General features: G+C 71.7%; 54 protein-coding genes and 1 pseudogene (1 of these 55 only partly in view). 42 read left to right on the forward strand and 13 right to left on the reverse strand.

Features of this window, described 5'->3' with window-relative positions; genetic code table 11:
• The 8 genes from G3I77_RS35680 to G3I77_RS35715 all read left to right on the forward strand — a co-directional run.
• Positions 1-434 carry the end of an FAD-binding oxidoreductase gene (locus G3I77_RS35680; protein WP_248510588.1) on the forward strand. Its footprint begins 1,039 nt before the window's first position, so the window shows 434 of its 1,473 coding nt (coding positions 1,040-1,473); its start codon lies off the left edge, out of view; its stop codon occupies positions 432-434.
• Positions 427-1,788: an APC family permease gene (locus G3I77_RS35685; RefSeq protein ID WP_248510589.1), complete on the forward strand. Its 1,362-nt coding sequence runs from the start codon at positions 427-429 to the stop codon at positions 1,786-1,788. Before G3I77_RS35680 ends, G3I77_RS35685 begins: the two co-directional genes overlap by 8 nt.
• A complete protein-coding gene (locus tag G3I77_RS35690) occupies positions 1,785-2,960 on the forward strand; it encodes a pyridoxal phosphate-dependent aminotransferase (protein ID WP_248510591.1) in 1,176 nt (391 codons plus the stop codon). Before G3I77_RS35685 ends, G3I77_RS35690 begins: the two co-directional genes overlap by 4 nt.
• Before the next feature lie 10 nt (positions 2,961-2,970).
• Complete coding sequence (locus G3I77_RS35695; RefSeq protein ID WP_248510593.1) at positions 2,971-3,702, forward strand: SDR family NAD(P)-dependent oxidoreductase; 732 nt, start codon at positions 2,971-2,973, stop codon at positions 3,700-3,702.
• Positions 3,703-3,749: 47 nt separating this feature from the next.
• A complete protein-coding gene (locus G3I77_RS35700; RefSeq protein ID WP_248510595.1) occupies positions 3,750-5,249 on the forward strand; it encodes a cystathionine beta-synthase in 1,500 nt (499 codons plus the stop codon).
• 26 nt (positions 5,250-5,275) lie between these two features.
• The gene (gene cysD, locus G3I77_RS35705) at positions 5,276-6,211 is read left to right on the forward strand and encodes a sulfate adenylyltransferase subunit CysD (protein WP_248510734.1); all 936 of its coding nucleotides are present in this window, start codon (positions 5,276-5,278) and stop codon (positions 6,209-6,211) included.
• Positions 6,212-6,213: 2 nt separating this feature from the next.
• Complete coding sequence (locus G3I77_RS35710; protein ID WP_248510597.1) at positions 6,214-7,461, forward strand: sulfate adenylyltransferase subunit 1; 1,248 nt, start codon at positions 6,214-6,216, stop codon at positions 7,459-7,461.
• Positions 7,462-7,790: 329 nt separating this feature from the next.
• Positions 7,791-9,080, forward strand: coding sequence for a cation:proton antiporter (locus tag G3I77_RS35715; RefSeq protein WP_248510606.1), 1,290 nt, complete (start codon positions 7,791-7,793; stop codon positions 9,078-9,080).
• 275 nt (positions 9,081-9,355) lie between these two features.
• On the opposite strand, the gene G3I77_RS35720 is transcribed toward G3I77_RS35715, so the two are convergent.
• Positions 9,356-10,552 (reverse strand): pyridoxal phosphate-dependent aminotransferase, encoded by a 1,197-nt coding sequence (locus tag G3I77_RS35720; RefSeq protein ID WP_248510608.1) that lies wholly within the window; start codon positions 10,550-10,552, stop codon positions 9,356-9,358.
• A 128-nt stretch (positions 10,553-10,680) separates the two neighbouring features.
• On the opposite strand from G3I77_RS35720, the gene G3I77_RS35725 reads away from it, so the two are divergent.
• From G3I77_RS35725 to G3I77_RS35815, 19 genes are all read left to right on the forward strand, one after another.
• Complete coding sequence (locus G3I77_RS35725; protein ID WP_248510610.1) at positions 10,681-10,953, forward strand: hypothetical protein; 273 nt, start codon at positions 10,681-10,683, stop codon at positions 10,951-10,953.
• 572 nt (positions 10,954-11,525) lie between these two features.
• Positions 11,526-12,053 (forward strand): DUF2617 family protein, encoded by a 528-nt coding sequence (locus tag G3I77_RS35730; protein WP_248510611.1) that lies wholly within the window; start codon positions 11,526-11,528, stop codon positions 12,051-12,053.
• A gap of 134 nt (positions 12,054-12,187) precedes the next feature.
• The gene (locus G3I77_RS35735) at positions 12,188-13,843 is read left to right on the forward strand and encodes a polyamine aminopropyltransferase (protein WP_248510613.1); all 1,656 of its coding nucleotides are present in this window, start codon (positions 12,188-12,190) and stop codon (positions 13,841-13,843) included.
• Between the two features lie 108 nt (positions 13,844-13,951).
• Positions 13,952-14,779 (forward strand): SRPBCC domain-containing protein, encoded by an 828-nt coding sequence (locus G3I77_RS35740; RefSeq protein ID WP_248510615.1) that lies wholly within the window; start codon positions 13,952-13,954, stop codon positions 14,777-14,779.
• 381 nt (positions 14,780-15,160) lie between these two features.
• Positions 15,161-15,949, forward strand: coding sequence for an aldose 1-epimerase (locus G3I77_RS35745; protein WP_248510617.1), 789 nt, complete (start codon positions 15,161-15,163; stop codon positions 15,947-15,949).
• Positions 15,950-15,959: 10 nt separating this feature from the next.
• Positions 15,960-16,508 carry an orotate phosphoribosyltransferase gene (gene pyrE, locus G3I77_RS35750; RefSeq protein WP_086565157.1) on the forward strand — a complete coding sequence of 183 codons (549 nt, stop codon included), beginning with the start codon at positions 15,960-15,962 and terminating at the stop codon, positions 16,506-16,508.
• Positions 16,509-16,645: 137 nt separating this feature from the next.
• A complete protein-coding gene (fbaA, locus tag G3I77_RS35755; protein ID WP_248510619.1) occupies positions 16,646-17,668 on the forward strand; it encodes a class II fructose-bisphosphate aldolase in 1,023 nt (340 codons plus the stop codon).
• 86 nt (positions 17,669-17,754) lie between these two features.
• Positions 17,755-19,254 carry an MFS transporter gene (locus G3I77_RS35760; protein WP_248510621.1) on the forward strand — a complete coding sequence of 500 codons (1,500 nt, stop codon included), beginning with the start codon at positions 17,755-17,757 and terminating at the stop codon, positions 19,252-19,254.
• A 164-nt stretch (positions 19,255-19,418) separates the two neighbouring features.
• The gene (locus G3I77_RS35765) at positions 19,419-19,832 is read left to right on the forward strand and encodes a DUF3151 domain-containing protein (protein ID WP_248510622.1); all 414 of its coding nucleotides are present in this window, start codon (positions 19,419-19,421) and stop codon (positions 19,830-19,832) included.
• 149 nt (positions 19,833-19,981) lie between these two features.
• A complete protein-coding gene (locus tag G3I77_RS35770) occupies positions 19,982-20,812 on the forward strand; it encodes a tryptophan 2,3-dioxygenase family protein (protein WP_248510624.1) in 831 nt (276 codons plus the stop codon).
• On the forward strand, positions 20,805-21,998 hold the full coding sequence (gene kynU, locus G3I77_RS35775; protein ID WP_248510626.1) for a kynureninase: 1,194 nt from the start codon (positions 20,805-20,807) through the stop codon (positions 21,996-21,998). Before G3I77_RS35770 ends, kynU begins: the two co-directional genes overlap by 8 nt.
• A gap of 188 nt (positions 21,999-22,186) precedes the next feature.
• Complete coding sequence (locus tag G3I77_RS35780; RefSeq protein WP_248510628.1) at positions 22,187-23,050, forward strand: alpha/beta hydrolase; 864 nt, start codon at positions 22,187-22,189, stop codon at positions 23,048-23,050.
• 221 nt (positions 23,051-23,271) lie between these two features.
• Positions 23,272-24,273 (forward strand): alpha/beta hydrolase, encoded by a 1,002-nt coding sequence (locus G3I77_RS35785; RefSeq protein WP_248510630.1) that lies wholly within the window; start codon positions 23,272-23,274, stop codon positions 24,271-24,273.
• The gene (locus G3I77_RS35790; protein ID WP_248510632.1) at positions 24,266-25,477 is read left to right on the forward strand and encodes an acyltransferase; all 1,212 of its coding nucleotides are present in this window, start codon (positions 24,266-24,268) and stop codon (positions 25,475-25,477) included. Before G3I77_RS35785 ends, G3I77_RS35790 begins: the two co-directional genes overlap by 8 nt.
• Positions 25,470-26,849 (forward strand): sensor histidine kinase, encoded by a 1,380-nt coding sequence (locus G3I77_RS35795; protein WP_248510634.1) that lies wholly within the window; start codon positions 25,470-25,472, stop codon positions 26,847-26,849. The genes G3I77_RS35790 and G3I77_RS35795 overlap by 8 nt, the downstream gene beginning before the upstream one ends.
• Positions 26,846-27,529: a response regulator transcription factor gene (locus G3I77_RS35800; protein WP_248510636.1), complete on the forward strand. Its 684-nt coding sequence runs from the start codon at positions 26,846-26,848 to the stop codon at positions 27,527-27,529. The genes G3I77_RS35795 and G3I77_RS35800 overlap by 4 nt, the downstream gene beginning before the upstream one ends.
• 109 nt (positions 27,530-27,638) lie before the next feature.
• Complete coding sequence (locus G3I77_RS35805; protein WP_248510638.1) at positions 27,639-28,979, forward strand: histidine kinase; 1,341 nt, start codon at positions 27,639-27,641, stop codon at positions 28,977-28,979.
• Positions 28,976-29,641, forward strand: coding sequence for a response regulator transcription factor (locus G3I77_RS35810; RefSeq protein ID WP_248510639.1), 666 nt, complete (start codon positions 28,976-28,978; stop codon positions 29,639-29,641). The genes G3I77_RS35805 and G3I77_RS35810 overlap by 4 nt, the downstream gene beginning before the upstream one ends.
• Positions 29,642-29,694: 53 nt before the next feature.
• Positions 29,695-30,915 carry a cytochrome P450 gene (locus G3I77_RS35815; protein ID WP_248510641.1) on the forward strand — a complete coding sequence of 407 codons (1,221 nt, stop codon included), beginning with the start codon at positions 29,695-29,697 and terminating at the stop codon, positions 30,913-30,915.
• A gap of 49 nt (positions 30,916-30,964) precedes the next feature.
• Here G3I77_RS35815 and G3I77_RS35820 read toward each other — a convergent pair whose 3' ends face one another.
• Together G3I77_RS35820 and G3I77_RS35825 are read right to left on the reverse strand one after the other, a co-directional pair.
• Positions 30,965-32,563 carry an ABC transporter permease gene (locus tag G3I77_RS35820; RefSeq protein WP_248510643.1) on the reverse strand — a complete coding sequence of 533 codons (1,599 nt, stop codon included), beginning with the start codon at positions 32,561-32,563 and terminating at the stop codon, positions 30,965-30,967.
• Entirely contained in the window at positions 32,560-33,540 is a 981-nt protein-coding gene (locus tag G3I77_RS35825) for an ABC transporter ATP-binding protein (protein ID WP_248510645.1), read from the reverse strand. Before G3I77_RS35825 ends, G3I77_RS35820 begins: the two co-directional genes overlap by 4 nt.
• A 73-nt stretch (positions 33,541-33,613) precedes the next feature.
• On the opposite strand from G3I77_RS35825, the gene G3I77_RS35830 reads away from it, so the two are divergent.
• On the forward strand, positions 33,614-34,111 hold the full coding sequence (locus tag G3I77_RS35830; RefSeq protein WP_248510647.1) for a GbsR/MarR family transcriptional regulator: 498 nt from the start codon (positions 33,614-33,616) through the stop codon (positions 34,109-34,111).
• Between the two features lie 13 nt (positions 34,112-34,124).
• On the opposite strand, the gene G3I77_RS35835 is transcribed toward G3I77_RS35830, so the two are convergent.
• Positions 34,125-35,006 carry an acylglycerol kinase family protein gene (locus tag G3I77_RS35835; RefSeq protein ID WP_248510649.1) on the reverse strand — a complete coding sequence of 294 codons (882 nt, stop codon included), beginning with the start codon at positions 35,004-35,006 and terminating at the stop codon, positions 34,125-34,127.
• Positions 35,007-35,191: 185 nt separating this feature from the next.
• Between G3I77_RS35835 and G3I77_RS35840 the strand changes: the two genes are divergently transcribed.
• Positions 35,192-36,475 carry an adenylosuccinate synthase gene (locus G3I77_RS35840; protein WP_248510651.1) on the forward strand — a complete coding sequence of 428 codons (1,284 nt, stop codon included), beginning with the start codon at positions 35,192-35,194 and terminating at the stop codon, positions 36,473-36,475.
• Positions 36,476-36,610: 135 nt separating this feature from the next.
• Positions 36,611-36,904, forward strand: coding sequence for a hypothetical protein (locus G3I77_RS35845; protein ID WP_107456251.1), 294 nt, complete (start codon positions 36,611-36,613; stop codon positions 36,902-36,904).
• A 9-nt stretch (positions 36,905-36,913) separates the two neighbouring features.
• Here the strand turns inward: G3I77_RS35845 and G3I77_RS35850 are convergent, their stop codons facing one another.
• The 3 genes from G3I77_RS35850 to G3I77_RS35860 all read right to left on the reverse strand — a co-directional run bounded on the left by G3I77_RS35850 (position 36,914) and on the right by G3I77_RS35860 (position 39,865).
• On the reverse strand, positions 36,914-37,564 hold the full coding sequence (locus G3I77_RS35850; protein WP_248510653.1) for a hypothetical protein: 651 nt from the start codon (positions 37,562-37,564) through the stop codon (positions 36,914-36,916).
• 121 nt (positions 37,565-37,685) lie between these two features.
• A complete protein-coding gene (locus tag G3I77_RS35855) occupies positions 37,686-38,387 on the reverse strand; it encodes a GntR family transcriptional regulator (protein WP_248510655.1) in 702 nt (233 codons plus the stop codon).
• Between the two features lie 122 nt (positions 38,388-38,509).
• Positions 38,510-39,865 carry an aspartate aminotransferase family protein gene (locus tag G3I77_RS35860; RefSeq protein ID WP_248510656.1) on the reverse strand — a complete coding sequence of 452 codons (1,356 nt, stop codon included), beginning with the start codon at positions 39,863-39,865 and terminating at the stop codon, positions 38,510-38,512.
• Positions 39,866-40,026: 161 nt separating this feature from the next.
• Between G3I77_RS35860 and G3I77_RS35865 the strand changes: the two genes are divergently transcribed.
• From G3I77_RS35865 to G3I77_RS35875, 3 genes are all read left to right on the forward strand, one after another.
• The gene (locus G3I77_RS35865; protein ID WP_248510657.1) at positions 40,027-40,641 is read left to right on the forward strand and encodes a type 1 glutamine amidotransferase family protein; all 615 of its coding nucleotides are present in this window, start codon (positions 40,027-40,029) and stop codon (positions 40,639-40,641) included.
• Positions 40,638-41,114, forward strand: a complete 477-nt coding sequence (locus G3I77_RS35870; RefSeq protein ID WP_248510658.1) for a MarR family winged helix-turn-helix transcriptional regulator — start codon at positions 40,638-40,640, stop codon at positions 41,112-41,114. Before G3I77_RS35865 ends, G3I77_RS35870 begins: the two co-directional genes overlap by 4 nt.
• A gap of 79 nt (positions 41,115-41,193) precedes the next feature.
• Positions 41,194-43,164, forward strand: coding sequence for a serine/threonine-protein kinase (locus G3I77_RS35875; RefSeq protein WP_248510659.1), 1,971 nt, complete (start codon positions 41,194-41,196; stop codon positions 43,162-43,164).
• A gap of 392 nt (positions 43,165-43,556) precedes the next feature.
• On the opposite strand, the gene G3I77_RS35885 is transcribed toward G3I77_RS35875, so the two are convergent.
• Entirely contained in the window at positions 43,557-44,315 is a 759-nt protein-coding gene (locus tag G3I77_RS35885) for an SLATT domain-containing protein (RefSeq protein WP_248510663.1), read from the reverse strand.
• Between the two features lie 277 nt (positions 44,316-44,592).
• Between G3I77_RS35885 and G3I77_RS35890 the strand changes: the two genes are divergently transcribed.
• The 3 genes from G3I77_RS35890 (at position 44,593) to G3I77_RS35900 (ending at position 46,280) form a co-directional block, all read left to right on the forward strand.
• Complete coding sequence (locus G3I77_RS35890; protein WP_078885280.1) at positions 44,593-44,934, forward strand: YbaB/EbfC family nucleoid-associated protein; 342 nt, start codon at positions 44,593-44,595, stop codon at positions 44,932-44,934.
• A gap of 94 nt (positions 44,935-45,028) precedes the next feature.
• Positions 45,029-45,628 carry a recombination mediator RecR gene (recR, locus tag G3I77_RS35895; RefSeq protein ID WP_248510666.1) on the forward strand — a complete coding sequence of 200 codons (600 nt, stop codon included), beginning with the start codon at positions 45,029-45,031 and terminating at the stop codon, positions 45,626-45,628.
• Positions 45,621-46,280, forward strand: coding sequence for a DUF5063 domain-containing protein (locus G3I77_RS35900; RefSeq protein WP_248510670.1), 660 nt, complete (start codon positions 45,621-45,623; stop codon positions 46,278-46,280). Before recR ends, G3I77_RS35900 begins: the two co-directional genes overlap by 8 nt.
• A gap of 121 nt (positions 46,281-46,401) precedes the next feature.
• Here G3I77_RS35900 and G3I77_RS35905 read toward each other — a convergent pair whose 3' ends face one another.
• Positions 46,402-47,238, reverse strand: a complete 837-nt coding sequence (locus G3I77_RS35905; RefSeq protein ID WP_248510672.1) for a PhzF family phenazine biosynthesis protein — start codon at positions 47,236-47,238, stop codon at positions 46,402-46,404.
• A 172-nt stretch (positions 47,239-47,410) separates the two neighbouring features.
• On the opposite strand from G3I77_RS35905, the gene G3I77_RS35910 reads away from it, so the two are divergent.
• On the forward strand, positions 47,411-47,935 hold the full coding sequence (locus tag G3I77_RS35910; protein WP_248510674.1) for an SgcJ/EcaC family oxidoreductase: 525 nt from the start codon (positions 47,411-47,413) through the stop codon (positions 47,933-47,935).
• A gap of 6 nt (positions 47,936-47,941) precedes the next feature.
• Here G3I77_RS35910 and G3I77_RS35915 read toward each other — a convergent pair whose 3' ends face one another.
• Positions 47,942-49,303, reverse strand: coding sequence for a HAMP domain-containing sensor histidine kinase (locus tag G3I77_RS35915; protein ID WP_248510676.1), 1,362 nt, complete (start codon positions 49,301-49,303; stop codon positions 47,942-47,944).
• Positions 49,300-50,010 (reverse strand): response regulator transcription factor, encoded by a 711-nt coding sequence (locus G3I77_RS35920; protein ID WP_248510678.1) that lies wholly within the window; start codon positions 50,008-50,010, stop codon positions 49,300-49,302. The genes G3I77_RS35915 and G3I77_RS35920 overlap by 4 nt, the downstream gene beginning before the upstream one ends.
• A gap of 233 nt (positions 50,011-50,243) precedes the next feature.
• On the opposite strand from G3I77_RS35920, the gene G3I77_RS35925 reads away from it, so the two are divergent.
• From G3I77_RS35925 to G3I77_RS35940, 4 genes are all read left to right on the forward strand, one after another.
• The gene (locus G3I77_RS35925) at positions 50,244-51,518 is read left to right on the forward strand and encodes an aspartate kinase (RefSeq protein ID WP_248510680.1); all 1,275 of its coding nucleotides are present in this window, start codon (positions 50,244-50,246) and stop codon (positions 51,516-51,518) included.
• On the forward strand, positions 51,518-52,594 hold the full coding sequence (locus G3I77_RS35930) for an aspartate-semialdehyde dehydrogenase (protein ID WP_248510695.1): 1,077 nt from the start codon (positions 51,518-51,520) through the stop codon (positions 52,592-52,594). Before G3I77_RS35925 ends, G3I77_RS35930 begins: the two co-directional genes overlap by 1 nt.
• 522 nt (positions 52,595-53,116) lie before the next feature.
• Positions 53,117-53,692, forward strand: coding sequence for a SigE family RNA polymerase sigma factor (locus G3I77_RS35935; protein WP_248510736.1), 576 nt, complete (start codon positions 53,117-53,119; stop codon positions 53,690-53,692).
• A gap of 128 nt (positions 53,693-53,820) precedes the next feature.
• Positions 53,821-54,861 (forward strand): hypothetical protein, encoded by a 1,041-nt coding sequence (locus tag G3I77_RS35940; protein ID WP_374388138.1) that lies wholly within the window; start codon positions 53,821-53,823, stop codon positions 54,859-54,861.
• Between the two features lie 53 nt (positions 54,862-54,914).
• On the opposite strand, the gene G3I77_RS35945 is transcribed toward G3I77_RS35940, so the two are convergent.
• Both G3I77_RS35945 and G3I77_RS35950 read right to left on the reverse strand, forming a co-directional pair.
• Positions 54,915-55,709: an SURF1 family protein gene (locus G3I77_RS35945; RefSeq protein ID WP_248510699.1), complete on the reverse strand. Its 795-nt coding sequence runs from the start codon at positions 55,707-55,709 to the stop codon at positions 54,915-54,917.
• Positions 55,710-55,809: 100 nt separating this feature from the next.
• Positions 55,810-56,510, reverse strand: a pseudogene (locus G3I77_RS35950) (class I SAM-dependent methyltransferase).
• Between G3I77_RS35950 and G3I77_RS35955 the strand changes: the two are divergent.
• Entirely contained in the window at positions 56,442-56,591 is a 150-nt protein-coding gene (locus tag G3I77_RS35955) for a hypothetical protein (protein WP_248510741.1), read from the forward strand. The pseudogene G3I77_RS35950 and the gene G3I77_RS35955 sit on opposite strands and share 69 nt — an antisense overlap.
• Positions 56,592-56,607: the final 16 nt, after the last annotated feature.

A 56,607-nucleotide genomic window follows, 5' to 3' on the forward strand; every position in this document is an offset into this window, starting at 1 on the left:
CACGTGGGCGGGTGCCGGCCGAGATCCTTCGCATGCAGCCACTGTTCGGATTCGACGTGAGCCTTCACGCTCGCGCCCTCAGCGCCTGCCTCGACGCGATGCGGGCCGAACTGCTCCCCAAGTGGCCGCAGGTGAAGCTCCTGGTCTTCGGTCATCTCGGTGACGACAACGTCCACATCGCCGTCGTCACCGGTGAGGCCACACGGGAGCGGAAGTCCGAGGTGGAGCACATCGTCTACCAGGCGGTCTCGTCCTATGGCGGCTCGATCTCCGCGGAGCACGGGATCGGTTTCGAGAAGCGGGATTTCCTCGGTTACACGCGCTCACCCCAGGAGATCGACATCATGCGGGCACTGAAGAAGACCTTCGACCCGCGTGGCGTCCTCAACCGCGGACGCGTACTGCCATGGCCTGGAGATGATACCGATGAGTGAGACACCCGCCGGACCCGAGAGTGACGAATCCGCCCCGCGCCGAGGACTGACCCGATGGCAGGCCGTGCCGCTGGCCATCGGCTCGATCGCCGGGTCCGGCATTCTCTTCCTGCCGTCGGCCACCTATGCCGAAGCGGGCGAGAACAGCCTGCTGGTCTGGGGCCTTTCCATCCTGCTCTGCCTGCCCATGCTGCTGATGTTCGACGACATGGTGCGCGCCAACCCGGACGGCCGAGGCATCGAGTCGTTCATCAGGATGGGGCTCGGCTCGCTCTTCGGCCGCAGCGTGCCCGTTCTGTTCATCGCTCTCGTCATCGTCGGACTGCCCTCAGGCGCCTTCGTCGCCGGTCGCTACGTAGCGCGCACCTTCGGCGGCGGCCTCGCGCTCACCAGCGTGATCGCAGCCGCCGTGCTGCTGGCCGCGCTCGCCACCAATCTGGCGGGTATCCGTACGAGCAGCCGCCTGCAGACCGTGGTCACCTGGGGCCTTGTCGCGATGGCCACCATCCTGCTGTGCTCCGCACTGCCCGCCACCGCTGGGCATCTGGACACCGTCACACCCGACAGAGGGCACCTCGGTGTGGTGCTGCCCAGCATGCTGCTGACGTTCTGGGCGTTCGCCGGATTCGAGAACCTGACCTTCCTCAGCCGAGAGTTCCGGCGACCCGCCCGCGACTTCCTCCCCGTGAGCGCCATCGCCCTGAGCGTGTACGGCGTCTTCACCATCCTGCTCACCGTCGCCATCGCCGTACGCATTCCGCGCGGCGACGTCGACGAGGTCACCGGGCTGCTGCAATTGGCCGAGACCATGGAGCCGGAAGCCCTCGTGGTGTGGGCCGTCACCGTCATCGCTTTCAGCGCCATGCTGCTCAACGCCGTCGCCTGGGTATGGGGCGTGTCGGGCCTGGTCTCGGACGCGGCACACAACGGAATGCTGCCGCGTCGCTTCGCCGCCGGCGACGGCGGCGGGGTGTCCCGCAAGACCGTGACTCTGCTCGTCGCCCTCTTCGCCGTCACCTTCACCGTGCTGGTGTGCTTCCCGGACCTGGTGGTCGACGCCACCGCCACCGCCAGCGCCATCTTCATGATTCTTTATGTGCTGGCCATCGTCTCGTACGTCCGTGTGCGCGGCCTCACCGTCCGTTCCGGGCTCAACCTGGTGCTCCTCGTGGTGATGGTGGTCAGCCTGGTCCAGGCCCGCTGGCAGTCCCTGTACGGCATCGTCGTGCTACTGGCCGCACTCGGTGTCCAACTGGTCCAACGCCGCCTGGGCCGCGGCGGCCCCCAGGCGGAGGAACCGGTCGCCGGGCGGGAGCGGCCCCCGTCGTCCGCCGAGAAGGAGAGCCGGGCATGACTCCCAAGACGCCGACGGCCGGCGCACCTCGCCAGGCTGACTCCGAGTCCGTGTTCGTCCGCATCCCAGCCGCTGCCGCCCGCCACGGAGCGATCAACCTGGCCCAAGGCGTCTTCGACCACGGTCCCGCTCCTTCACTGCTCGACGCACTGGGCTCCCTCGGTGCCGGGGTCGAGCACCAGTACGCACCCAGCGCCGGACACCCGGCACTCCGGGCGGCGCTCGCCGCCCACACCGAGCGGTACGCGGGAGTGTCGAGCGATCCGGACACGGAGATCACCGTGACCGCCGGGGCCACGGAGGCCCTGTACTGCGCGCTGTTCGCCCTGCTGGGCGCCGGCGACGAGGCGATCGTCATCGAGCCCGCGTACGAAAGCTACGCGCCGGTCATCGCGGCCACCGGAGCCGACGTCCGCCGGGTCCGCCCGAAGGGCCCCGACGCCCGGGTCGAGGCCGGGTTGTTGGAGGCGGCCATCACCTCGGCAACCCGCGTGATCGTCGTCAACTCGCCGTGGAATCCCCTGGGCAGAGCGTTCACCCCGGACGAGTGGCGGGCCGTCGCGGACGTGGCCGGGCGGTACGACCTCACCGTCGTGTCCGACGAGACGTACGAGCATCTCAACCTTGACGGGACGCCGCACCCGGGCATTCTCGGCCTCGTCACCGACCCCGAGCGTCGCGTCAAGGTCTCGTCGGTCTCCAAGACGCTCGCGGCCACCGGCTGGCGCGTCGGATGGGCGGTGACTGGGCCTGAACTGACGCGTCGGATCAGGGCAGTACACCAGTTCCTCACCTTCTGCCCGGCCACCCCGCTTCAGCTGGCCACGGCCAAGGTGCTGGGATCCTCGGCCTTCCCGCAGCTCGTCGCCGATCGGGCGGGGGAACTGGCCGGGGCAGTCGGTGAGTTCTGCGAACGGCTGACCGCGGCCGGTCTTGACGCCCCCGTGCCCGAGAGCGGCTTCTACGTCGTCTGTGACGTGCGTGAGGACGCCGAGACCTGGTGCGAACGGGCGATCACCGAAGGAGGTGTGGCGGCGCTGCCGCTCACCGCCTTCTACGCCGAACCGGACGACGCGGTCCGAACCCAGGTCCGGTTCGCCCTGTGCAAGCGCGACTCCACCTTGAAGGAAGCAGCCCGCCGGCTCGAACGCCACCTCAACCGAATCACCTGAAGGAGATGTGATGGGCACAGCCACCAGCCGGGTGGTTCTGGTCACCGGCGGCTATGGGGCATTGGGCGCCGCCATTGCCAAACGCGCCGAGCGGACCGGACTGACCGTCGTACGCACCGGCCGCCATGCTCAGGACGACGGCCTCACCCACGACGTACGTGATCCCAAGTCCTGGACCGCTGTCGTGGACGAGGTACTGCGACGCCACGGGCGGATCGACGCCTTGGTCAACGCGGCCGGGCAACTCGGCGGGGTGCCGCAGGACGTTCTGTCCGCCACTCCCGAGCAATGGCACGATCTCCTGGATACCCACGTAGTGGGTGCCTGGCTCGGCTGCGCGGAGATCATCAGGCGCCGCCCCGATCGCCTCGTCTCCCTCGTCAACGTCAGCTCCACAGCGGGGCAGTTGGCGACCCCCGGCATGGTCGCATACGGCGCGATGAAGGCCGCCGTGGAGCACCTCACCACCTCCGTCGCCCTGTACTGCGCCCGAGCCGGGCTGCCGATCCGGTGCAACGCGGTGGCCCCCGCCCTTGTCGACGGCGGGCTGCGTGACGACGTACTCGCCACCATCGGGTCGGACTCCGACCAGGCGCTTGCCGCCTATCTCGCGAGGGTGCCGCTGGGCCGCCTCGTCACCCCCGACGAGATCGCCGACACGACCTACCAACTCATCGCGTCCGGTGGCACCTCTCTCACCGGACAGGTCATCACCGTCAGTGGTGGCCTCGGCCTCGCCTGACCTCCCCTCCGGGCCTTCTGCCGTCCCGCTGATTCGAGGAGATACGTGTGGAGTACGTCAACGACGTCTGCGAACTGATCGGGAACACGCCCTTGGTGCGCCTGGGACCGGTGGCAGACGGGCTGAGCCCGCTCGTCCTGGCCAAGGTCGAGTACTTCAACCCCGGAGGCAGCTCCAAGGACCGCATCGCCCAGCGCATGATCGATGCGGCGGAGCGGTCCGGGCAGTTGCTGCCGGGCGGGACGATCGTGGAACCGACCTCCGGCAACACGGGAGTCGGCCTCGCCATCGTCGCTCAACGCCGCGGGTACCGCTGTATCTTCGTCTGTCCCGACAAGGTCAGCGAGAGCAAACGCGACACCTTGCGGGCCTACGGCGCAGATGTGGTGGTCTGCCCCACCGCGGTCCCGGCTGATCACCCCGACTCCTACTACAGCGTCTCGGACCGCCTCGCCCGGCAGATTCCCGGGGCTTGGAAGCCGGACCAGTACGCCAACCCGGAGAATCCCGCCAGCCACTACGCGACCACCGGCCCGGAGATCTGGCGCCAGACCGAGGGCAGGGTCACGCACTTCGTCGCCGGAGTCGGTACCGGCGGCACCATCACCGGCACCGGGCGCTACCTCAAGGAGGTGTCCGGCGGGCGGGTGCGTGTGATCGGCGCCGACCCCGACGGCTCGGTGTACTCGGGCGGTACCGGCCGCCCCTACCTTGTCGAGGGCGTGGGCGAGGACATATGGCCCGACGCGTACGACCCGGGTATCTGTGACGAGATCGTCAAGGTCAGCGACGACGAGGCGTTCCATCTCACCCGCAGGATGGCCCGTGAGGAAGGGCTCCTGGTAGGGGGCTCCTGTGGCCTTGCGGTCGCCGCTGCGCTGCGGGTGGCCCGGACATGCGGCCCCGACGACGTGATCGTCGTCCTGCTGCCGGACGGTGGGCGCGGCTACCTTTCGAAGATCTTCAACGACACGTGGATGGCCTCGCACGGGTTCATCACCGCACCGGAGAGCGGGATCGACGCAACCGAGCCGTTGCGCGTGATCACGATGCGGGACGTGCTGCGCGGCAAGGGGGCTTCCCTGCCGGAGATGGTGCACATCCATCCCGAGCAGTCCCTCGCCGAGGCGGCGAGCGTCCTACGCCGCTACGGCGTCTCGCAGATGCCCGTCGTCAACGCCGAACCGCCCGTCACTGCCGGTGAGGTCATCGGCTCCATCACCGAACGTGCCCTGCTGGAAGCGATGTTCACCGGCACGACGGATCCGAAGGAACCGGTGGGCGCGCACATGGCACCACCGCTCTCGTATGTGGGCGCGGGTTCGTCCTTGGCCGACGCGATCACTGCGCTGGGCACGGCGGACGGTGTGATGGTGCTCGACGCAGGCAAGCCCGTCGGCATCGTCACGCGACACGACCTCCTGGGGCACCTGTGCGACACCGACACGGAAGCAAATGCCGACGCGGGACCCGAAGCCGCGGGGCCGCCGGCGACCACCCCGGCTCCGACGGATCCGCAGGAGGCTCGACTGGAAAGGGTCGGCTAGTGGCAGACGCCCCCCTCACCGGGCTGATCGATGCGGAGCGTGCTGTCGACGCGTCCTTCGACCGGTCGTACGCGTTGACCCACGCGGATGCGCTGGAGTCCGAAGCCGTGCACATCTTCCGTGAGGTGGCAGGTGAGTTCGAGAACCCGGTGATCCTCTTCTCCGGCGGCAAAGACTCGATCGTCATGGTGCATCTGGCGCTGAAGGCGTTCGCCCCGGCGCCGGTGCCCTTCCCCCTGCTGCACGTGGATACCGGCCACAACTTCCCCGAAGTGCTGGCCCATCGGGACCGGCTGGTGGCGAGGTACGGGCTGCGACTGCAGGTGGCTTCCGTGCAGAACTACATCGACCAGGGTCTGCTGAAGGAGCGTCCGGACGGTACGCGTAACCCGCTACAGACCGTGCCGCTCACCGAGTCCATCCGGCAGCAGCGATTCGACGCGGTCTTCGGCGGCGGACGCCGCGACGAGGAGAAGGCCCGGGCCAAGGAGAGGGTGTTCAGCCTCCGGGACGAGTTCTCGCAGTGGGACCCGCGCCGACAGCGCCCGGAGCTGTGGCAGCTGTACAACGGCCGGCATTCGCCCGGCGAACACGTGCGGATCTTCCCTCTGTCGAACTGGACCGAACTGGATGTCTGGCAGTACATCGCCCGCGAGCGGATCGACCTGCCGGAGATCTACTACGCCCACCCGCGGGAGGTCTTCCAACGGAACGGGATGTGGCTGACCGCGGGTGAATGGGGCGGTCCCAAGGCCACCGAACCGGTCGAGACCCGCCTGGTCCGCTACCGCACGGTCGGTGACATGTCCTGTACGGGCGCGGTCGACTCCGATGCGACGACCCTCAGCCAGGTCATCGCCGAGATCACCGCCTCCCGGCTGACCGAACGCGGTGCCACCCGTGCCGATGACAAGCTCTCCGAGGCCGCGATGGAAGACCGCAAGCGCGAAGGGTACTTCTGACCATGCCTGTGATCGACACACTGCGCTTTGCCACGGCAGGCTCCGTCGACGACGGCAAGTCCACCATGGTCGGGCGCCTCCTGCACGACTCCAAGTCAGTCCTCGCCGACCAGCTCGAAGCCGTTGAACGAGCCTCCGCCGTCCGTGGGCAGGGCGCCCCTGACCTCGCACTCCTGACCGACGGTCTGCGTGCCGAGCGAGAGCAGGGCATCACCATCGATGTCGCCTACCGCTACTTCGCCACACCTCGGCGTCGCTTCGTCCTCGCCGACACCCCCGGCCATGAGCAGTACACACGCAACATGGTCACCGGTGCCTCCACCGCCGAGCTGACGATCATCCTCGTCGACGCCCGCAACGGCGTGGTCGAACAGACTCGCCGTCATGCCGCCATAGCAGCCCTGCTGCGGGTTCCACACGTAGTGCTTGCCGTGAACAAGATGGATCTGGTCGGCTACCGGGAGCAGGAGTTCACGGGCATCCGCGCTGAGTTCACCGACTACGCCGAGAAGTTGGGCATCCCAGAGGTGACCACGATTCCGATCTCCGCCCTTGCGGGGGACAACGTAGTCACGCCCTCTGCCCATATGGACTGGTACGTCGGCCCCACCGTCCTCGAGCACCTGGAAACCGTCCCTGCCGACGTCCTCCCGGCACACGCGTCGCCCAGATTCCCGGTCCAGTACGTCATCCGGCACGACGGAACCTGGCACTACGCGGGCCAGTTGGCCGCCGGCAGACTCTCCGTGGGAGACCGCATCACCGTGCGCCCTTCAGGACGTACGAGCACGATCGAGGCGATCGACGTCCTCGGCAGGGACGTCACCGCGGTGTACGCGGGCGCCTCCTGCACCGTCCGCCTCACCGACGAACTCGGCATATCTCGCGGAGACATGATCACCAGCGGTCCGCGCTCTCCCGCGTGCACACACGAGGTGACAGCCACCGTCTGCCACCTCGCGGACACCCCGCTCACCATGGGGCAGCGGGTACTCGTCCGGCACACCACCCGAACCGTCAGAGGGATCATCGAGGACATCCCGTCGCGGCTCGCTCTGGCCGACCTGTCCCAGCAGCCGCGTCCCGAGCGGCTTGTGGCCAACGACATCGGCCGGATCCGCGTGCGCACCGCGGAGCCGCTCGCCATCGACGCATACGCGGACTCGCGGCGTACGGGCTCCTTCCTGCTCATCGACCCGATGGACGGGACGACTCTCACGGGTTGCATGGCGGACAGCGCAGGTGCCTGAGCGGCGAGGACTGCGGCATTTCATGTGGCATGTACTGCTGAACTTCGATCCGTACGCGGCTCTGTGGCCTTCCCGCGCTCCCGACAGGGACCGACCGGCGACGGCGGAGCGCGCACAGCGGGAGAAAGGGAAAACCGATGGAACTCCTGCCTGCCCCAAGCCCGACCGAGGCGAGTCCGAAGACATCCGCCCGGGAGCTTGAACCAGACCTACCGAGGGCGCGCGTCATCCGCTCGTCCACCGACTGCCCGAAATGCGGTGATCCTCGCACGCTGCAGGTCATGGACGCCGACCGAGAGGTACGGATCACCTGCGTAGGGTGCATATAGATGACGGGCCCTGTGCTCGGCGCGTTGGCCCTCATCGTCGCGGTCGGCTACGTCTGCGGTCGACTCGCCCAACGGGCGCGGCAACCCGTGGTCGTCGGCGAGATCGTGGCCGGCATCGCCCTCGGCCCCAGCCTCCTCGGCTTGTTCCCCGGCGACCTGCCGGGAAAGCTGGTGCCTGAAGCGATCCATCCCTATCTGCAGGTTCTCTCCCAACTCGGCCTGGTGCTCTTCATGTTCGGCGTGGGGTACCGGTTCGACGGCTCGCATCTGCGTGGGCACGGACGCCAGGTGACGGCGGTGTCCCTCGCTTCGATGGCGCTGCCGTTCGTTCTGGGCGCGGGACTGGCCTGGGCCGTGGCACCGTGGTTCGACCGTTCGCAGATGAAGACCGACGGAGTGCTGATACCCGCGCTCTTCCTGGGCGCCGCGATGTCCATCACCGCGTTCCCCGTACTGGCCCGAATCATCACGGAGCGAGGGCTGCAGAAGGAACGAATCGGGCACATGGCCGTCGCCTGCGCAGCCGTCCAGGACTTTCTCGCCTGGAGCGTCCTCGCCTTGGTGGTGGCCTTGGCGAACGGGAGTGGGGCGGGACCGCTGATCCGGATGGCTGTGTGGTCCGTGCTGCTGCTGGCCGGCCTGGTGTGGCTGGTCCGCCCCGCGCTGACCCGTCTCTTCGCACACGAGGGGCGGTGGTATTCGGGCAGCGCGCCGATCCACGCTGTCCTGATCGTCGGACTGCTGCTGAGTGCCTGGGCCACCGAGGCGATCGGGTTGCACGCGGTGTTCGGAGCGTTCGCCTTCGGCGCGGTCGTTCCCCGCCGTGTGGTCGACGCGCGAGCCCCGGAGATCCCCGAGCGTATCGAGCAGACGAGTCTGTTCCTGCTTCCGGTGTTCTTCGTGGTGACCGGGCTCTCGGTTGATCTCGGCGGGCTCGGCGGACAGGGGGTCGTCGTTCTCTTGGCGGTACTGGCGACTGCCTGCGTGGGCAAGTTCATCGGTGCGGCGGGCGCGGCACGTCTGACAGGCGCCACCAGGCGTGAAGCCGCCACACTCGGTGTACTGCTCAACGCCCGCGGTCTCACTGAACTGGTCATCCTCGACGTCGGGTTGGAACTCGGTGTGCTGGACGGCAGACTGTTCACCGCGATGGTCATGATGGCGCTGATCACCACCGTGATGACAGGACCGCTGTTGCATCGATCCCATCCGTCCGGTCGGGAGAATCCGCCGGACGACATGCAGCCTGGTGACGTGCTGGTCGAGTCTCGTTCACCGCGCCCAGGTTGATCGGCTGACGAACTGCTCGGGTCGAGCGCGCAGCACTGCTCGCAGGGCCGCCACGTGATCGGTGTCAATCTCCGGGTTGCGTAGAGACGTTGGTTATGCGGCCGGGCCTTCCTGATCGGTTCGGCCTCGCGCTTCCTGGGTGATCCGTTCGAACTCGACGGGCGGTTGCTCGTCGGGCCGCAGCACGCGGTATCCGGTGCCGCTGCGCTGGGAGTCGACCCGCTCACGCCGGTGACGGTCTGCCTCGGTCTCATTCGGGGCGAAGGGGTGTGAGCTCAGGACGACAGGCGTTGCAGGCGTTCGGCGGCCTCGTGGAGAATGTCGTCCTTCTTGCAGAAGGTGAAGCGGACCTGGCTGCGGCCGGCCTCGGGGTCGTCGTAGAAGACGGAGTTGGGGATGGCGACGACGCCGCAGCGTTCGGGCAGTGCGCGGCAGAAGGCGTAGGCGTCCTTCTCGCCGAGGGGGGTGATGTCGGTGGTGATGAAGTACGTGCCCTGGGGCTGGTAGACCTCGAACCCGGCTGCCCGCAGGCCGTCGCCGAGCAGGTCGCGCTTGCGGCGGAAGTCGCTGCGGAAGTTGTCGAAGTAAGAGTCCGGCAGCCGCAGAGCTTCGGCGATCGCGTACTGGAACGGGCCCGCCGAGACGTACGTCAGGTACTGCTTGGCCGAGCGCACCGCCGTGACCAGCTCCGGGGCTCCCGTCACCCAGCCGACCTTCCAACCGGTGAACGAAAATGTTTTTCCGCTACTTGAAATAGTGACGGTGCGCTCGCGCATCCCCGGGAACGTCGCCAGCGGCACGTGCTCGGCGTCGTCGAAGACCAGGTGTTCGTACACCTCGTCCGTCACCACCAGCAGGTCCCGCTCCACCGCCAGCTCGGCGATCGCGGCCAGCTCCTCGCGGGTGAGGACCGTGCCGGTCGGGTTGTGCGGGGTGTTGATCAGCAGCAGCCGGGTGCGCTCGGTGACGGCGTCGCGCAGCTCGTCGAGGTCGAGACGGAAGCGGCCCTCGTCCTCGTGCGCCCGCAGGGTGACCGGCACCCGGCGCCCGCCGGCCATCGCGATGCACGCCGCGTAGGAGTCGTAGTACGGCTCGAAGGCGATCACCTCGTCGCCGGGCTCCACCAGGGCCAGCAGGGCGGCGGCGATGGCCTCCGTGGCGCCGGCGGTCACCAGGACCTCCGTGTCGGGGTCGTAGGCCAGGCCGTAGCAACGCCGCTGGTGGGCGGTGATCGCGGTGCGCAGCTCGGGGACGCCGGGGCCCGGCGGGTACTGGTTGCCGCGGCCGTCCCGCAGGGCCCGCACGGCGGCCTCCCTGATCTCCTCGGGGCCGTCGGTGTCGGGGAAGCCCTGCCCGAGGTTGATGGCGCCGGTGCTCAGGGCCAGGGCGGACATCTCGGCGAAGATCGTCGTCCCGAACTCGGCGAGCCGGCGGTTCAGGAGGGGGCGCGCACTGGAGGTCATGCCGGTCATCCTGCGCCGAAGCTCTGGAGTTCCTCAACTCTGCTTTGGGTCGCTCGGGGGGCGGGCATCACCGCCTCACGCAAGAGCGAGGCGCCCACGGGGGGCCGCTTCGGGGGAAACGAAAGGAGGGTGACGCCATGGTCGTCGGCATCATCCTGGTGGTGGTCGGAGTCGTCCTGGTCGGGGCGCTGGTCTCCAAGGCCCGCGGGGGCGGTTCCAGCCGGACGGCGCGTCGCGGGGCGTGGGCGTCCAGCGGTTCGAGCGGCAGCAGTGGCAGCTGGTGGGCCGGCGGGGGAGACTCCGGCTCCTCCGGCGGCGGAGACCACGGGGGGCACTCCTGCGGCGGCGGCTCGTCCTGCGGAGGCGGAGGCGGAGGCGGTGGCGGTGGCTGCGGCGGCGGAGGCAGCTGACTGACGTCGGCCGTCCTCACGACGGGGAAGCCGCATCCACCGAACGCGGGGTCCGCACCTGGGGCGGGCCCCGCATCGTCGTGTGCGGAGTTCTCGGACGGACGACCCGTCGAATGTCCGTCGGGCGACTTCAGGTGGATCCTGGCAACGTTTCCTGTCTGTAGGGCACATCGCGCCGTGCCGCCCCGGGTTCGGGCGTGCCCCCGGCAACTGCGCTTGTCAAAGGGCAATTTCGACAGCCGGCCCACATCCCGGGCTCCCGGCCCTCCCGACTCCGGGCGTGAGCCACGGCGCACCGGCGCACGCCTCCCCGGCACCAGCGCACGCCGTAGTTGAACAGTTGAGCTGTGGAGCCCTCTGAGGGATGGAAACCCTCCGAACTTGGGTAAAAACGCTGTGGCGGCGCCACCGTTCATGATTCCCTCTAAGCCACCGACGCAGCCCTCCCCCGGACGTCCTGCGGACACCTTCCTGAAACCGGCCGACCGGGTTGCTTCGGGCCGACATCCCCCGGTGCGACCGGGGCGCAGCGGACCCTTCTCCCCCTCCATGTGCGCTTGCGGAGCCGATCCATGCTCACGACCCTGAACACCTCCTACACCGACACGCGCGCGGCCGATCTCGCGTGGGCCCTGGGGCGCGAGCCGCTTCCCGCACTGGCCGCGCTCGACCTCGAACTGGCGGACACCAAACTGCAGTTGCGGCTCCTCGGCGCGTCCCATCAGGTCCTGCTGGAGGACGAGCGGGGCATCTGCTCGGAGACGGTGGCCTGCATCGCGGGCAGCAGCACTCCGCTTCCGCTCGGCGTCGCCAAGCGGGTGGACGACTGGGAGTACGAGTTCGCGGCCCGGGTCGAGGTCCTCTCGCCCGGCTCCTTCGCGGGCCGCGCCGAGGAGTTGCTGGCCCTTGTCGCCGACCATCCGCACGGCCTCGTCGGCGTCTTCCCCGGCAGCCCGTACGCCTTCACGGCCCTGCTCGCCCAGCACCACGAGGGGCAGGTGCACTGGCGGACCTGGCACGCCTACCCGCAGGACGGGCAGTTGGTGGCGACCCGCACGAAGGTGGGTGTGCGGGTGCCGGCGGCGGTCTGCGTCAACTGAACCCGGCCTACTGCTGACCGGCCCGTCGAACCACATGCGGCGAACCGAATCTCGTACCGCTCTGCGGCCCTTGCAAACCAGCACCACCCGTGTGGGTGACGAAGCGCGGTCGAGGCGTGACGTAACGTCGCAGCGTGATCGAGCCGCACGCGCCCGCCCCGCCCGGTTGCCCGCCGCCCTGGAGCGCCCCGGGCGGCCCCGGCGCCCCGGCGCGACTGCCCGTCCGGCCCGCCACCGGACGGTTCCTGGTCCTCGCGGGCGTGTTCGTCTGCGCGGCCTGCGGACTCGTGTACGAACTGGAACTCGTCGCGTTCGCCTCGTACTTGATGGGCGACTCCGTCACACAGGCGTCCGTCGTGCTGTCCGTCATGGTCTTCGCGATGGGTATCGGCTCCCTCGCCGCGAAGCGGCTGCGCCCGCTGGCCGCGGCCGGCTTCGGTGCCGTCGAGGCCACCCTCGCGCTTGTCGGCGGGTGCAGCGCGATGGCCCTGTACGCCGTGTTCGCCTGGACCGGCGACTGGGGCGGGTGGTGGGCCGACGGGCCGCGCTGCCTGCTGGTCGCCTTCTCCCTCGCCACCGGACTGCTCATCGGAGCCGAGGTCCCGCTGCTCATGGAACTGATCCAGCGCATCCGGCGCCAGGACGCCGGCGGCGCGGTGGCCGACCTGTCCGCCGCCGACTACGTCGGCGCGCTCGTCGGCGGCCTCGCCTTCCCCTTCCTCCTGCTGCCGTTCCTCGGGCAGTTGACCGGCGCGCTGCTCACCGGCGCCGTCAACGCGGTCGTCGGCGGTGCGCTGGTACTCGGCCTCTTCCGCCGCGACCTGACCCGGCGTGCCCGGTGGCTGCTGCTGGCCGGCAACGCCCTCGTCCTCGCGATCCTCGCCACGGCCGCCCTCCACGTCGACGACTTCGAACGGGCCGCACGGCAGGCGGTGTACGGCGGGGACGTCCGCGTGGCGCTCCAGACCGGGATGCAGGAAGTCGTGCTCACCGGCGGTACGCACGGGCGGCCCCTCGACCTGTTCCTCGACGGTCGGCTGCGGGTCAGCGGACGCGACGAGCCGCGCTACCACGAGGCCCTCGTCCACCCCGCGATGAGTGGGCCGCACGCGCGTGTGCTGATCCTCGGCGGCGGGGACGGCCTCGCCGCCCGCGAGGTGCTGCGCCACCCCGGAGTGGACCGGGTCGACGTCGTCGAACTCGACGCGGAGGTGGTCCGGCTGGCCCGCACCGACCCGGCCCTGTCCGCGCTGAACCAGCACGCGTTCGGCGACCCGCGCGTGCGGGTGACGACCGAGGACGCCTTCGGCTGGCTGCGCGCAGCGACCCCGGCGACGTACGACGTGGTCGTCTCGGACCTGCCGGACCCGGGCCTCACGGCGAGCACGAAGCTGTATTCGCAGGAGTTCTACGGCCTCACGCGGCGCGTGCTGGCCCCCGGCGGCCGGCTCGTGGTGCACGCCGGACCGGTCGCGGACGGTCCCCGGGTGTACTGGACGGTCGAGGCGACGCTGCGCGCGGCCGGTCTCCGCACCGCCCCGTACGGCACGGGCAGCCGCCGCACCGGTGTCGCCGCCGGGCCCGACCGCACCCCCGCCGACCGCTCCCGGGCGCCCCGGGACTGGGGTTTCGTCCTGGCCGCCCGCACCGACCCGCGGCTGCGGCTCGACCCGGACGGTCCGCGGCCGAGCGTCCTCACACAGGCGTCCCTGGCCGCGGGGGAACGGGCGGCGCGCAGGACGCGGATCGCAGGGCTGCCGGCGTCGACGCTGGTGCACCCGCGGTACTGAAGGGCCGGTGCCGGGTGGGCCCGCAGGATACGCCTGGTGGGGGTGGATCGGGGGCGAATCCCTCAGGCGGGGGTGCGTTTCGGGCTGTGCTGGGTAGAGTCCGTCGACATGGAGCACGAGGTGTTCGTTCCGGTTCCGGCCGAGCGGCTCAGGGAGGTACTGGACGACCCCGCGCGGGTCGCCCGGGCCGTTCCCGGGCTCCAGCAGGACGCCGGCGCCGAGCCGGTCGCCGGGCGGCTGAAGATCCGGGTCGGCAGCCACTCCGTCACCTACCGGGGTGCCGTACGGGTGTCCCGGCGGGACGACGCGTACACCGTCGAGGGCGAGGCGGAGGAGTCGCGCGGCAGTGGCTCGGTCAAGCTCGCCCTGCGGATCGCCCTGCGCGAGGCGGAGGGCGGCTGCACGGTCGTGTACGACGGCACGGCGTCCGCGGACGGACGGATCAAGGACCTCCCGGCGGACGCGGTGGAGGGTGCCGTCACCCGGCTGCTGAACCGTTTCGCGGAGCACCTGGCGGCGGCACCGGCCGCGGCCGGCGAGGCGCCGCCGCCCCCGGCCGGGCCCGGCGAGGGCGCGGGGGGCGCGGCCGGGGAGAAGACCCCTGCCGACCCCGGTCTCACCGAGGAACCCCCGGCCCCCGAGCGTCCCTCCGCCTTCGGCGCCGACGTCCCGCCCTCCTCTCTCGGACCCGCGGATCCCGGACCGGCGGACGAGGAGGACGAGGAGGACATCGCCGAGGCGGCGCACGCGCGGCGGACCATGATCGGGCGCAGCGCCGAGGAGGTCGACCACGCGCCGCCGCGCGGCCGGTACGCCCCCGTACCCGCACCGCAGACCGTGACGCCCCCGGGCCCGTTGCGCTGGGCGGCCCCCGCGGCGGCGTTGGCGCTGGCGTCGGCGGTCGTGGCGGTCCGGGCCTTGCGCAGGCGCCGCTGAGCCCCACTCGCGTGCCGGGCGCGTCGCGGCCCCGCGCCGCAGACCGTGTTGTCCCCCCCCGGGGCCCGCTGCGCTGGGCGGCCGCGCTGGCGCTGGCGTCGGCGATCGTGGCGGTCCGGGCTCTGCGCAGACGCCGCTGAGCACACCCGCGTGCCGGGCGCGTCCCGTACCCGCACCGCAGACCGTGACGCCCCCGGGCCCGTTGCGCTGGGCGGCCCCCGCGGCGGCGTTGGCGCTGGCGTCGGCGGTCGTGGCGGCCCGGGCTCTGCGCAGACGCCGCTGAGCCGGTCGGCGGCCGGACGCGCCCGCGGCCCGAGGGGACATGGCCGAAGCGCCCCGCAACCGGTGAGGCCCTCTTGATCACGGCAGTAGGGTCGTCCCGTGAGTGACGAAGACATCACGCTGACCGCGGGTGACGCGGAGGTGACCGTGCAGCCGGGCAACGGCGGCCGGGTCGGAGGACTGCGGATCGGCGGGGTCGAACTGCTCCGCCAGGGCGAGCGGTTCGGGTGCTTCCCGATGGTGCCGTGGTGCGGCCGGATCCGGGACGGACGGTTCCTGGACGGCGCCGCGGTGCGGCAGATGCCCCTCAACGCCCCGCCCCACGCCATCCACGGCACCGTCCGCGAAGGCGCCTGGCGCGTCGCCCGCAGGAGCACGGACGAGGCCGTCCTCACGTACGAGCTCGTCGACCCCTGGCCCCACCCGGGCCTCGTCACCCAGATCGTCGCCCTCACCGAGGACGCGCTGACCCTGACCATGTCCGTCGAGACGTACGAGTCGTCCTTCCCGGCGCAGATCGGCTGGCACCCCTGGTTCAACCGGAACCTCGGCGGCGAGGACGTGACCCTCGACTTCGACCCCGCCTGGCAGGAGGAGCGCGGCGAGGACCACCTGCCCACCGGCAACCGCCTCGACCCGAAGCCCGGCCCCTGGGACGACTGCTTCGGCATGCCCGGCGGCGTCGAGGCGACCCTGACCTGGCCCGGTCAGCTGGAGCTGAAGGTGACCAGCCGCCAGGAGTGGGTCGTCGTCTACGACGAGCAGGAGGCGGCGGTGTGCGTGGAGCCGCAGACCGGCCCGCCCGACGGGCTCAACACCATGCCGCGCCTGGTCACGCCCCTGGAGCCGCTGGAGGCCGGGACGACCTGGAGCTGGCGCCGCCTCTAAGCTGGGCGCCATGACGGACACTCGTGGCGCGCTGCTGCAGCAGATCAAGGACAAGGCCGTGGTGCACGGCAAGGTGACCCTGTCGTCGGGTCTGGAAGCCGACTACTACGTCGACCTGCGGCGCATCACGCTCGACGGCGAGGCCGCCCCGCTGGTCGGCCAGGTGCTGCTGGACCTGACCGCCGAGCTGGAGTTCGACGCGGTCGGCGGGCTCACCATGGGCGCCGACCCGGTCGCCGCCGCCATGCTGCACGCGGCCGCCGCGCGCGGGAAGCGCCTGGACGCCTTCGTCGTGCGCAAGGCCGCCAAGGCGCACGGCCTGCAGCGCCGCGTCGAGGGCCCGGACATCGCGGGCCGCCGGGTGCTGGTCGTCGAGGACACCTCCACCACCGGCGGCTCCCCGCTCACCGCCGTCGAGGCCGTGCGCGAGGCCGGGGCCGAGGTCGTCGCCGTCGCGACCATCGTCGACCGGGCGACCGGCGCCGCCGAGAAGATCCAGGAGGGCGCCGGGGTGCCGTATCTCTTCGCCTTCTCGAAGGACGAGCTGGGCCTCGACTGACCAGGGCGTGGACGGTGGCCTGGACCTTCCGGCCAAGTCTGGAAAGATGGGGCCGACGATGACGTCGCACCCCAAGGTCTAGGTCAGGGCCGTTAGACACAGCAGTACGTCAACCCGCAGATACAAGGAGCGGACGCATGCCCATCGCAACTCCCGAGGTCTACAACGAGATGCTGGACCGGGCGAAGGCAGGAAAGTTCGCCTACCCGGCCATCAACGTGACCTCCACCCAGACCCTGCACGCGGCCCTGCGCGGTTTCGCTGAGGCGGAGAGCGACGGCATCGTCCAGATCTCCACGGGTGGCGCCGAGTTCCTGGGCGGTCAGTACAGCAAGGACATGGTGACCGGCGCGGTCGCCCTGGCTGAGTTCGCGCACATCGTCGCCGAGAAGTACCCGGTGAACATCGCGCTGCACACCGACCACTGCCCCAAGGACAAGCTCGACGGGTACGTCCGTCCGCTGCTGGCGCTCTCCCAGAAGCGCGTCGAGGCCGGTCTGAACCCGCTCTTCCAGTCGCACATGTGGGACGGCTCGGCCGAGACCCTCGCCGACAACCTCTCCATCGCGCAGGAGCTGCTGGAGCAGGCCCGCGCCGCGAAGATCATCCTCGAGGTGGAGATCACCCCGACCGGTGGCGAGGAGGACGGCGTCACCCACGAGATCAACGACTCCCTCTACACCACGGTCGACGACGCGCTCCGCACCGCCGAGGCCCTCGGCCTCGGTGAGAAGGGCCGCTACCTGCTCGCCGCGTCCTTCGGCAACGTGCACGGCGTGTACAAGCCGGGCAACGTCGTCCTGCGCCCCGAGCTGCTGAAGGAGCTGAACGAGGGCGTCGCCGCCAAGTACGGCAAGGGCTCCCCGTTCGACTTCGTCTTCCACGGCGGCTCCGGCTCCACGGAGGAGGAGATCCGCACCGCGCTGGAGAACGGCGTCGTGAAGATGAACATCGACACGGACACCCAGTACGCGTTCACGCGCCCGGTCGCGGACCACATGTTCCGCAACTACGACGGTGTCCTGAAGGTCGACGGCGAGGTCGGCAACAAGAAGACCTACGACCCGCGCACCTGGGGCAAGCTGGCCGAGGCCTCCATGTCCCAGCGCGTCGTCGAGGCCTGCGGCAACCTGCGCTCCACCGGCACGAAGATCAAGTAAGTCCGGTTCGCGCCGGTTCGCATCCGGTCCGCTCGCGTGGAGCCCGGCACCTCCTGAGGTGCCGGGCTCTTCCGTATGCTCCCTGCATGCCCGATGTCCGGTTGGCCTCCCCGCAGGGCAAATGGGTCCTGCTCACCACCGTCCTCGGCTCCAGCATGGCCATGCTGGACTCGACCGTCGTCAATGTCGCCCTGCCGCGCATCGGCCGCGACCTCGACGCGAACCTGTCCGCCCTGCAGTGGACGGTCAACGCGTACATGGTCACGCTCGCCGGGCTGATCCTGCTGGGCGGGGCGCTGGGGGACCGGTTCGGACGCCGGAGGGTGTTCGTCATCGGCGTGGTGTGGTTCGCGGTGGCGTCGCTGTTGTGCGGGATCGCGCCGAACTCGGGCGTGCTGATCGCCGCGCGGGCCCTGCAGGGGGTGGGCGGTGCGCTGCTGACCCCCGGGTCGCTGGCGCTGATCCAGGCCTCCTTCCATCCCGACGACCGGGGGCGGGCGGTGGGCCTGTGGTCCGGCTTCGGCGGGGTCGGGGCGGCGATCGGGCCGTTCGTCGGCGGCTGGCTGGTGGACGGGCCGGGCTGGCGGTGGGTGTTCCTGCTGAACGTGCCGCTGGCGCTGGTGTGCGTGCCGGTCGCCCTGCGGCACGTGCCCGAGTCGGGCGGGGACACCGCCCGCGCGAGCGAAGCCGGGAGCGGGGGACCGCGGGCGCACGGGCGGTTCGACGTGCTCGGGGCCGTGCTGGGGGCGCTGGCCCTCGCGCTGGTGACGTACGCGCTCATCGAGGCCGGTGGGGGCGGTGCGGTGGTGGTCTCGGCGGTGGCCGGGCTGGCCGCGGCCGTCGCGTTCGTGATCGTCGAGCGGCGCCGGCCCGATCCGATGATGCCGACGGACATCTTCGCGTCCCGGCAGTTCACGGCCGTCAACATCATCACGCTGTGCGTGTACGCGGCCCTCGGCGGGTTCTTCTTCCTCGCCGCGCTCCAGCTCCAGGTGGTCGTGGGCTACTCGGCCCTCGCCGCCGGTACGGCGCTGCTGCCCACGACCGTGCTGATGCTGCTGCTGTCGGCGCGGTCCGGGGAGCTGGCCGCCCGGATCGGGCCGCGGATCCCGCTGACGGTGGGGCCGCTGCTGTGCGCGGCCGGGATGCTGCTGATGCTGCGGGTCGGGCCGGGGGCGTCCTACCCGGCCGATGTGCTGCCGGCGCTGGTGGTGCTCGGGCTGGGCCTGGTCACGCTGGTGGCGCCGCTGACCGCGACGGTGCTCGGCTCGGTGAGCGTGGCGCGGGCCGGGCTGGCCAGCGGCATCAACAACGCGGCGGCCCGGGCGGCGGGGCTGATGGCGGTGGCGGCGCTGCCGCTGCTGACGGGGATGGGGGAGGAGGCGTACCGGGAGCCGGCCGCCTTCGACGCGGCGTTCGGGAAGGCGATGGGGTGGTGTGCGGGGGCGCTGGTGGTGGGGGCGGTGATCGCGGCCGCGGTGGTGCGCAGGCCGCCGCCGGACTGCAAGCGGCCGGAGTGCCTGCGGCACGGCGGTGTGATGGCGCCGCCGCTGGAGGGGGAGCCGGTGCGGAAGCGGGTGGGGTAGGGCGGTGTGCTGGTGCTGGGGGCACGTCCCGGGCCCTTGAACACGGGGAGAGGCACGGTCGCCCGCAGCCGAGCGGGACCGGTGTCCGCAGCCGAGTGGGACCGGTGCCCGCAGCTGAGTGGGACCGGTGCCCGCAGCCGAGCGGGATGGCGCAGACTTGGTACATGTCCATTCACGAAAACCTTCTCGGGGGCCCGCCCCCGACCCACCTCCCCGACGACCCCGGACCGCGGGACATGCTCGCGTCGGGCGCCGCGCCCGTCGACGTCGCCGGTGCTCACCCCACCTCCTCGCTCGCCTGGGCGCAGCTCGCCGACGAGGCGTTCGAGCGGGGCGCGGCCGTGGAGTCCTACGCGTACGCCCGCACGGGCTACCACCGCGGTCTGGACGCGCTGCGCCGCAGCGGCTGGAAGGGCCACGGCCCCGTGCCGTGGGAGCACGAGCCGAACCGCGGCTTCCTGCGAGCCCTGCACGCCCTCGCCCGCGCCGCGCAGGCGATCGGCGAGCAGGAGGAGTACGAGCGCTGCTCCCAGTTCCTGAAGGACTCCTCGCCGACGGCGGCGCAGGTCCTGGGCTGAGCACGGTCCGTGCACGCGAGGCCCGTCCGCGAAAGGCGGGCCTTGCGGTTTCGGGGGACGATTGCGGAAGATGCCCCTGGGGACCGGGGCCCCCGTGTCGGATTCGGCAGGGGCGGACCGCTACCCGGAGTTATACGCAGGAGACAGCGATGTCCCACGAGGCTCACGAGCCCGAGACCCCGCATCTCGACTTCCACGGCACGACGCCGTACGAGGACTACGTCAAAGCGGACGTGCTCACCCACCTCCAGCACACCCTCTCCGACGACCCCGGAGAGATGGTCTTCCTGGTGACGACCCAGGTGATGGAGCTGTGGTTCACCGTCATCGTCCACGAGTGGGAGACGGCGGCAGGCGCGCTCAGGGGTGACGACATCCCCACCGCCATCGCCGCGCTCAAGAGGTCCGTCCGCGAGCTGGAGGCGCTCAACCACTCCTGGAAGCCGCTCGCCCAGCTCACGCCGGCCCAGTTCAACTCGTACCGCAGCGCCCTCGGCGAGGGCTCCGGCTTCCAGTCGGCGATGTACCGGCGCATGGAGTTCCTGCTCGGCGACAAGTCCGCGTCGATGCTCGTCCCGCACCGGGGCGCGCCGCGCGTGCACGCCGAGCTGGAGAAGGCGCTGCACGAGCCGAGCCTGTACGACGAGGTCGTGCGGCTGCTCGCGCGGCGCGGCCACGACATCCCTCAGGCCGTGCTGCGGCGCGACGTCGCGCGGCGCTACGAGCCGTCGCCTCAGGTGGAGGCGGCCTGGACGGCCGTCTACTCGGGCGACGAGAGCGACGAGGTCGCCCGGCTGGGCGAGGCACTGAGCGATGTCGCCGAGCTGGTGTGGCGCTGGCGCAACGACCACCTGGTCGCCACCCGCCGCGCGATGGGCGCCAAGACCGGCACGGGCGGCTCCGCCGGGGTGGCCTGGCTGGAGAAGCGCGCGCAGAAGAACGTGTTCCCCGAGCTGTGGACGGCGCGGTCCTATGTCTGAGCCGGCGGAGCGCGCGCGGAAGCTGGACGCCGTCGACGAACTGGGCGGCAAGCGTGCCGAGTTCGTTCTTGACGACCTCGAAGAGGCGGTCTACCTCGACGGCAACTCGCTCGGCGCCCTGCCGGCCGCGGTCCCCGGGCGGATCGAGGACGTCGTGCGCCGCCAGTGGGGCGAGCTGCGCATCCGGTCCTGGGAGGAGAGCGGCTGGTGGACGGCGCCCGAGCGGATCGGTGACCGGATCGCCCCGCTGGTCGGGGCCGCACCCGGGCAGATCGTCGTGGGCGACTCCACGAGCGTCAACGTGTTCAAGGCACTCGTGGGTGCCGTACGGATGGCCGGGGAGGGCCGTGACGAGCTCCTCGTCGACGCGACGACCTTCCCCACCGACGGGTACATCGCCGAGTCCGCCGCACGCATGACCGGCTGCACCCTGCGGCCCGTGGCACCGGCGGACGTGCCGGGCGCGCTGGGCGACCGCACCGCCGCCGTCCTGCTCAACCACGTCGACTACCGCACCGGCCGGCTGCACGACCTGCCCGGACTGACGGCCGCCGTGCACGAGGCGGGCGCGGTCGCCGTCTGGGACCTGTGCCACAGCGCGGGTGCGCTGCCGGTCGGGCTGGACGAGCACGGCGTGGACCTCGCGGTCGGCTGCACCTACAAGTACCTGAACGGCGGGCCCGGTTCACCGGCGTACCTGTATGTGCGGCGGGAAGTGCAGGACCGCTTCGACTCGCCGCTGCCCGGCTGGAACTCGCACGCCGAGCCGTTCGGTATGCGCACCGGCTACGAACCGGCCTCCGGCGCTCTGCGCGGCCGGGTCGGCACCCCCGACATCCTCTCGATGCTCGCCCTGGAGGCGGCCCTTGAGGTCTGGGACGGGGTGTCGGTCGAGGCGGTGCGGGCCAAGTCCCTCGCGCTGACGGACTTCTTCCTGGAGTGCGTGGCGGCGTATGTGCCCGAGGGGCGGGTCGCGTGTGTGACGCCGGTGGCGCACGGGGAGCGGGGCAGCCAGATCGCCCTGCGCTGCGACGACGCCGCCGACGTGATGAAACGGCTGATCGCGCGGGGAGTGGTCGGTGACTTCCGGGCGCCGGACGTGCTGCGCTTCGGCTTCACACCGCTGTACGTCGGGTTCGCCGACGTGGAGCGGGCGGCTCGGGTGCTGGCGCAGACGCTGGCCTGAGCGGCGGGGCCGGGACGCCCCCCGCGGTGTCCCGGCCCCGCCGCCGCCCGAACGGCGGCCCCCGTCTGATCTTCACCGAGCGTGACATCCCCGTGTCCCCGCACGTCACGCGCCTGGTACCGTCCCGGCCAACGGCTGGAACCCTCAACTGGTCCGCCGCGTACGGTTCATCGCTGGAAGGTTGGAGCATGACGGACGACGTCGCAGCAGCACGGGCCGCTGCCGAGGAGAAGTCGGCCTTCTCCCACGCGCCCGTCGACCCCGACGCCACCGCGGCCTACGGCGACCACCCGGACCAGGTGATCGACTTCTTCGCGCCGCGCCGGGCGGGCGGCCCCGGGCCGGCCCCGGTCGTCGTCGTGCTGCACGGTGGTGCCTGGCGGGCGCCCTACGACCGGCGTCACATCAGCCCCTTCGCGGACTTCCTCGCCCGCCGCGGGTTCGCCGTGGCCAGTGCCGAGTACCGGCGCGGCGGCGGTGACGACTCCGTCGCGGGCCGCTGGCCCGACACCTTCGACGACATCGCCGCGGCGCTGGACGCCCTTCCGTCGCTGGTACGGGAGTTGCTGCCGCAGGCCGACCCGCGCCGTACGGTCCTCACCGGGCACTCGGCGGGCGGGCATCTCGCGCTGTGGGGTGCCGCCCGGCACGTCCTGCCGGCCGACTCGCCCTGGCGCGGCGGCAGCCCGGTGACACTGCGCGGCGTCGTCGCCCTCGCCCCGATCGCGGATCTCGCGATCGCCGACAAGCTGGACGTGTGCGGCGGTGCCGCGCGCCAACTCCTGGGCGGGGAAGACCACTTCGCGGAGCGACAGCCGTATGCGGACCCGGCGCTGCTGCTGCCCACCGGCATTGCCACGACCGTCGTCCAGGGCCGCACGGACCTCGACGTGCCGCAGGCGGTCGCCGAGTCGTACGCGGAGGCGGCGGCGAAGGCCGGGGAGATGGTGGGGGTGACGCTGCTGGAGGACGTGGGGCACTTCCCGCTCATCGACCCGGCGGCGGACGCGTGCGCGGTGGTGGTGGAGGAGATCACGCAACTGGCCTGGTGAGCCTCGCTCTTCGCTCTTCGAGGCTGTGATCCGCATGGCCGCAGACGGTTGCCGCACGCGTCGGCCCGGTCGTACCCGTAAGAGGGGGCCCCGGTCATACCCGTAGTACCTGAGAGCTACGCCGCAGGTGAGTTCCCGGGTGTGACGCGGACGAGGTCCCCCGCTCCGTAACTTCCCTTCCATGCAGACCCGATGGCCGGGTGCGCTGGAGGGGGACGACCATGGGGTCCGCACCGCAGTACCGCCGTGATGACGGCGGCAGACGCCGCGCCGGCCGATGGCGCCGCGCGGCGCTCGCCGCGCTCATCACGGGCGCGCTGGTGCTCCCTCTCTCCGGGGCCGTACGGCCGGAGACCCCCGCACCGGCCCCCGCCTCCCTCGCACCTCTCAGCGCGTCGACGCTCGACGAGGCGTACGCGGCCAACCGGGCCAACGCCGCCGAGGCGGCCCGCATGGCCGCCGCCCACCACGACCGGGACCGCGCCGCGACGGACCGTCAACTGGCTGCCCCGACAAGACACTTGCTTCGCTTCGACGGCCGCGGCTCCGGCCGGGTGACAGAGGTCCTGGGCGACCTCGCCCGGGCCGACCGCGTCGCCGTCCTGGTCCCCGGCTCCGACACCGGCCTCGACACCTACGGCCGGTTCCACGCGGCGGCCGCGGCCCTGCACCGGCAACTCGCCCGGCAGGCCCCGGCGGGCCCGCGCACCGCGGTCGTGGCCTGGCTGGGCTACGAGACGCCGGGCACGGTCAGCACGACGGTCACGACGACCGGCAGGGCCGAGCAGGCGGCACCGCACCTGCGCGCGCTGGTCGCCGACCTGCGCGCGACCACCGGCGGCGGGACGCGCATCTCGCTGCTCTGCCACTCCTACGGCTCGGTCGTCTGCGGCCGTGCCGCCGCCGGGCTCGCCGTCGACGACATCGCGCTCGTCGGCAGCCCCGGCACCGGCGCGGACACCGCCGCCGCCCTGCACACCCGCGCCCGCGTCTGGGCGGCCCGGGGCGCCGACGACTGGGTGGAGCACGTACCACACCTCAGCGCGGACCTGTTCGGCACCAGCGTCGGCTTCGGCACCGACCCCGTCTCCCCGGCCTTCGGTGCCCGGGCCTTCGCGGCCGGCGACGTCGGCCACAGCGAGTACTTCAGCCCCGGCTCGACCTCCCTGACCAACCTGGCCCGGATCGTCCTGGGCGAGACCAAGGCGGTGACCCATGACTGACATCGGCGTACGCGCCGTCCGGCAGGGAGTGCGCCGTGGTGCCGACCGCATCGGCGCCGCCACCCCGCCCGGTCGCGACCGGGCCGTGGACGCCCTGCGGGCCGCCGCCGTCCTCGGCGTCGTCCTCGGGCACTGGCTGGTCACAGCCCTGGTCTCCGACGGCCGCGCCCTGCGCACGGCGAGCCCGCTGCAGCACATGCCCTGGCTGACGCCCGTCTCCTGGATGTTCCAGACACTCGCCGTGTTCTTCCTGGTCGGGGGCCATGTCGCCACCCGCAGCCATGCCTCGGCCCGGGCCCGTGGCCTGCCGTACCACCAGTGGCTGACGGCCCGGCTGTCCCGGCTGTTCAAACCGGTCGCCGCCGTCCTCGGCCTGTGGACGGTCGCCGCCCTGGCGCTGCTGCTGTCGGGCGCCGAGTTCGGCACGGTCCGCACGCTGGTGAAACTGGCCCTGTCCCCGCTGTGGTTCCTCGTGGTGTTCGCCGGACTGACGGCGGCGACCCCGCTGCTCACCCGGCTCAACCCGCTCTGGCCGCTGGCCGTCGTCCTGCACGTGGATCTGCTGCGCTTCGGCCTCGGCGGCCCCTCCTGGCTGGGCTGGGTGAACGTGGCGGCCGGCTGGATGGTGCCCTACACGCTGGGCGCGGCCTGGACCCGCGGCGAGCTGGAGCGCCGTCGCGCGGGATGGGTCCTGCTGGGTGTGGGGGCGGTGGCGACCGCAGCGCTCGTCGCGTGGGCGGGCTATCCGGCGTCGATGGTCGGCGTTCCGGGCGACGGCGTGTCCAACCTGGATCCGCCGACGCTGGCCGTCGTCATGTTCGGCCTGGCCCAGTGCGGTCTCGCCCTGCTGCTGCGCGAGCGGCTGCGGCACGCGATGCGCGGGCCCGTGGCGTGGGCGGCGGTGGCGTGCGTCAACCTCTCCGCGATGACCATCTTCCTGTGGCACCAGACGGCCCTGATGGCCACGACCGCCACCGGCCTCCTCGCCGGCCGGCTCCCCGGCCTGCACACGCCGCCCGGCGGGCTCGGCTGGGTCGGGGCCCGGCTGCTGTGGCTGCCCGTGTTCGCGTTGGCCCTCGCGGTCTGCTGGGCCGCCTTCCGCTCCTTCGAGGGAGGCGGCGGCGGGCGGGGCCGCAGGTCGCGGGTGGTGCGGGCACACCGTCCCGCCGACCGGGGAACAGCGGCGAAGGCACGACATGTCTAGGCTGGGCCGGGTGACGGACACGGGGGTGGGCCGCGCGCTGCGAGCGCGCGTCAAGGGCTGGCTGCGGATACTGCGCCAGGACCTGTGGACGGCCCGGGCGGACCCGATGCCGCCCTCCACCTGGCTGCGCTGGCTGCCGCACGGGCTGGTGTGCCTGGCCGCGTTCGGTGTCACCCTCGGCGCGGTGGGGCAGCTCGTCGACAACGGCGGGGTGGGTCCGCAGATCGCCTTCCTGCTCGGGCTGGCGCAGGGCGGTGCCATGGTGCTCGCGCTGTGGCGGCCCATCCCGGCGTGGTGGCTCTCGACGGCGGCCATGGTGCTGGGTGCCCTCGAGGTGCGCCGCCAGTTGCTGGCCGGTGGCGCCCCCGACTTCACCTGGCCCTGGACGTCGGCGGGGATCATCGGACACATGGTGGTGCTGCTGCTGCTCGCCCTGCGGGTGCGCACCCGGGTGTCCGTCGAGGCGCTCGCGCTGACCGTGCTCCTCACCTACGTCGTCCAAGGGCTGCTGGGCGCGGCCGGCTATTCGCCCACCGGGGTGCTCGCGGTCACCCTGTTCACCGTCGTCGTGATACTCGGCACCGCCCTGCGCGGCCGGCGCGAGGCCCGCGCGGAACTCGTCGAGCAGACCACGCTCACCGCCGAGGAACGCACCCGGCGCACCCTGCTGGAGGAGCGCAGCCGCATCGCGCGGGAACTGCACGACGTGGTGGCCCACCACATGTCGGTCATCTCCATCCAGGCCCAGGTCGCCCCGCACCTCGTCGAGAACCCGCCCGACGAGCTCAGGGAGAACCTCGCGGGCATCCGGCAGAACGCGCTGGAGGCACTGATCGAACTGCGCCGCGTGCTGGGTGTGCTGCGCTCGGAGCACCCCGGGCCGGGGGAGCCGTTCGCCGACGCGGGTGACGCGACCTCACCGCACGCGCCGCAGCCCACGCTCGACCGGCTCGACGCGCTGGTGGAGAACACCCGGGCCGCCGGCCGCGAGGTCGTCACCGACATCACCGGCGAGCGGCGTCCACTGCCGCCCGGCGTGGAGCTGTCGGCGTACCGGATCGTGCAGGAGGCGCTGAGCAACGCCCTGCGGCACGCGCCCGGCGCGAGGATCACGGTCCGTCTCACCTACGAGCCGGACGGCCTGGAGGTGGAGATCGTCAACGGCCGCCCGACCGGGCCGCCGCCGCCGTCGACGGGGGCGGGGCACGGGCTGCTCGGCATGCGGGAGCGGGTCGCGATGCTCGGCGGCACCATGACGGCGCACCCGTGGCACTGGGACGGCTTCAAGGTCACCGCCTTCCTCCCGGAGACCCCGCCCGCCGACACCCCGGGCACCGACCACCCCACGGCCCTCAGGAAAGGGACCTCATGACGAGCGGCACCGGCAAACCCATCCGGGTTCTCATCGTCGACGACCAGGCGATGGTCCGGCAGGGCTTCACCGTGCTGCTCGGCACCCAGCCCGACATAGAGGTCGTCGGCGATGCGAAGGACGGAGAGGGCGGTATCGCGAAGGCCGCCGAGACCGCCCCGGACGTCGTCCTCATGGACATCCGCATGCCCGGGATCGGCGGCATCGAGGCGACCGAGCGCATCACCGCCGCGCACCCGGACATCAGGGTGCTGGTGCTCACCACCTTCGACCTCGACGAGTACGTGTACGACGCGTTGCGCTCCGGAGCCTCCGGGTTCCTGCTGAAGGACGCGTCGTCGGAGCAGCTCGCCGAGGCGGTCCGGGTGGTCGCGGCCGGGGAAGCGCTGCTCGCCCCGGTCATCACCCGCAAGCTGATCGCCGAGTTCTCCCGGCTCGACGGCAAGCCCCGCGCCCCGCTCAAGGAACGCGTCGGCGATCTGACGGAGCGGGAGACGGAGGTGCTCGCGCTGATCGCGCAGGGCCTGTCGAACGCGGAGATCGCCCGGCACCTGTTCGTGGCCGAACAGACGGTGAAGACCCACGTGGGGCGGATCCTGGTGAAGCTGGGCCTGAGGGACCGGACGCAGGCGGCGGTGTTCGCGTACGAGTCGGGTCTGGTGCGGCCGTCGGGGTACTGAGGGCGGAGCTGATCGCCCCTGGTCATCCCCGTAGTACCTGAGAGGGACCCCTGGTGACCCCTCTCACTGGGGACGACCGGGAGCCGGGGGTGCGCCTACCGTTCTGTACGTGACCGAGACGACTCACATCCAGACCCCGCCGCCGGGGGACGGGGCCAAGCCGCGCAGCCCGGAGTACCGGGTGGCCGTGGACTCCCTGCGCGGGCTGCGGCAGGACCTCTTCCACGACGCCTTCGCCTACCGGCCGCTGCCCCGCAGGAGCACGGCCGGGCGGTTCGTCCGGCGGCTGCCCGTGCGGCTGCGGGAGTACGCGACCTGGACGCCGCACGCCCTGATCATCCTGGCCGCCCTGATCACCCTGCTGCTCGCCGGCGTCGACACCGGCGGCCCGTCGCTGCTGGTGGTGCCGCTGGCCGTGCTCCCGGTCCTGATGACCATGGTCCGCCCGGTGGGGGCCTTCTGGCTGTCCATGGCCGCCACCCCGATCACCGGCATGGTCGGCAGCAGCTGGGGCGAATGGCCGTGGCAGGCCGGCAGCTTCGCCTGCCATCTGACGGTGCTGACCGTCGTGGCGATACGCACCCGGCCGCGCACGGCGGGGTGGATGTGGGCGCTGACCGCGCTGTACGCCCTCGTCGCGGACACCGGCATCGGCCCGAACAACATGTACGGCACCAACTCCGGACCCATGCTGGTCTTCTCGGCGATGATCCTGCTCTGCGTCACGGTCTGGCACATCCGCCGCCACGCCGAGCAGGAGGTCACCGCCCAGCAGACGGTCACCGCGCACGAGCGCTCCCGCCGCACCCTGCTGGAGGAGCGCACCACGATCGCCCGCGAGCTGCACGACGTCGTCGCCCACCACATGTCGGTGGTCGCCATCCAGGCGGAGGCCGCGCCCTACCGGGTGGAGAACCCGCCGCCGGAGCTGGAGAAGGCGTTCGCCACGATCCGGGAGAACGCGGTGGCGGCACTGACCGAACTGCGCCGCGTCCTGGGCGTCGTCCGCGCCGAGGACTACGAGGTCCCGGACGCCCCGCAGCCGACGCTCGCCGACCTGGACGGGCTGCTGGCCAATGTGCGGGAGGCCGGGCTGACCGTGGAGAAGGCGGTGACGGGGGCGGTGCGGGAGCTGCCGCAGGGCGTGGAGCTGTCGGCGTACCGCATCGTGCAGGAGGCCCTGAGCAACACCCTGCGGCACGCGCCGGGGGCGACCGCCCGGGTGGAGATCGGGTACGTTCTCGGCGGCCTGGGGCTGCGCATAGTCAACGGCCCGCCGCCCAATCCGAGCCTGGTCAAGCCCTCGCCCGGTGCCGGGCACGGCATCACGGGCATGCGGGAGCGGGTGTCGATGCTGAACGGCGAGATGACGGCGGGCGGCACGGACGACGGAGGTTACGAGGTGGCGGTGTTCCTGCCGGTCGCCCTGCCGGACGAGGATGACGCATGACCATTCGCGTCCTGATCGCGGACGACCAGATGATGGTGCGCGAGGGCTTCTCGGTCCTGCTGAACGCGATGCCGGACATCGAGGTCGTCGGCGAGGCGGTGAACGGCCGGGAAGCCGTCGCCAAGGTCCGCGAGCTCGCCCCGGACGTGGTGCTGATGGACATCCGCATGCCCGAGCTGAACGGCATCGAGGCGACCCGCGAGATCGTCGCCGCCGACGGCGCGGCGAAGGTGCTGGTGCTCACCACCTTCGACCTCGACGAGTACGTCTACCAGGCGCTGCGCGCGGGTGCCTCCGGCTTCCTCCTCAAGGACGCCTCGGCCCGCCAGCTCGCCGACGGGGTGCGCGTGGTGGCGTCGGGGGAGGCACTGCTGGCGCCGTCGGTGACCAGGCGGCTGATCACCGAGTTCGCCAAGCTCTCCGACACCCCGCGCCTGATGCCCTCCGCGCAGGGGGCCTACGGGGACCTCACCGAGCGGGAGACCGAGGTGCTGGTCCTCATCGCGCAGGGCCTGTCGAACTCGGAGATCGCGGAGCGGCTGGTGGTCGCCGAGTCGACGATCAAGACGCATGTCAGCCGGATCCTGGTGAAGCTGGGCCTCAGGGACCGGACGCAGGCGGCGGTGTTCGCCTACGAGGCGCGGCTGGTGACGCCGGGGTGACAGGTGGGCGCCGCCCCTGGTCAGAGTGGGGGTCGCCGGGCTAGCGTCCGTTCATGGCAGCTGTTCTCGACCTCGGGTTCGACCCGTGGGACCCGGCGTTCCTCGCCGACCCGTACCCCGCCTACGCCGAACTGCGTGCACAGGGCCGCGTGCACTGGTTCGAGCCCACGAACCAGTGGCTCGTCCCGCACCACGCGGACGTCTCGGCACTGCTGCGCGACCGGCGCCTCGGCCGGACGTACCAGCACCGGTTCACGCACGAGGAGTTCGGCCGCACCGCGCCCCCGCCGGAGCACGAGCCGTTCCACACGCTCAACGACCACGGGATGCTCGACCTGGAGCCGCCGGACCACACCCGGATCCGCCGCCTGGTGTCGAAGGCGTTCACCCCGCGCACGGTGGAGCGGCTGAAGCCCTACGTGCGGGGCCTGGCCGACGAACTGGCGTCCGCGCTGGTCGCGGCGGGCGGCGGCGACCTGCTGAAGGACGTCGCCGAACCCCTCCCCGTGGCGGTGATCGCCGAGATGCTCGGCATCCCGGAGTCCGACCGGGCCCCGCTGCGCCCCTGGTCGGCGGACATCTGCGGGATGTACGAGCTGAGCCCGTCCGAGGACACGGCGGCGAAGGCGGTCCGGGCGTCGGTCGAGTTCTCCGACTACCTGCGCGACCTGATCGCGGCCCGCCGCAAGGAGCCGGGCGAGGACCTCATCTCGGGGCTCATCGAGGCCCACGACGAGGGCGACCGGCTCACCGAGCAGGAGATGATCTCCACCTGCGTCCTGCTGCTCAACGCCGGCCACGAGGCCACGGTGAACGCCACGGTCAACGGCTGGTACGCGCTGTTCCGCAACGAGGCACAGCTGTCGGCCCTGCGCGCGGACCACTCCCTGGTCCCCTCCGCGATCGAGGAGCTGATGCGGTACGACACCCCGCTCCAGCTCTTCGAACGCTGGGTCCTGGACGAGATCGAGATCGACGGCACGACGATCCCCCGCGGCGCGGAGATCGCCATGCTCTTCGGCTCCGCCAACCACGACCCGGAGGTCTTCGCCGACCCGGGCCGACTCGACCTCACCCGCACGGACAACCCCCACATCTCCTTCAGCGCCGGCATCCACTACTGCATCGGCGCACCCCTGGCCCGCATCGAACTGGCGGCTTCGATGGGTGCGTTGCTGGAGAGAGCCCCGACGCTCCGGCTCGCTGCCGAGCCCGAGAGGAAGCCGAACTTCGTGATCAGGGGGTTGGAGGGGCTGGCCGTCGAGGTGGGGTGAGCACGACCGGTGCGGTCACCCCGTCACACCGGTGCCTTCCTCCAACTGATCACGTCGTCATGTCCCGCCGCCGCAACCCCGCCAGCCCGCAGGCCACCAGCAGCGCCGCCACCCCGGTCAGCACCAGCACCGGCCCCCACGCCATGGATCCGCCCGGCAGCTTCGGCAGATGACCGAACGGTGAGACGTCCAGCACCGCCTGCGGTACATCCAGCGCGGGCCCGATCCAGCCGATCAGAAGCACCGCCCCGGCGACGCCCCACGCCGCCATGGCCGCCCGGGGCAGGACCCCGTACAGCAGCACCGCCACCCCGCCGATCACCCACACCGCCGGAAGCTGCACCAGGCACGCCCCCAGGATCGGGCCGGCCTCCTTGCCGTAGCCGACGGCGAAGCCGAGCCCGGCCAGCAGCATGATCAGGGCGGCGCCGCCGAAGGCGATCACCAGATGCCCGGCGGCCAGGCGGAGCCGCCCCACCGCGTTCGCCAGCACCGGTTCCGCCCGGCCCGAGGTCTCCTCACCGTGCAGGCGCAGCACCGACGCCACGATGTACAGCGCCGCGATCAGGCCCAGCATCCCGACCATCGCCGCCAGGAACGCGTCCGTCAGGCCCGACTGGCCGCCCATCCGCTCGAAGATCCGCCGGGCGTTGTCGTTGTCGCCCACCAGGTCGGCCGCACCTTCGGTCATGCCGCCGTAGACGACCCCGGCCAGGAAGAAGCCGATGCTCCACCCCAGGACGCCGCCCCGCTGCAACCGCCAGGCCAGGGCGCCCGCGCTGCCCAGGCGGCCGGACGCCGGGCCCGGCCGGGTCGGCAGGAAGCTCATGCCGAGGTCCCGGCGGCCGGCCAGGGCGTAGGCCAGCGCGCCCTGGAGGGCCACCGCCCCGGCGAGCAGGGCCAGCACCCACCAGCGCTCGGACGCGTACGGCCGCAGGTTCTCCAGCCAGCCCAGCGGCGACAGCCAGGTCAGGACCGACGAGCCGTCGTCCGTCGCCGAGTCGCCCGCCGCGCGCAGGACGAACGCGGTCCCGAGCACCGCCGCCGTCAGGCCGCGGGCGAGCCGTGCGCTCTCCGTCAGCTGGGCGACGATCGCCGCCATGGTGGCGAAGACCATCCCGACCCCGGCGATCCCGAGCCCCAGGGCCAGGGCGCCGGCCGTGCCCCGGGCGGCCAGGCCCACCGTCAGCAGCAGCGCCAGTACGGCGTTCGCGACCGCCGCCGCCAGCAGGGCCGCCGTGAGGGAGGCCCGGCGGCCCACCATCCCGGACGCCACCAGCTCCTGACGGCCGCTCTCCTCCTCGTCCCGGGTGTGTCGTACGACGACCAGCAGACTCATCACGGCCGCCAGGGCACCGGCGTAGATCCCGACGCGCCAGGCCGTCAGGGCGCCCAGCGAGTCGCCGAAGACCGGGCCGACCATCGCGCGCAGCGAGGAGTTGGTCTCCATCTGCCGGATCAGGTCGGCGCGTTCGGCCGGGGTGCCGTACAGGCCCTCCAGCGTGCCCGGCATGGACAGGACCATCAGCGCGTCGACCGCGACCCACACCGGGATCATCAGCCGGTCGCGGCGCAGCGCGAATCGCAACAGGATGCTCGTCCCGGCCAGTTGACGTGAACTGCCGGGCCGCACCGCGAGGGCCGTCATCGGGCCGCCGCCTTCGACTCGCCGGCCTCGGCCCCTTCGGCCCCCTCCTCCTGGTAGTGCCGCAGGAACAGTTCCTCCAGCGTCGGCGGCGTCGACGTCAGCGACCGTACGCCCGACTCGCTCAGCGACCGCAGGACGCCGTTCAGCCGGTCGGTGTCGACCTGGAGCCGGACGCGGTGCCCCTGCACGTCGAGGTCGTGCACACCGGGCAGTTCCGCCAGGCCGTCGGGCGGGCCCGCGAGTTCGGCGACGACGCTGGTGCGGGTCAGGTGGCGCAGGTCGGCGAGCGAACCGCTCTCGACCGTACGGCCGCCCCGGATGATGCTCACCCGGTCGCACAGCTCCTCGACCTCGCTGAGGATGTGGGAGGAGAGCAGGACCGTACGGCCCCGGTCGCGCTCCTCCTCGACGCAAGCCTGGAAGACCCCCTCCATCAGCGGGTCCAGGCCCGAGGTCGGCTCGTCCAGGATCAGCAGGTCGACGTCCGAGGCGAACGCGGCGACCAGGGCGACCTTCTGCCGGTTTCCCTTGGAGTACGTGCGGCCCTTCTTGGTGGGGTCGAGTTCGAAACGCTCGATCAGTTCCGCGCGTCGCCCCGCATCCAGCCCGCCCGCCCGTCGCCCACCGCCACCCTGCCTGACGCGCTTTGCGCGGCCCCCATCATGCAGCCGGCCGTAGAGGTCGATGACCTCGCCGCCGGAGAGGTTGCGCCACAGCGTCACGTCCCCGGGGACGTAGGCGATCCGGCGGTGCACCTCCACCGCGTCCGACCACGGGTCGCGGCCGAGCACCTGCGCGGCGCCCGAGTCGGCGCGCAGCAGACCGAGCAGCACCCGGATGGTGGTGGACTTGCCCGAGCCGTTGGGGCCGAGGAAGCCGTGGACCTCGCCGGAGGCGACCTCCAGGTCGAGCCCGTCGAGCGCGTGGGTCCGTCCGAAGGACTTGTGCAGTCCGGAGACGGTGATGGCCTTCGTCATGCTCCAGAACGTACGCTTGCTTCAGAAATTTGTGAAGTTAAGGAAGCGTATAAATCATCGATAGGATGGGCGGATGACGGAATCAGCCGGGAGGGACCGGAACGCGGAGGCCGTGTCGAGGTTCGTGGAGTCCTTCGCGGCGCAGCTCGTCGAGGCCGGGATGCAGCGGATGCCCGCGCGGGTCTTCGTCGCGCTCCTCTCCTCCGACGAGGGCTCGATGACCTCCGCCGAGCTGGGGGAGCAGCTGCGGATCAGTCCGGCGGCGGTGTCCGGGGCGGTGCGCTACCTGGCCCAGACGCACATGGTCTCGCGCGAGCGGGAGCCGGGCTCACGCCGGGAGCGTTACCGGGTGCACGGAGATCAGTGGTACGAGGCCCTGGCCAATCGTGATGCCGTCCTCAAGCGGTGGGAGGTGGCCCTGCGTGACGGGGTCACCAGCCTTGGCGCCGACACTCCGGCCGGCCGCCGCATCTCCGAGACGCTCGCCTTCTTCGAGTTCATGCAGAGCGAACTCGCGGAGCTGATGGAACGCTGGCGTGTGCACCGGGAGAAGACGTTCGGGCAGGAATGACCAGCGGTGCGGTTCACGGCCCCGCCGGCACCGTCAGCCCCCACGCGCCCTCCCGCACCACCCACGTCCGGGTCCGCACCGGTCCCGACACCACCGTGTCCGCGCGGTAGCGGAAGTGCGCCCCGGACACCGTCACCGTCCGGCCCCGCGCCAGCAGTGCCGAGGCCTCCGCGCCCACCGACACCGGTCTGACCTCCACCGACGCGACGCCCGCGGCGGCCGGTGACACCGACACCGCCTCCACCGGCTGGTTCAGGTCGACGAGGGTCTCCCCGTCCACCTCGACCCGCAGCCGGGACGGCCCCGGCTCCGGCGCGGCGGCGAGCCGGGACGGGCGGCCCGCCGGAACCAGCGTCCGGACCAGGGACTGGCAGGTCCGCAGCCACGGGTGGCCCGGCACGGCGTCCGGATCCGGCTCGGTCTGCGGGCCCGTCCCGGCGGGGGCGGGCCGCAGCGGCGGTATCCGCAACGCGCCGAGCACCACCCCGTCGCTGTCGTCGACCATCAGGTCCATCCGCCGCTCGACCCCGTCGAGCACCGCCCGCGCCGCCGCCACCGTCCCCGTCGGCACCCCCAGCGACCGGGCCAGGGACAGGGCGCCCCCGACCGGCACCACCGACAGCGCGCACCCGGCCAGCTCCCGGTGCCGGTGCAGCAGCGCCACCGCGCGGATCAGGGCCCGGTCGTCGCCCACCACCACCGGTCGCCGTGAGCCCCGCCGGGCCAGCGCCCGGGCGAATTCCTCCGGCCCCTCGGGCAGGCACAGCTTCATGCCGGCACCCGCGCCGAGCACGTCTTTCGCGATCCGAACGGACTCGCCGTCCGACCGGCGGGCGACCGGATCGACCACCACCAACAGCTGCTCGGACGTCGCGGAAGTCGCCACCTCGGCCATGCCTCGCTTCCTCGGGTAGCATCTTTGTGCAAGAGCCCCTTGCGCTATTGCGCCAGGGGCTTCGTCTATTCCGGGGCATCCGGTCCGACGGTTGGCGGCCAACGGTGGTCGCGGTGCACGCGGTGGTACACCGCCGCGTTCGCCCTCGACCATGGACATGCCCCGCCCGGAAGGGGTGTACGCGCGTGCCCGCACTTGTGCTGCTCGGTGCTCAGTGGGGTGACGAAGGCAAGGGAAAGGCCACCGACCTTCTCGGTGGATCCGTGGACTATGTAGTGCGCTACCAGGGCGGCAACAACGCCGGCCACACGGTGGTCGTGGGTGACCAGAAGTATGCACTGCACCTCCTCCCTTCCGGAATCCTGTCTCCCGGCTGTACGCCGGTCATCGGAAACGGCGTCGTCGTCGACCCGTCGGTCCTGCTCTCCGAGCTGAGCGGTCTGAACGAGCGTGGCGTCGACACGTCCAAGCTCCTCATCAGCGGAAACGCGCACATCATCACGCCGTACAACGTGACGGTGGACAAGGTGACCGAGCGCTTCCTCGGCAAGCGGAAGATCGGTACGACCGGGCGCGGCATCGGCCCGACCTACGCCGACAAGATCAACCGCGTCGGCATCCGCGTGCAGGACCTGTACGACGAGTCGATCCTCACGCAGAAGGTCGAGGCGGCCCTCGACATAAAGAACCAGGTCCTCACCAAGCTCTACAACCGGCGCGCGATCGCCGTGGACCAGGTGGTCGAGGAGCTGCTGGCCTACGCCGACAAGCTCGCGCCGTACGTCGCCGACACCGTCCTGGTCCTCAACCAGGCGCTGGAGGAGGACAAGGTCGTCCTGTTCGAGGGCGGCCAGGGCACGCTGCTCGACATCGACCACGGCACGTATCCCTTCGTCACCTCGTCGAACCCGACCGCGGGCGGCGCCTGCACCGGTGCCGGCGTGGGCCCGACGAAGATCAGCCGGGTCATCGGCATCCTCAAGGCCTACACGACCCGTGTCGGCGCGGGACCGTTCCCGACGGAGCTCTTCGACGAGGACGGCGAGGCGCTGCGCCGCATCGGCGGTGAGCGCGGTGTCACCACCGGCCGTGACCGCCGCTGCGGCTGGTTCGACGCGGTCATCGCCCGCTACGCGACCCGCGTGAACGGCCTGACCGACTTCTTCCTCACCAAGCTCGACGTCCTCACCGGCTGGGAGCAGATCCCGGTCTGCGTGGCGTACGAGATCGACGGAAAGCGCGTCGAGGAGCTCCCGTACTCCCAGACCGATTTCCACCACGCCAAGCCGGTCTACGAGATGCTCCCGGGCTGGAACGAGGACATCTCCAAGGCCAAGTCCTTCGGTGACCTGCCGAAGAACGCCCAGGCGTACGTGAAGGCGCTGGAGGAGATGTCCGGCGCCCCGATCTCCGCGATCGGCGTGGGCCCGGGCCGGGACGAGACGATCGAGATCAACTCGTTCATCTGACCCGCACCACCCTCCACCGGCCGCCCCTCGTGCACACGGGGGGCGGCCTGCGTTTGCTCGCAGGGAGAGTTGCCGGGAACGGGCATACGCTGAAGCCATACCCACGCGTACGTCGACCAGGAGAAGGTGAGTGCGATGCGGGTACTGCTCAAGGCCTCCATGGACACGGAGAAGGCCAACGAGGCCATCCGGAACGGCACTCTGGGCAAGCTGATCCAGGAGTCGATGGAACAGATCAAGCCCGAAGCGGCCTATTTCACCACCGACCATGGCAAGCGCACCGCCTACGTGGTCTTCGACATGCAGGACAGCTGGCAGATGCCGGTACTCAGCGAGCCCTTCTTCCTCCAGCTGGGCGCGGAGATCTCCTACACGCCGGTGATGAACATGGAGGACGTGCAGAAGGGCCTCTCCCAGCTGGGACGCTGAGCCGTCGGCTCAGCTGAAGACGATCATCGATCCCTGGGCGAGACTGCGGGTCACGGCCGCGTGCAGGCCCAGCCAGACGTGCCGTTCGCGGGCGAACGGACTGGGATCGTACGGGGCGGCGACGGCGGGTTCCTCCAGCTCCGTCGGGGCGAGCGGCGGCTGGGGGGCCGCCGGCGGGTTGGCCGGGTCGATGCCGATGACCGGGGCGACCAGCTCCAGTTCCCGCAGCAGGGCGTGCGAGGAACCCAGCGGGCCACCGCCGGCGAGGAGATGTTCGTCGGCGAGCGGGCTGGGGAAGTCGACGGGGACGTAGGCGCCCGCGTGGTCGTAGTGCCAGACCAGGTGCGACTGCTGGGCCGTCGACTCGAACATCTCCAGCAACTGCTCGTAGTCGCCGCCGAGTTCGTCCACGGGCGTCACCGCCAGGCCGCACACCTGGAGCAGGTAGGCGCGGCGCAGGAAGTGCAACGCGTCGTAGTCGAAGCCCGCGACCGGGGCGACCTCGCCGGACAGGCCCGGCATGTACTGGTACACCGGCACCGGTGGCAGACCGGCCTCGGCGAGCACCTTGTTGTATTGCGCGAGTTCCTCGGCGAACGGGTTGTCCGGCGTGTGGCACAACACGTCGACTAGCGGTACCAGCCACAGGTCACAGGCCAAAGAAGGCTCCTCGCTCAGCGCGGTGGTCGGGTAGCACGGTGGTCAAGAAGGGTAGCGGTGCGGCACGGTCACGGCTCCCGCCGTGCATGTCCCATACCCATACGGACAGCGCCGACGCAGGTCATCCGGGAGCGAGCCGCTCGATCAGGGCGAGCGAGTGCGTGTTGTACGCGGCGATGATCGCCCGGGCGGCGTCGTTGTCCCGGTCGATCAGGGCGTCGACCAGCTGGGTGTGATCGGCCCACAGTTCGCCGCGCAGATCGGTGAGCCGGCGCAGGTGCTGCACCGCGCAGACCCAGGTCTGCACGCGCAGCCGGTGCAGGAAGTCCGCGAGGTAGGGGTTGCCGAAGCAGGCGCCGAGCTCGCGCCAGAAGCGCAGGTCGTAACCGATGAGGACGGTGAGGTCACCGGCCGCGGCGGCCCGCTGCGCCTCCTCCCCGCGCCTGCGGACCCCGGCGACGACGGCGGCGGCCCGGGGATCGTCGGGCCGCACCGCGTTGGGGCGCCCCTCGTTCAGCGCGAGGAACATCCCCTCGATGACCAGTCCGCGGGCCTCGATCATGCCGCGGAAATCCTCGACCGAGTACTCGTGGACCCGGAAGCCGCGGTGCTGGTCGGCTTCGAGGAGACCCTGCGCGGACAGGTCGACGAGCGCCTCGCGCACCGGCGTCGCGGAGACCCCGTACTGCTCGGCGATCTCCTTGACCGTGAACTCCTGCCCCGGCTGGAGACGCCCGGCCAGCACCTCGTCACGAAGGGCGTCGGCGATCTGCTGTCGCAGGGTGCTGCGCGTCACGGCGCCGTTGCCGGAGCTGGCGGGCATGGTCAGGGCGTCTCCCTCGTCGCGTTCGGGTGGCGTGCGCGTATACGCAGGTCTACGAGCACGCCACCTTACGCGTTCGAATGAGGCCCGAGGATGTCGGCTACTGACGGGTTTACAGGTATTTACCCTGTGTACTCGTCCGCGACCGAGAGCGCCGAGTCCAGCGCCGCGAGGCCTTCCTTGAGCTCCGCCTCGCTGATGTTGCAGGGCGGCACGACGTGCGTCCGGTTCATGTTCACGAAGGGCCACAGTCCGCTCTTCTTCGCGGCGGCGGCGAAGGCGGCCATGGGCCCGTTCGCCTGGCCGACCGCGTTGTACGGCACCAGCGGCTCCCGCGTCTCGCGGTCGCGGACCAGCTCCAGCGCCCAGAACATGCCGACGCCGCGCACCTCGCCGACGCTTCTGTGCCGCTCGGCGAGCGCCCGCAGCTCCGGCCCGACGACCGACTCGCCCAGCCGGGCCGCGTTCTCGACGACGCCCTCCTGAGCCATGACGTTGATCGTCGCGACGGCGGCGGCGCACGCCAGCGGGTGCCCGGAGTACGTCAGACCGCCGGGGTAGGGCCGCTTGCCGAAGGTCTCCGCGATCGCGCCGGAGATGGCGACCCCGCCCAGCGGCACGTATCCGCTGTTCACGCCCTTCGCGAAGGTCAGCAGGTCGGGCGTGACGTCGAACAGGTCCGCCGCGAACCACTCACCGGTCCGCCCGAACCCGGCCATGACCTCGTCCAGGACGAAGACGATCCCGTGCTTGTCGCAGATCTCCCGCACGCCGGCGAGATAGCCGGGCGGCGGGACCATGATCCCGGCCGTGCCCGGGATCGTCTCCAGGATGATCGCCGCGACGGTCGAGGGCCCCTCGAAGGCGATCGTCGTCTCCAGGTGCTCCAGCGCCCGCGCGCACTCCTGCTCCTCGGTCTCGGCGTAGAAGCGGGAGCGGTAGAGGTAGGGCGCCCAGAAGTGCACGACCCCGGCCGTGCCGCTGTCGGAGGCCCAGCGGCGCGGGTCGCCGGTGATGTTCACGGCCTGCTGCGTACCGCCGTGGTACGAGCGGTACGCCGAGAGCACCTTCGGGCGGCCCGTGTGCAGACGGGCCATCCGGATCGCGTGCTCGACGGCGTCGGCACCGCCGTTGGTGAAGAAGATCTTGTCCAGGTCGCCCGGGGTCCGCTCGGCGATCAGCCGGGCCGCCTCCGACCGCGCCTCGACCGCGAAGGCGGGCGCGAAGGTCGTCATCCGCGCAGCCTGCTCCTGGATCGCGGCGACGATCTTCGGGTGCTGGTAGCCGACGTTCGTGTAGACGAGCCCGCTGGAGAAGTCGAGGTAGCGCCGGCCGTCGTAGTCCCAGAAGTACGACCCCTCGGCACCGGCGACGGCGAGCGGGTCGATGAGCTCCTGAGCGGACCAGGAGTGGAACACATGGTCACGGTCGGCGGCCTTGACGGCGGCACCGGCTTCGGGGTTCGGCTGAGGGGTCATGCGGGCGAGCGTAGGTGCGGGGGAGAGGGCGGTGAAATCGGCGGCCTGTCTGGCGTCGGCGGCGGCCCCCCGACAGGTTGTCCAGGCGGGGCGGGAATATTGACAGCATGCTGCCTTCTCGACAGAATGCTGTCATAAGCGCACGGGATCGAGGAGGAACCATGAACACCACCGTCGGCAAGCCCGTCCATCTCGCCGTCTACGACACCCTCGCCGACTGGGAGACCGGCCACGCCACGGCCCAGCTCGCCCGCACCGGCCACGAGATCCGGACCGTCGGCGCGTCCACTGCCCCGGTGCGGAGCGTCGGGGGCCTGCGTATCCAGCCCGACCTGGCCCTGGACGACCTGCGCCCCGAGGACAGCGCGCTGCTGATCCTCCCGGGCGCCGACCTCTGGGACACCTCGGACGACCTCGCCCCCTTCGCCCGCAAGGCCCGGGCCTTCCTGGACGCGGGCGTCCCGGTCGCCGCGATCTGCGGCGCCACCGCCGGACTCGCCCGGGAAGGCCTGCTCGACGACCGGGACCACACCAGCGCGGTCTCCTTCTACCTGGCCGCGACCGGCTACGCGGGCGGCGGACGCTACGTCGAGGCCGACGCGGTCACCGACGGCGACCTGATCACCGCGGGCCCGACCGAGCCCGTCGCCTTCGCCCGGGAGATCCTCCGGCTGCTCGGGGTCTACGACGGTGAGGTGCTGGACGCCTGGTACCGGCTGTTCCACGATTCCGACGCGGCGGCGTACGGGGTGCTGGAGAAGGCCGGCGCCCTGTGAGCGGCGAGCGTCAGGATCTGCTCAGCCGCAGCGCCCTCGGGGTGTTCAGGCTCAACGGCCAGTTCCTCGCCGTGGCGGAGGAACTGGCCCGGCCCGCCGGGCTCACCGCCGCCTGGTGGCAGGTGCTCGGCGCGGTCCTCGGGGAGCCGCTGCCCGTCTCCGGCATCGCCCGCGCCATGGGTATCACCCGGCAGAGCGTCCAGCGCATCGCCGATCTGCTGGTCGAGCGGGGTCTCGCGGAGTACCGGCCGAACCCGGCGCACCGCCGCGCCAAGCTCCTCGCGCCGACCGCGCAGGGGCGTGCGGCGATCACCCGGATCGACCCCGGCCACACGGCGTTCGCCGACCGGCTGGCCGAGGCGTTCGGGGAGGCGGAGCTGACGGAGGCGGTGCGGATGCTGGAACGGCTGTCGAAGGTGCTCGACCAGGTGGGGCTCCCCGGCACGCCGCCTCCGCCTGTTACGGAACCGTAGACGTTGCCCAGGTCACCCGGCCCCGGCCCCGCACTATTCTCGATCTGTTGCTCACGTGTGGGGGGAAGGCGGCTGAGCGATGGAGAAGCTGGGACCTGGGGATCCACAGCGGATCGGCGCGTATCGGCTGCTGGCGCGGCTCGGTGCGGGGGGCATGGGGCACGTGTATCTGGCCCGCTCCGAGCGTGGCCGTACGGTCGCCGTGAAGCTGGTCCGTGAGGAACTGGCAGCGCAGGACGAGTTCCGGGAGCGGTTCCGGCAGGAGGTGCAGGCGGCGCGGCGGGTCGGCGGGTACTGGACGGCTCCGGTGCTGGACGCGGACACCGAGGCGGCGGTGCCGTGGGTCGCCACGGGCTATGTCGCCGGGCCGAGCCTCCAGCAGGTCGTCGGGCACGACCACGGTGCCCTGCCCGAGCGGACGGTCCGCATCCTCGCGGCCGGGCTCGCGCACGCGCTCAAGGACATCCACGCCGCCGGCATCGTCCACCGTGACCTCAAGCCGTCCAACGTGCTGGTCACCATCGACGGCCCCCGCGTCATCGACTTCGGTATCGCACGCGCCCTGGAGACCGTGACCGACGGCGGGCTCACGCGCACCGGCGCGCTCGTCGGATCGCCCGGTTTCATGGCGCCCGAGCAGGTGCGCGGCGACCGCATCACCCCGGCGTGCGACGTCTTCTGCCTCGGCTCGGTCCTCGCCTACGCCGCGACCGGCGCCCTGCCCTTCGGCACCGCCAACAGCGGCGTGCACGCCCTGATGTTCCGCATCGCCCAGGAGGAACCGGACCTGGAGGGCGTCCCCGAGGGCATCGCCGACCTCGTCCGGGACTGCCTGCGCAAGGACCCGGCCGCCCGGCCCTCCCTCGCCCGCGTCCTGGAACGCACGGGCGCGGACGACACCGTCTCCGACGGCCGCGCCCTCGACCCGTGGCTGCCGAGCGCACTGGTGGCCCAGCTGGGGCGGCACGCGGTGCGGTTGCTGGACGCGGAGGATCCGGAGGGGGCCGGCCCGGCCGAGGGGGCGGGTGCTCCCGAGCCGCCTGCCGACCGGCAGGGGTCCGGCCCTGACGAGAACCCCGGCCCGGGCCCCACCCCCGAACACGCCCCCGCCGCCGACGAGTCGTCGCCGCGCCCCGCGCTGCCCCCGGCCCCCGCGACGGCGCCCGCGGCGGCCCCCGGCCCGCCCTCGCCGGGTCTGCCGGGCGAGGGTCCGCGGGTGAACCATCTGCCCACCATGGTCGCGGGGCAGAGCGCGCCCCCGGTACCCCGGCAACTCCCGGGCGCGGGCGCCCCGTCCCACCCGCAGGTGCAGACGCCTCCGCCTCCGTACCCGGCGTACGGCTACCCCCAGCAGCACCCCCAGCCCGGCGCCCCGGGCCTCGCCCCGCCCCACCCGGCCTACGGCGGCCTCGGCTCCACCCCGCCCTACGGCCCGCCCCCCTACGGCACGACCCCGCCGTACGGGCCCCCGCAGCCGCCGCCGCGAGGGAACGGCCGCTCCACCGCGCTGCTCGTCGTGATCGCCCTGGTCGTCGCGCTGGCCGCGGGCGGGTCGGTGTACGCGCTGATGCAGGGCGGCGGCGACGACCGGGCCGACGGCGGCCCCGGCCCCACGCGGAGCACGGGCGCGCCGACCACACCGGGCCCGTCGCCGACGACCTCGCAGCCGGACGTCTCCGCCTCCCCGGCGGACGGCACGATCCCGGCCGGGTACCTCGGCACCTGGACCACGACCATCGACAACGCCGACGGCGAGCACAGCCGTTCGCTCACCCTCCGGCAGGGCGAACCGGGCGACACGGTCCTGTCCCTGGTGGCCGACGGCCCGACCAAGGGCGGCGGCAGCTACCACTGCGTGTTCGAGGGGAAGCTGACCGCGCAACCCGGCACCGACGGCGCGCTGAGGATCGGCCCGTCCACCGTGAAGGTCGGCCGGCCCCGCACCGCCTGCACCCCGGGCGCGGCCACCGAGGTGACCCTCCTCCCGGACGGCACGCTCCAGCGCGTGAACACGGGCAGCGGGGAACGGCTGACGTACACGAGGCAGTGACCAACTCCCGTCGGCGGTGAGGTCGTTGAACGTCGGGCGAACACCGGCCGACGAAAACCGGCTGGGCGCGGTCACGGCCGTACGGTGACCGGACGATCGACTCGTCCGGGCGGCGAGCGGCGAGCGTGGTCACCCTGGCGGCGATCGTCGTCGCCCGGGACGCCACCCGCCCCCGATCGGCTGCGCGAGCGGGCCCCTCACCCTCACCGGCTCGACCGCGCTCGCGCCCGTCCTGCGCGAGGTGGCCGAGACGTACGAGCGGGACTGCGGCGGCGATCACCCACCTCGCCCGCGGCAACGGCCAGGACGTCATCCGCACCCGCGGGCACGTGCCGTGCTGGACACCAAAGGGCCTGACGCCGTGCGCGCGGGACGGCGGAGACCGAGGCCGCTCACCGCGGCTCGGGCGGCCGCTGCCGAGGCATGTTCGGCCGCGCGCCCCCCGCCGGAGGCACCGCGAACCGTCCGTTGACCCCCACCTCGGCTCCGCGCCCCGGCCCCGGGAACACCACCGCCTGCAGTCCCACCGGCGCGGCACCGCCCGCCCGGAACTCCCCCATCCAGTCCGCCGTCTCCACCCGGACCAGCTCCGTCACGTCCTCGGAGAACCTCCGCAGCACCCCGAGGCACCGCTCGGCGGCCTCGCCGGCCGTCCCCTCCGCCGGTCCCAGCACCTCGCGCACGCTCTCCGCCGCCCAGTCGAACTGCAACGCCTGAAGTCGCCGCTGCACGGCCTGCGCGGTGGCCACGTCGCGCATCCACCCGGACGTCACCCCGAAGTACTTGTCGACGGCCACGCACGCCGCCCCCAGCAGCAGCGCCAGGCACCCCCAGGGCGCGATCCCGCCCGCGACCCCGGTCAGATCCAGCAGGGGCAGTGCGACCCCGGTGACCGCCCCTGCCGCGGCCCCGCAGCGCAGCACCCGCGCGCACCGCCGCTTCCACACCCGGTCCGCGAGATACCAGGCCGCCGTCCGCAGCGCCCCGCGCTCCACCCACCGGTACAGCTCGTCCAGCCGGAGGGCCGGCTCGCCCCAGTCCCCGAGCGGAAAGACCCGCCCGGTCAGATCGCCCGGCCGCAGCCCGGCCGCCGCCTGCTCGCCCCGCCCGTCCTGAGGCGGCCCCTCGGGCTGCATCTCCGGCTGACCCACCCGGCACTCCTCACTGACCACGAATGACCACGTACGGTTCACTCACCGATCACGCTGCGCGATGGACGAACGCCCGCATGCCTGAACGCGCCCGACCCTTCCTACCTCCCAATGGGTGGCGAAGACGTAGCTTTCGCCTCTTTTCCGCCCGGAAGTATTCCTTGATCAGGTATAGGGCGCGAGGGGGACTCACTCGAAAGAGTGCTGGGGCGACGGCAGCCCTGACCACGTAGGCTCGTGCCGAACGGGAAAACCCGTACCGAGCAAGGAGCTGATCGTGATCCCCGGTGGTGGCCAGCCCAATATGCAGCAGCTGCTCCAGCAGGCCCAGAAGATGCAACAGGACCTGGCACAGGCGCAGGAGGAACTGGCGCAGACGGAGGTCGACGGCCAGGCGGGCGGCGGCCTGGTGACCGCCACCGTCACCGGCGCCGGCGAGCTGCGCGCTCTGAAGATCGACCCCAAGGCGGTGGATCCCGAGGACACCGAGACCCTCGCCGACCTGGTCGTGGCGGCCGTCCAGGCGGCCAACGAGAACGCGCAGGCGCTCCAGCAGCAGAAGCTGGGCCCGCTCGCGCAGGGTCTGGGCGGCGGAGGCATTCCCGGCCTGCCGTTCTGACCCCGCGCACCGCCTTCCTCGGACAGGCGGCAGACAACTACGGTACGTACGGGACGGTGTGTACCGACCCCGAAGACCCAGGAAGGGCAGTCCGTTGTACGAAGGCGTGGTCCAGGACCTGATCGACGAGCTGGGGCGGTTGCCCGGCGTCGGTCCCAAGAGCGCCCAGCGGATCGCCTTCCACATCCTCCAGGCGGAACCGACGGACGTACGGCGCCTCGCGCAGGCGCTGATGGAGGTCAAGGCGAAGGTCCGCTTCTGCGCGACCTGCGGCAACGTCGCGCAGGAAGAGCTGTGCAACATCTGCCGCGACACCCGCCGCGACCGGGCCGTCATCTGCGTGGTCGAGGAGCCGAAGGACGTCGTGGCGATCGAGCGCACGCGTGAGTTCCGGGGCCGCTACCACGTCCTGGGCGGCGCGATCAGCCCGATCGACGGGGTGGGCCCCGACGATCTGCGGATCAGGGAGCTCCTGGCCCGGCTCGCCGACGGCACGGTCACCGAGCTGATCCTCGCCACGGACCCGAACCTGGAAGGCGAGGCGACCGCGACGTACCTCGCCCGCATGATCAAGCCCATGGGCCTGAAGGTCACCCGCCTGGCCAGCGGCCTCCCGGTGGGTGGGGACCTGGAATACGCGGACGAGGTCACCCTCGGACGCGCCTTCGAGGGGAGACGACTCCTAGATGTCTGACGCCACGCTGCACGCGACCGAGCAGAACCCGGACGATTTCGCGGTCCAGATCGCGGACCAGATCGAGAGCTTCCTGGTCGCCGTCACAGAGGTCGCCAAGGGCGACGAGCCGGAATCGGCCGTGCCCTTCCTCCTGCTGGAGGTCTCCCAGCTCCTCCTGGCCGGCGGCCGGCTCGGCGCGCACGAGGACATCGTGCCCGACGAGCGCTACGAACCGGACTCGGGCCCCGAGCCGGACGTCGACGAGCTCCGCGAGAACCTGGCCCGCCTGCTGGACCCGATCGACATCTACTCCGAGGTCTTCGACCCGTACGAGCCCCGCAAGGCGCCCGTGCCGGCCCGGATCTCCGACGACCTGGCCGACGTCATGGCCGACCTGCGCCACGGCATGTCCCACTACCGCGCGGGCCGCACCAGCGAGGCCCTGTGGTGGTGGCAGTTCTCCTACTTCTCCAACTGGGGCTCCACCGCCTCGGCGACCCTCCGCGCCCTCCAGTCGGTCCTGGCCCACGTCCGCCTCGACCAGCCCCTCGCCGAACTCGACGGCCTGGACACGGACCAGGGCATGGGCGACGACACACTGGAGATCGAGGCGGGCCGCGTCATGGCCGAGGAGATCGCCGGCCCCCTGGGACTGCGCCCGGCGAAGTAGCCGTCCGGCTCCACGGGTTGACGCCCGGGAGCCGCACGAAGGCCCGGTGCAGCGGCACTCGGGCCTCGGCCGCTCCCGGAAGCCCCGTCGTCTCTCCGATCGCGAGGAGAGCTGCCGTAGGTCAGAGCCGTACGGCCGCCCCCGTCACTCCGATTCCCGTGTCCGGCTCCGCCGGTACCGTCACGGTGATCGTGCTCGGGCGTCCCATGTCCACGCCCTGGTGGACGGTGAGTGTGGCCGGAGTGCGGACGAGGCCGAACTCGCGCAGGTAGCCGCCGAACGCGGCCGCGGCCGCTCCCGTCGCCGGGTCCTCGGTCACACCGCCGGGCGGGAACGGGTTACGGGCGTGGAAGACGGCGGGTGACTCCCGCCAGACCAGGTCGATCGTGGTCCAGTCCCTGCGGGCCATGAGGGCGGTGAGCGCGGCCATGTCGTAGTCCAGGTCCGCCAGCCGGGCCCGGCTCGCGGCGGCGAGGACCGGGTGCCAGGCCCCGCCGAAGGCCACCCGGGGCGGCAGCGCCGGGTCCAGGTCCTCCGCGGACCAGCCCAGGATCGCCAGCAGTTCGGCGAGGTCGGCCTCCTCGACCGGTACCGAACGCGGCGCGACGCTCACCAGGGTCGCCACGAGGGTGCCGTCCGCCGCCCGCTCCGTGGTGACCGTGACCGGGCCCGCCGCGGTGCGCAGCAGCAGCCGCCCGGTGCCGTGCCGCTCCGCGTGCGCCACGGCCGTGGCGATCGTCGCGTGACCGCAGAACGGCACCTCCGCGAGCGGGCTGAAGTACCGGACGTCCAGGGGGCCGTCGCCGGACCCCACCACGAACGCCGTCTCCGAGTAGCCGACTTCGGCCGCCGTCGCCAGCATCACCGCGTCGTCGGCCCCGCTCGCGTCGAGCACCACCCCCGCGGGGTTACCGCCCTCGGGGTCCGTGCTGAACGCCACGTAGCGCAATACCTCCATGCCCCGACGGTAGCGCCGGGCCTCCGGCCACGCTGCGTGATTTGGAGGCTCCTTGTACGTCCCCTGTATGCGGGCTGCACGGCCCCTAACCGGTGAAACGCGAGTCTGGAGTCACTTCCCCCGCGGAGAACGCGGAGGCAGGACGACTCCCTTCGATCTCACTGGAGATGCCATGAACCGTCACCCCGCCCGCCGGCGCATAGCCGTCGCCGTCGCCGGCGCGGTCCTGGCCGCCGGCGCCTTCGCCCTCGGTGCCGGGGTCGCCGGAGCCGACTCCGGGAGCAAGGGCACGAAGCACGCCAGGCCGATGACCAAGGCGCAGGTGCTCGGGCTGTTCGACAACTGGAACGCCGCGCTGCGGACCGGTGACCCGGAGAAGGTCGCCGACCTGTACGCGAAGGACGCGGTCCTGCTGCCGACCGTCTCCAACCAGGTCCGCACGGACAGAGCCGAAATCGTCGACTACTTCGAGCACTTCCTGCAGAACAAGCCGGTCGGGACCAAGATCGAGTCCGTCGTCAACGTCCTCGACCGCGACACCGTCATCGACACCGGCGTCTACGAGTTCGCCCTCACCGACCACGCCACGGGCGAGAAGAGCACCGTCGAGGCCCGCTACACCTACGCCTACGAGAAGCAGCCGGACGGCACATGGCTGATCGTGAACCACCACTCCTCGAAGATGCCGCAGGGGTGAACCGGGTCAGCCGCCGGCCCGGTGGGACGCCCGTAGCGTGATCGTCACGCACAGGCCGCTCCCCTGGGGAGCGTCCGTCAGCGCCACGGTCCCGCCGTCGTCCGTCGCCAGCTGCTTGACGACGGCGAGACCGAGGCCGGAGCCGGACTTCCCGGTCAGGCCCTGGCCGCGCCAGAAGCGGTCGAACGCGCGGGACTTCTCGGCGTCCGACATGCCGGGCCCTTCGTCCAGGACCGACACCCCCACCACATCGCCCCGGGGCTCCACCCGCACGGTGATCGTCCCGCCGTCGGGCGAGACCTCCAGGGCGTTGGAGAGCACGTTGTCCAGCATCTGGTCCAGATGACCCGGGCTGGACAGCACAGACGGCCGGCCGTCGGCACTCCCCCCGAGCGCGATGGTGACTCCGCGCTCGTCGGCGGCCGGCCTCCACACGGCGAGCCGTTCCCGCACGATGTCCATCAGCGGGAGCGGCTCGGCCGCCGTGACCTTCGCCTCGGCCCGGGCCAGCACCAGCAGTCCGCTGACCAGCCGGCTCATCCGTACGACCTCCGCCGTCGCCTGCTCCACGTCCTCGCGTACGAACTCGTCGTCCACCCCGTCGGCGATGTTGTCCAGGGACAGCCGCAGGGCGGTGAGGGGCGTGCGCAGCTGGTGGGAGGCGTCCGCGACGAAGATGCGCTGGGCCGCGATCAGGGTGTCCAGGCGTTCGGCGCCCTGGTTGAGGGTGCGGGCCAGGGTCTGGGTCTCGGGCGGGCCCGTCACGGGGGAGCGGGCGGTCAGATCGCCGTCGCTGAACTTGCTGGCCATGTCGTTGAGCTGGCGCAGCGGCCGGGTCAGACGCCGGGCCACCCCGACGCCGAGCAGGGCGGCCACCCCGAGCACGAGCACGGCGAGGACCGCCCGGAAGCCCCAGATCTTCCACAGCCGGCTGGTCATCTCGTCGGTCGCGTACACGATGCGCACGGCGCCGACGACCCGGTCCGTGCCGGCCGCGCGGGCGGGCACCGTGATCACCAGCTCGGGGCCCCAGATGACGGAGGAGCCCCAGTCGGTCGTGGGTCTGCCCTCCTCCAGGGCCTTGGTCAGTGCCGCGTCCGCCGTCGGCCGCGGCAGGTCCGCCGGGCAGCTCGCGGTGCGGGTCACCTGGATCTCGTCGTCGTAGGCCTTGGCCATCTCCTCCAGGGCCCGGCAGGAGGCGGCCCGGCCGTCGCCCAGCAGCAGGGCCATGGCGTCGGCCTCGCGCAGGACGGCCGACCTGGTGTCATTCCGCAGCTGGTCCGTGAGCGTGAACGCCACCGGCACGGTGAACAGCGCGATGGCGACCGCGACGAGCAGGACGTAGCTGCGGACGAGCTGGCGGATCATGAGACGGCGCCGCTCCCGCCCGTGTCGATGCTGTCGGTGATCTCCAGCCGGAAGCCGACCCCGCGCACCGCCTCGATGGTGATCGCCCCCGCGAGCTTGCGGCGCAGCGCCGCCACGTGCACGTCCAGTGTCTTCGTCGGCCCGAACCAGTTGGCGTCCCAGACCGCTTCCATGATCTGCTCGCGCGACATCAGCGCCCCGGGCTCCTCGGTGAGGAAGGCCAGCAGGTCGTACTCCTTGGGCGCGAGGGCGACCTCCTCGCCGTCCAGACGCACCCGGGCCGCCTTGCGGTCGACCGTCAGGCGGGTGCCGTAGCGGTCGGGGCCGGCCTCGGGCGTCCCCGCGGGGGTGCGGGGCCGCGTGCGGCGCATGACCGCCCTTATCCGCGCGATGACCTCCCGGACGCCGAACGGCTTGGAGACGTAGTCGTCCGCGCCCAGCTCCAGGCCGACCACCCGGTCCGTCTCGTCGCTGCGGGCGCTGATCACGATGATCGGGACGTCGCCCCGCCCGCGCAGGGCCTTGCAGACGTCCAGCCCGTCGGTGTCGGGCAGGCCGAGATCCAGCAGGACGACCTCGTAGGGACCCTCGTGCCGCAGGGCCGCCTCGCCCGTGGTGACCCACTCGACCTCGAAGCCGTAGCGCTTGAGGCCACGGCGCAGGGACTCGGCGACCGGCTCATCGTCTTCCACCAGGAGTACGCGCACAGCCGAACCCTAGTGCTTGAAAGTTGAGTCACCCGGATCGCCCGCGTGTGGATTGTGACGCCGGGCACTTTCTCGAGTGGCCTGGGCCCAGATGGGCATGAGCGACTCTGGGCGGGCGGCCGAGATCTCACCATGCGATATCGCGGAGGGGTTTTTCGGACGCTCGTTAGACTGAGCCGACCGCGGTACGAATGCGTATGAGCGGACAGAGACGGATTGAGCGAGGAGCGCACGTGGGCCTTGTCGTGCAGAAGTACGGAGGCTCCTCCGTAGCCGATGCCGAGGGCATCAAGCGCGTCGCCAAGCGAATCGTGGAAGCGAAGCAGAACGGCAACCAGGTGGTTGCCGTGGTTTCCGCGATGGGCGACACGACGGACGAGCTGATCGATCTCGCCGAGCAGGTTTCCCCGATGCCTGCCGGGCGCGAACTCGACATGCTGCTGACCGCCGGAGAGCGGATCTCCATGGCCCTGCTGGCCATGGCGATCAAGAAGCTGGGCCACGAGGCCCAGTCGTTCACCGGCAGCCAGGCGGGTGTCATCACCGACTCGGTCCACAACAAGGCCCGGATCATCGACGTCACGCCGGGCCGGATCAAGACCTCGGTGGACGAGGGCAACATCGCGATCGTGGCCGGTTTCCAGGGCGTCAGCCAGGACACCAAGGACATCACCACGCTCGGCCGCGGCGGCTCCGACACCACGGCGGTGGCTCTCGCCGCCGCCCTCGACGCCGACGTCTGCGAGATCTACACCGACGTCGACGGCGTGTTCACCGCCGACCCGCGCGTGGTGAAGAAGGCCCGGAAGATCGACTGGATCTCCTTCGAGGACATGCTCGAACTGGCGGCATCCGGGTCGAAGGTGCTGCTCCACCGCTGTGTGGAGTACGCCCGCCGGTACAACATCCCGATCCACGTCCGGTCCAGCTTCAGCGGACTTCAGGGCACATGGGTCAGCAGCGAGCCGAAGCAAGGAGCAAAGCAGGTGGAGCAGGCTCTCATCTCCGGTGTCGCGCACGACACCTCCGAGGCCAAGGTCACGGTCGTCGGCGTGCCGGACAAGCCGGGCGAGGCGGCCTCGATCTTCCGCGCGATCGCCGACGCCGAGATCAACATCGACATGGTCGTGCAGAACGTGTCCGCCGCCTCCACGGGCCTGACGGACATCTCCTTCACGCTGCCGAAGACCGAGGGCCGCAAGGCCATCGACGCGCTCGAGAAGAACAAGCCCGGCATCGGCTTCGACTCGCTGCGCTACGACGACCAGATCGGCAAGATCTCCCTCGTCGGCGCCGGCATGAAGACCAACCCGGGTGTCACGGCCGACTTCTTCACGGCCCTGTCCGACGCGGGCGTGAACATCGAGCTGATCTCGACGTCCGAGATCCGCATCTCGGTCGTCACGCGCGCCGACGACGTGCCCGAGGCCGTCCGCGCCGTGCACTCCGCGTTCGGGCTCGACTCCGACAGCGACGAGGCCGTCGTCTACGGAGGCACCGGCCGCTGATGGCCGGACCCGACCGAACCGGCCGGTCCGGACGCCCGACGCTCGCCGTGGTGGGAGCGACCGGAGCCGTCGGCACGGTCATGCTCCGGATCCTGTCCCAGCGGGCCGACGTCTGGGGCGAGATCCGACTCATCGGCTCCCCGCGCTCGGCCGGCCGCAAGCTGGCCGTGCGCGGCGAGGAGACCGAGGTCGTGGCGCTCACCGAGGAGGCCTTCGACGGGGTCGACGTCGCCATGTTCGACGTCCCCGACGAGGTCGCCGAGCGGTGGGTGCCCCTCGCCGCCGCCAAGGGCGCGGTGGTGGTCGACAACTCCGGCGTGTTCCGGATGGACCCCGACGTGCCGCTCGTCGTGCCCGAGGTCAACCCGCACGCCGTGCGGATGCGCCCGCGCGGCATCATCGCCAATCCCAGCTGCACGACGCTCTCCATGATCGTGGCCCTGGGCGCGCTGCACGCCGAGTTCGGGCTGCGCGAGCTGGTCGCCTCCTCGTACCAGGCCGTCAGCGGCGCCGGGCGCGAGGGCGTGGCGACGCTGCGCCGGCAGCTGTCCCTGGTCGCCGGCACGGAGCTGGGCACCCACCCCGGTGACGTACGCCGGGCCGTGGGGGACAACACCGGGCCGTTCCCGGAGCCGGTCGCGCTGAACGTCGTGCCGTGGGCCGGTACGGCGCGTGAGGACGGCTGGTCGTCGGAGGAGCTGAAGGTGCGGGACGAGTCCCGCAAGATCCTCTGCCTGCCGGGCCTTCCCGTGGCCGTCACCTGTGTCCGGGTGCCGGTGATCACCACGCACTCCCTGACCGTGCACGCCCGCTTCGAGGGCGAGGTCACCGTCGACAAGGCCCGGGAGATCCTGGCCACAGCGCCCGGTGTCGTGCTGTTCGACAACCCGGCCGCGGGGGAGTTCCCGACCCCCGCCGACGTGGTCGGCACCGACCCGACCTGGGTCGGGCGGGTCCGGCGGGCGCTGGACGACCCCACGGCGCTCGAACTGTTCGTGTGTGGGGACAACCTGCGCAAGGGTTCCGCCCTCAACACCGCGCAGATCGCCGAGCTGGTCGCCGCCGAGCTGTCCTGACCCGGTGACCGCCCGGGTTTTCGTGAAGTTTCGCCGCGCCGTAAACCCCGGGCCGATGTCATAGGCAGTTTGTAGGATCTGTGCACGACATGTGAGCCGGTCGATGGTCCGGACCACTTGTCCATGGCGCTTCGGCATCAGAGGATTTACCTCCCCGTCCTCCGCAACCGTGCGGAGGGCGGGGAGCGTCTTTGCGGTCACCCTTCGACCGTGGGAGCGCTTCATCAGGCGTGGGGACGCCTGGAAACGGACGTGGGGACGTCCGTTCACATCTGGACATAGGGGAAGAGCGGGACGCATGCGGGCATTTGATGCACCATCGGTTGTGCTGCCTGACGCGGGTAGATCGTCGACGGCGACGGTCGGCGTGAAAGTGACGCCCGGCACGTACAACCCTCACGGGGGTCAGCGTGTCAAACAAGCGTGGCAGAGGTACTCGACTTCAGCGCGGCGCGCGGCACGGTCCTTCGACCGCCCCGTGTGGCGGCCCTCCGACCCCGCATGGCCGGTACGCCCGGTGGCATGCCGGTGATCGCGCCCGTGCCCGCAGCGCGGCCGGCCCGCATCCCCAACCAGCGTGACGGCGCGGAGGACGGCGTAGCGGCCGGCACCTCCGTCGACCACCTCACCGAGACCTACCGGGCGCACTACCGCTCGCTGCTGGGTCTCGCCGCCCTCCTCCTCGACGACACCGCCTCCTGCGAGGACGTCGTCCAGGAGGCCTTCATCCGGGTCCACTCCGCCCGCAAGCGGGTCCGCGACCCCGAAAAGACCCTGGCGTACCTGCGCCAGACCGTCGTGAACCTCTCGCGCTCGGCGTTGCGCCGCCGCATACTCGGCCTGAAGCTGCTGTCGAAGCCCATGCCCGACATGGCCAGCGCCGAGGAAGGGGCCTACGACCAACTGGAGCGCGACTCCCTCATCAAGGCGATGAAGGGGCTGCAGCGCCGCCAGCGCGAGGTGCTCGTGCTGCGCTACTTCGCGGACATGACCGAAGCGCAGGTCGCCGAGACGCTCGGCATATCGCTGGGCTCGGTCAAGGCGTACGGCTCGCGCGGTATCGCGGCGCTCAGGGTCGCCATGGAGGCGCCGGTATGAGTGACGGCAACGGCGCGGGCGGCAAGGGGCGCGACCGCCCCGAGCCCCCCGAGCGCCTCGACGGGCGGCAGGCGCCGACAGGGCTGCACGGGCAAGAACCGAAGCAATCGCACGCTGGGAACGGAACTGTGAACCACGGCCCCGACGACCAGAGCCCCGACGGGCTCGACTCGGACGAGCTGGACCTGCGCAGGATGCTGCACCACGTGGTGCAGGAGGTGGAACCGCGCGACGGCACCCTGGACTATCTCCGCAAGGCGGTGCCGCAGCGCCGGACCCGCAAGCGCCAGGCCGTCGTCGGCATGGCCGCCGCCGCGCTCTTCATCGGCACGGCCATCCCCGCCCTCGTGCACGTCTCCAACGCCACCGGTTCCGACGCCAACCCGTCGGTCGCCGGGCACGCCTCCGAGACCCAGGGCGGCGCGAGCGAGGGCAAGGGCCCGGCCGGCGGCGAGAGCACCGCGGGCGGCTCCTCCGGCAAGACCGAGGACAAGGACAAGGCCGACAAGAAGGAGAAGGACAAGGGCGAGGGACCCGGCGCCTCCACCGGCGCGTCCCAGGGCGCCGACCCCTCCTCCTCCACCGCCGCCGGCATCGCGGCGTGCACCCCGGCCCAGCTCGGCCCCGCCTCCGGAAGCAGTAACGCCCCCGACTCCACGGGCGCGGTCTCCGGCTCCTTCCGCGTCACCAACGTCTCCGGCGCGGCCTGTACGGTCACCGGCCCCGGCTCGGTCAGCGCGCTGCCGCAGGGCGCGGCCGACATCAGCAAGGTCGGTTCGGCCCGGCACACGGCCGGCGACGCGGCGGCCGGGCTCCTGCCCGACCCGTCCCTGGAGGCCGCCCAGCTGGTGCTCCAGCCGGGCATCGGCTACGACGTGAAGTTCGCCTGGGTCCCCTCCGAGACCTGCCCCACCCCCGGCGGCAGTGTCGGCGGCCCCGACCCCAGCCCCGAACCCACCCCGACGGACGACCCGGCGGCCACGGGCGGCACCTCCACCGGCGGCGACACGGCGGGCACGGCCCCCCAGCTGGCCACGGAGGACGGCACGGTCGACGGCAGCGTGGCAGTGACGTACACCCCGGTCACGGGCTCGGGCGCGAGTTCGGTGACGGTGTCCAACGCGTGCGCGGGGACGGTGTACTGGACCGGCGTGCTGGCGGGGTCGTAACCGCCTGGTCGCGGGCCGCTGCGGCGATGGGCGGCCCGGGGTGAAGACGCCGCTCACTTCACGGCGGCGTCCACGGCGACGGGCTCCTCGTCCGGCACCAGTCCCAGCTCCGTATCGCGCGCGAACTCCACCTCACGCCGCAGCAACCGGAACCACATGAAGATCACAAACCCCACGAAGGCAAACCACTCGGCGGTGTAACCCAGGTTCTGGAAGGCCTTCAGATCCAGCCCGGAATCCGGCGGAGCGGCAGCCGGCACCGCCTTCATCCCCGCGTCACCCCTCGACAGGGTGACCCACGCGTCGTACACGTCGTACGCCACCAGATTCACCAACGACGCCGCACTGATCGCCGAGGTCTGCCCGGTCGGCAGCCCGCCCTGCGCACTGACCCCGTTGTCCCCCGGCGTCTCCGACGCCTGCAACGCCCCGGTGACGGTGACCTCACCGGCCGGCGGGGCGGGAACCTTCGCCGCGTCGGCGGCCCCGGGCAGCCACCCCCGCACCACCGGCAGCGCCTCACCCGAGTCGGTCCGCAGCAGCGTCAGTACGTAGAAGCCCTGCTTGCCGTCGAGCTGCCGCCCGGGCACCAGCAGCTGTTCGCCGTACGTCCCGCGCGCGGTGACCAGCTTCCCGGACGTGGCCTTGGTCACCGGCAGCATCTCCGCCAGCGGCCGGGGCGCCTCGTGCCGGGCCTCGGAGACCTGCTCGGTCGCGGTGCGATGGTCCTGCACACGGTCCTCGAACCGGCCCAGCTGCCAGGACCCCATGAAGATGCAGAAGGGGATGGACAACAGCACGAAGACGTTGATCCCCCACCATCGGGGCGTCAGCAGAAACCGGTACACACCCCCACGGTACGGGGCTGTCGGGCAGGCCCGGCCCGCGGGGGTCGGCAACGGGCCGGGCCCTCCGGCTGGTTCCGGACGGCGAGGCCGCTGCCCGCGGTCAGTTCTTACGGGCCCGGATCGAGTACATCAGCGGGATCCGCGGTCGGCCCTGCGGATAGCGGAAGTAGCCGTCCCGCCGCTCGAAGCTCTCGGACCGCCGGAACAGCGACACGTCGTGCTCGTGCAGGAACTCGATCCGCAGCCCGGCCGCCGCGAGCGCCGAGACGACCTCGCCGACCGGATGCTGCCACTCGACCCGCCGGCTGTGCGTGAACTCGGCGCCCTCGGCCGCGTACGACCCCGCTCTCTCCTCGACCCAGGCGTCACGGGCGAAGTAGTCGTACATGATCCGCGAGCCGGTCTCGTCGTCGAGGACATCGGTGAGCGGGTGGAACTCGGCGAGATAGAGGAACCCCCGGGCGCCACCAGCGACGCGGCGGTCTCCGCCCAGCGCCCGATGTCGGGCAGCCGGCACAGCGCGCCGACTCCGGTGTACACGATGTCGTACGACGGGTCCGGAACCGCGGCCGCCGCGTCGTACACGTCCGCCGTGACGAACGCCGCACGGTCCGGACCGAGACCCAGGTCCTGCGCGAGCCCGCCGGCCAGGTCGATCGCGGCTTCGGAGAAGTCGAGACCGACGACGCGGGCGGCGCCGTGCCGGGCCCAGGACAGCGTGTCGAGGCCGATGTGGCACTGCAGATGCAGCAGAGAGCGGTTGCCGACATCGCCGACCTCGGCGAGCTCGAAGTCGCGCAAGGGGTCCTGACCGGCCCGGAAGGCGTCGAGATCGTAGAAATCACCGGCGACGTGCAGCGGCACCCTCCCCCACTGCCTTAAAGGCGTGGGGGGGACC

Source organism: Streptomyces sp. D2-8 (assembly GCF_023184515.1).
GTDB lineage: Bacteria > Actinomycetota > Actinomycetes > Streptomycetales > Streptomycetaceae > Streptomyces.

Excerpts from the sequence above, each read along its gene's own strand:
- G3I77_RS35810 (WP_248510639.1), top strand. The coding sequence starts at position 28,976 with ATGACCATTCGCGTCCTGATCGCGGACGACCAGATGATGGTGCGCGAG.
- G3I77_RS35845 (WP_107456251.1), top strand. The coding sequence starts at position 36,611 with ATGCGGGTACTGCTCAAGGCCTCCATGGACACGGAGAAGGCCAACGAG.
- G3I77_RS35715 (WP_248510606.1), top strand. The coding sequence starts at position 7,791 with ATGACGGGCCCTGTGCTCGGCGCGTTGGCCCTCATCGTCGCGGTCGGC.
- fbaA (WP_248510619.1), top strand. The coding sequence starts at position 16,646 with ATGCCCATCGCAACTCCCGAGGTCTACAACGAGATGCTGGACCGGGCG.
- G3I77_RS35815 (WP_248510641.1), top strand. The coding sequence starts at position 29,695 with ATGGCAGCTGTTCTCGACCTCGGGTTCGACCCGTGGGACCCGGCGTTC.
- G3I77_RS35770 (WP_248510624.1), top strand. The coding sequence starts at position 19,982 with ATGTCCCACGAGGCTCACGAGCCCGAGACCCCGCATCTCGACTTCCAC.
- G3I77_RS35710 (WP_248510597.1), top strand. The coding sequence starts at position 6,214 with ATGCCTGTGATCGACACACTGCGCTTTGCCACGGCAGGCTCCGTCGAC.
- pyrE (WP_086565157.1), top strand. The coding sequence starts at position 15,960 with ATGACGGACACTCGTGGCGCGCTGCTGCAGCAGATCAAGGACAAGGCC.
- G3I77_RS35905 (WP_248510672.1), bottom strand. The coding sequence starts at position 47,238 with ATGGAGGTATTGCGCTACGTGGCGTTCAGCACGGACCCCGAGGGCGGT.
- G3I77_RS35800 (WP_248510636.1), top strand. The coding sequence starts at position 26,846 with ATGACGAGCGGCACCGGCAAACCCATCCGGGTTCTCATCGTCGACGAC.
- G3I77_RS35935 (WP_248510736.1), top strand. The coding sequence starts at position 53,117 with ATGCCGGTGATCGCGCCCGTGCCCGCAGCGCGGCCGGCCCGCATCCCC.
- G3I77_RS35695 (WP_248510593.1), top strand. The coding sequence starts at position 2,971 with ATGGGCACAGCCACCAGCCGGGTGGTTCTGGTCACCGGCGGCTATGGG.
- G3I77_RS35780 (WP_248510628.1), top strand. The coding sequence starts at position 22,187 with ATGACGGACGACGTCGCAGCAGCACGGGCCGCTGCCGAGGAGAAGTCG.
- G3I77_RS35875 (WP_248510659.1), top strand. The coding sequence starts at position 41,194 with ATGGAGAAGCTGGGACCTGGGGATCCACAGCGGATCGGCGCGTATCGG.
- G3I77_RS35760 (WP_248510621.1), top strand. The coding sequence starts at position 17,755 with ATGCCCGATGTCCGGTTGGCCTCCCCGCAGGGCAAATGGGTCCTGCTC.
- kynU (WP_248510626.1), top strand. The coding sequence starts at position 20,805 with ATGTCTGAGCCGGCGGAGCGCGCGCGGAAGCTGGACGCCGTCGACGAA.
- G3I77_RS35860 (WP_248510656.1), bottom strand. The coding sequence starts at position 39,865 with ATGACCCCTCAGCCGAACCCCGAAGCCGGTGCCGCCGTCAAGGCCGCC.
- G3I77_RS35765 (WP_248510622.1), top strand. The coding sequence starts at position 19,419 with ATGTCCATTCACGAAAACCTTCTCGGGGGCCCGCCCCCGACCCACCTC.
- G3I77_RS35820 (WP_248510643.1), bottom strand. The coding sequence starts at position 32,563 with ATGACGGCCCTCGCGGTGCGGCCCGGCAGTTCACGTCAACTGGCCGGG.
- G3I77_RS35855 (WP_248510655.1), bottom strand. The coding sequence starts at position 38,387 with ATGCCCGCCAGCTCCGGCAACGGCGCCGTGACGCGCAGCACCCTGCGA.
- G3I77_RS35740 (WP_248510615.1), top strand. The coding sequence starts at position 13,952 with ATGGAGCACGAGGTGTTCGTTCCGGTTCCGGCCGAGCGGCTCAGGGAG.
- G3I77_RS35865 (WP_248510657.1), top strand. The coding sequence starts at position 40,027 with ATGAACACCACCGTCGGCAAGCCCGTCCATCTCGCCGTCTACGACACC.
- G3I77_RS35730 (WP_248510611.1), top strand. The coding sequence starts at position 11,526 with ATGCTCACGACCCTGAACACCTCCTACACCGACACGCGCGCGGCCGAT.
- G3I77_RS35910 (WP_248510674.1), top strand. The coding sequence starts at position 47,411 with ATGAACCGTCACCCCGCCCGCCGGCGCATAGCCGTCGCCGTCGCCGGC.
- G3I77_RS35835 (WP_248510649.1), bottom strand. The coding sequence starts at position 35,006 with ATGGCCGAGGTGGCGACTTCCGCGACGTCCGAGCAGCTGTTGGTGGTG.
- G3I77_RS35685 (WP_248510589.1), top strand. The coding sequence starts at position 427 with ATGAGTGAGACACCCGCCGGACCCGAGAGTGACGAATCCGCCCCGCGC.
- G3I77_RS35795 (WP_248510634.1), top strand. The coding sequence starts at position 25,470 with ATGTCTAGGCTGGGCCGGGTGACGGACACGGGGGTGGGCCGCGCGCTG.
- G3I77_RS35930 (WP_248510695.1), top strand. The coding sequence starts at position 51,518 with ATGGCCGGACCCGACCGAACCGGCCGGTCCGGACGCCCGACGCTCGCC.
- G3I77_RS35830 (WP_248510647.1), top strand. The coding sequence starts at position 33,614 with ATGACGGAATCAGCCGGGAGGGACCGGAACGCGGAGGCCGTGTCGAGG.
- G3I77_RS35915 (WP_248510676.1), bottom strand. The coding sequence starts at position 49,303 with ATGATCCGCCAGCTCGTCCGCAGCTACGTCCTGCTCGTCGCGGTCGCC.
- G3I77_RS35690 (WP_248510591.1), top strand. The coding sequence starts at position 1,785 with ATGACTCCCAAGACGCCGACGGCCGGCGCACCTCGCCAGGCTGACTCC.
- G3I77_RS35900 (WP_248510670.1), top strand. The coding sequence starts at position 45,621 with ATGTCTGACGCCACGCTGCACGCGACCGAGCAGAACCCGGACGATTTC.
- G3I77_RS35785 (WP_248510630.1), top strand. The coding sequence starts at position 23,272 with ATGGGGTCCGCACCGCAGTACCGCCGTGATGACGGCGGCAGACGCCGC.
- G3I77_RS35725 (WP_248510610.1), top strand. The coding sequence starts at position 10,681 with ATGGTCGTCGGCATCATCCTGGTGGTGGTCGGAGTCGTCCTGGTCGGG.
- G3I77_RS35825 (WP_248510645.1), bottom strand. The coding sequence starts at position 33,540 with ATGACGAAGGCCATCACCGTCTCCGGACTGCACAAGTCCTTCGGACGG.
- G3I77_RS35720 (WP_248510608.1), bottom strand. The coding sequence starts at position 10,552 with ATGACCGGCATGACCTCCAGTGCGCGCCCCCTCCTGAACCGCCGGCTC.
- G3I77_RS35790 (WP_248510632.1), top strand. The coding sequence starts at position 24,266 with ATGACTGACATCGGCGTACGCGCCGTCCGGCAGGGAGTGCGCCGTGGT.